Annotated in this window: 62 protein-coding genes (2 of these 62 running past the window's edge); 31 read left to right on the plus strand and 31 right to left on the minus strand. The window is 38.4% G+C overall.

The features are described from left to right. The 6 genes from ACNARN_RS05890 to ACNARN_RS05915 form a co-directional block, all read right to left on the minus strand. On the minus strand, positions 1-199 hold the 5' portion of the coding sequence (locus ACNARN_RS05890) for a hypothetical protein (RefSeq protein ID WP_064718842.1). It extends 62 nt beyond the left edge of the window; only the first 199 of its 261 coding nucleotides appear in the window; its start codon is at positions 197-199; the stop codon falls past the left edge of the window. A 230-nt stretch (positions 200-429) separates the two neighbouring features. Further along, positions 430-2,757 (minus strand): primase-like DNA-binding domain-containing protein, encoded by a 2,328-nt coding sequence (locus ACNARN_RS05895; protein WP_064718841.1) that lies wholly within the window; start codon positions 2,755-2,757, stop codon positions 430-432. Further along, positions 2,750-3,070, minus strand: a complete 321-nt coding sequence (locus ACNARN_RS05900) for a hypothetical protein (RefSeq protein WP_004245358.1) — start codon at positions 3,068-3,070, stop codon at positions 2,750-2,752. Before ACNARN_RS05900 ends, ACNARN_RS05895 begins: the two co-directional genes overlap by 8 nt. Continuing rightward, complete coding sequence (locus tag ACNARN_RS05905; protein ID WP_004245359.1) at positions 3,063-3,257, minus strand: hypothetical protein; 195 nt, start codon at positions 3,255-3,257, stop codon at positions 3,063-3,065. Before ACNARN_RS05905 ends, ACNARN_RS05900 begins: the two co-directional genes overlap by 8 nt. Next, positions 3,254-3,442, minus strand: a complete 189-nt coding sequence (locus tag ACNARN_RS05910) for a hypothetical protein (protein WP_004245361.1) — start codon at positions 3,440-3,442, stop codon at positions 3,254-3,256. Before ACNARN_RS05910 ends, ACNARN_RS05905 begins: the two co-directional genes overlap by 4 nt. Further along, positions 3,435-3,605 carry a host cell division inhibitor Icd-like protein gene (locus ACNARN_RS05915; protein WP_234410691.1) on the minus strand — a complete coding sequence of 57 codons (171 nt, stop codon included), beginning with the start codon at positions 3,603-3,605 and terminating at the stop codon, positions 3,435-3,437. The genes ACNARN_RS05910 and ACNARN_RS05915 overlap by 8 nt, the downstream gene beginning before the upstream one ends. A 256-nt stretch (positions 3,606-3,861) precedes the next feature. Between ACNARN_RS05915 and ACNARN_RS05920 the strand changes: the two genes are divergently transcribed. Beyond that, on the plus strand, positions 3,862-3,978 hold the full coding sequence (locus ACNARN_RS05920) for a YlcI/YnfO family protein (RefSeq protein WP_277816438.1): 117 nt from the start codon (positions 3,862-3,864) through the stop codon (positions 3,976-3,978). 3 nt (positions 3,979-3,981) lie between these two features. Next, positions 3,982-4,128: a hypothetical protein gene (locus ACNARN_RS05925; protein WP_277816436.1), complete on the plus strand. Its 147-nt coding sequence runs from the start codon at positions 3,982-3,984 to the stop codon at positions 4,126-4,128. A gap of 471 nt (positions 4,129-4,599) precedes the next feature. Here ACNARN_RS05925 and ACNARN_RS05930 read toward each other — a convergent pair whose 3' ends face one another. The 4 genes from ACNARN_RS05930 to ACNARN_RS05945 form a co-directional block, all read right to left on the minus strand. Then, a complete protein-coding gene (locus tag ACNARN_RS05930) occupies positions 4,600-5,286 on the minus strand; it encodes a Rha family transcriptional regulator (RefSeq protein ID WP_206646236.1) in 687 nt (228 codons plus the stop codon). Between the two features lie 128 nt (positions 5,287-5,414). Next, positions 5,415-5,696, minus strand: a complete 282-nt coding sequence (locus tag ACNARN_RS05935; protein ID WP_219240342.1) for a helix-turn-helix transcriptional regulator — start codon at positions 5,694-5,696, stop codon at positions 5,415-5,417. Between the two features lie 146 nt (positions 5,697-5,842). Further along, the gene (locus ACNARN_RS05940) at positions 5,843-6,781 is read right to left on the minus strand and encodes a hypothetical protein (RefSeq protein WP_219240340.1); all 939 of its coding nucleotides are present in this window, start codon (positions 6,779-6,781) and stop codon (positions 5,843-5,845) included. Between the two features lie 5 nt (positions 6,782-6,786). Then, positions 6,787-8,004, minus strand: coding sequence for a tyrosine-type recombinase/integrase (locus ACNARN_RS05945; protein WP_219240338.1), 1,218 nt, complete (start codon positions 8,002-8,004; stop codon positions 6,787-6,789). Positions 8,005-8,513: 509 nt separating this feature from the next. Here ACNARN_RS05945 and ACNARN_RS05950 point away from each other — a divergent pair. Together ACNARN_RS05950 and ACNARN_RS05955 are read left to right on the plus strand one after the other, a co-directional pair. Next, positions 8,514-9,146, plus strand: a complete 633-nt coding sequence (locus ACNARN_RS05950; protein WP_198630120.1) for a hypothetical protein — start codon at positions 8,514-8,516, stop codon at positions 9,144-9,146. A 1-nt stretch (position 9,147) separates the two neighbouring features. Next, positions 9,148-9,900 (plus strand): DUF3307 domain-containing protein, encoded by a 753-nt coding sequence (locus tag ACNARN_RS05955; protein ID WP_368927445.1) that lies wholly within the window; start codon positions 9,148-9,150, stop codon positions 9,898-9,900. Positions 9,901-9,904: 4 nt separating this feature from the next. Here ACNARN_RS05955 and ACNARN_RS05960 read toward each other — a convergent pair whose 3' ends face one another. Next, complete coding sequence (locus tag ACNARN_RS05960; protein ID WP_232799370.1) at positions 9,905-10,432, minus strand: SMI1/KNR4 family protein; 528 nt, start codon at positions 10,430-10,432, stop codon at positions 9,905-9,907. Between the two features lie 140 nt (positions 10,433-10,572). Here ACNARN_RS05960 and ACNARN_RS05965 point away from each other — a divergent pair, with 140 nt between their 5' ends. Both ACNARN_RS05965 and ACNARN_RS05970 read left to right on the plus strand, forming a co-directional pair. Continuing rightward, positions 10,573-11,319 carry a hypothetical protein gene (locus ACNARN_RS05965; RefSeq protein WP_416304237.1) on the plus strand — a complete coding sequence of 249 codons (747 nt, stop codon included), beginning with the start codon at positions 10,573-10,575 and terminating at the stop codon, positions 11,317-11,319. A 119-nt stretch (positions 11,320-11,438) separates the two neighbouring features. Then, the gene (locus tag ACNARN_RS05970) at positions 11,439-12,629 is read left to right on the plus strand and encodes a cyanate transporter (protein ID WP_198632051.1); all 1,191 of its coding nucleotides are present in this window, start codon (positions 11,439-11,441) and stop codon (positions 12,627-12,629) included. 100 nt (positions 12,630-12,729) lie between these two features. Here the strand turns inward: ACNARN_RS05970 and ACNARN_RS05975 are convergent, their stop codons facing one another. Continuing rightward, the gene (locus ACNARN_RS05975) at positions 12,730-13,677 is read right to left on the minus strand and encodes a carbamate kinase family protein (protein WP_198625941.1); all 948 of its coding nucleotides are present in this window, start codon (positions 13,675-13,677) and stop codon (positions 12,730-12,732) included. Between the two features lie 323 nt (positions 13,678-14,000). Next, positions 14,001-14,735 (minus strand): glycerophosphoryl diester phosphodiesterase, encoded by a 735-nt coding sequence (locus ACNARN_RS05980; RefSeq protein ID WP_109372016.1) that lies wholly within the window; start codon positions 14,733-14,735, stop codon positions 14,001-14,003. Between the two features lie 174 nt (positions 14,736-14,909). Here ACNARN_RS05980 and ugpB point away from each other — a divergent pair, with 174 nt between their 5' ends. From ugpB to ACNARN_RS06005, 5 genes are all read left to right on the plus strand, one after another. Continuing rightward, complete coding sequence (gene ugpB, locus ACNARN_RS05985) at positions 14,910-16,217, plus strand: sn-glycerol-3-phosphate ABC transporter substrate-binding protein UgpB (RefSeq protein ID WP_416304238.1); 1,308 nt, start codon at positions 14,910-14,912, stop codon at positions 16,215-16,217. Positions 16,218-16,279: 62 nt separating this feature from the next. Then, a complete protein-coding gene (gene ugpA / locus ACNARN_RS05990) occupies positions 16,280-17,164 on the plus strand; it encodes a sn-glycerol-3-phosphate ABC transporter permease UgpA (RefSeq protein ID WP_109372020.1) in 885 nt (294 codons plus the stop codon). Further along, complete coding sequence (gene ugpE / locus ACNARN_RS05995) at positions 17,164-18,012, plus strand: sn-glycerol-3-phosphate ABC transporter permease UgpE (RefSeq protein WP_109372022.1); 849 nt, start codon at positions 17,164-17,166, stop codon at positions 18,010-18,012. Before ugpA ends, ugpE begins: the two co-directional genes overlap by 1 nt. Position 18,013: 1 nt before the next feature. Continuing rightward, the gene (ugpC, locus tag ACNARN_RS06000) at positions 18,014-19,114 is read left to right on the plus strand and encodes a sn-glycerol-3-phosphate ABC transporter ATP-binding protein UgpC (protein WP_368927448.1); all 1,101 of its coding nucleotides are present in this window, start codon (positions 18,014-18,016) and stop codon (positions 19,112-19,114) included. A 494-nt stretch (positions 19,115-19,608) separates the two neighbouring features. Further along, positions 19,609-20,361 carry a M48 family metallopeptidase gene (locus ACNARN_RS06005; protein ID WP_109372027.1) on the plus strand — a complete coding sequence of 251 codons (753 nt, stop codon included), beginning with the start codon at positions 19,609-19,611 and terminating at the stop codon, positions 20,359-20,361. Positions 20,362-20,416: 55 nt separating this feature from the next. Here ACNARN_RS06005 and ACNARN_RS06010 read toward each other — a convergent pair whose 3' ends face one another. After that, entirely contained in the window at positions 20,417-20,884 is a 468-nt protein-coding gene (locus ACNARN_RS06010; protein WP_368927450.1) for a MarR family winged helix-turn-helix transcriptional regulator, read from the minus strand. Between the two features lie 115 nt (positions 20,885-20,999). Between ACNARN_RS06010 and ACNARN_RS06015 the strand changes: the two genes are divergently transcribed. Beyond that, the gene (locus ACNARN_RS06015; RefSeq protein WP_416304239.1) at positions 21,000-22,187 is read left to right on the plus strand and encodes an MFS transporter; all 1,188 of its coding nucleotides are present in this window, start codon (positions 21,000-21,002) and stop codon (positions 22,185-22,187) included. Positions 22,188-22,198: 11 nt separating this feature from the next. After that, positions 22,199-22,606 (plus strand): aspartate 1-decarboxylase autocleavage activator PanM, encoded by a 408-nt coding sequence (panM, locus tag ACNARN_RS06020; protein ID WP_198619257.1) that lies wholly within the window; start codon positions 22,199-22,201, stop codon positions 22,604-22,606. Positions 22,607-22,629: 23 nt separating this feature from the next. On the opposite strand, the gene ACNARN_RS06025 is transcribed toward panM, so the two are convergent. The 5 genes from ACNARN_RS06025 to ftsY form a co-directional block, all read right to left on the minus strand. Continuing rightward, a complete protein-coding gene (locus ACNARN_RS06025; protein WP_416304240.1) occupies positions 22,630-23,778 on the minus strand; it encodes a glycerate kinase in 1,149 nt (382 codons plus the stop codon). Between the two features lie 94 nt (positions 23,779-23,872). Then, positions 23,873-24,727, minus strand: a complete 855-nt coding sequence (gene rpoH / locus ACNARN_RS06030) for an RNA polymerase sigma factor RpoH (protein WP_023583733.1) — start codon at positions 24,725-24,727, stop codon at positions 23,873-23,875. A gap of 367 nt (positions 24,728-25,094) precedes the next feature. After that, positions 25,095-26,072 carry a permease-like cell division protein FtsX gene (gene ftsX, locus ACNARN_RS06035; protein WP_109372037.1) on the minus strand — a complete coding sequence of 326 codons (978 nt, stop codon included), beginning with the start codon at positions 26,070-26,072 and terminating at the stop codon, positions 25,095-25,097. Beyond that, positions 26,065-26,730, minus strand: coding sequence for a cell division ATP-binding protein FtsE (gene ftsE / locus ACNARN_RS06040; RefSeq protein WP_023583735.1), 666 nt, complete (start codon positions 26,728-26,730; stop codon positions 26,065-26,067). The genes ftsX and ftsE overlap by 8 nt, the downstream gene beginning before the upstream one ends. A gap of 5 nt (positions 26,731-26,735) precedes the next feature. Then, positions 26,736-28,388 carry a signal recognition particle-docking protein FtsY gene (gene ftsY / locus ACNARN_RS06045; RefSeq protein ID WP_416304241.1) on the minus strand — a complete coding sequence of 551 codons (1,653 nt, stop codon included), beginning with the start codon at positions 28,386-28,388 and terminating at the stop codon, positions 26,736-26,738. Between the two features lie 228 nt (positions 28,389-28,616). Here ftsY and rsmD point away from each other — a divergent pair, with 228 nt between their 5' ends. Together rsmD and ACNARN_RS06055 are read left to right on the plus strand one after the other, a co-directional pair. Then, positions 28,617-29,201 (plus strand): 16S rRNA (guanine(966)-N(2))-methyltransferase, encoded by a 585-nt coding sequence (rsmD, locus tag ACNARN_RS06050; protein ID WP_368927460.1) that lies wholly within the window; start codon positions 28,617-28,619, stop codon positions 29,199-29,201. Between the two features lie 17 nt (positions 29,202-29,218). Beyond that, positions 29,219-29,515, plus strand: a complete 297-nt coding sequence (locus tag ACNARN_RS06055; RefSeq protein ID WP_109372044.1) for a DUF1145 family protein — start codon at positions 29,219-29,221, stop codon at positions 29,513-29,515. A gap of 80 nt (positions 29,516-29,595) precedes the next feature. Here ACNARN_RS06055 and ACNARN_RS06060 read toward each other — a convergent pair whose 3' ends face one another. Beyond that, a complete protein-coding gene (locus ACNARN_RS06060; RefSeq protein WP_198619253.1) occupies positions 29,596-29,982 on the minus strand; it encodes a DUF2500 domain-containing protein in 387 nt (128 codons plus the stop codon). A gap of 147 nt (positions 29,983-30,129) precedes the next feature. Between ACNARN_RS06060 and ACNARN_RS06065 the strand changes: the two genes are divergently transcribed. Together ACNARN_RS06065 and ACNARN_RS06070 are read left to right on the plus strand one after the other, a co-directional pair. Further along, on the plus strand, positions 30,130-30,756 hold the full coding sequence (locus tag ACNARN_RS06065) for a lysoplasmalogenase (protein ID WP_109372048.1): 627 nt from the start codon (positions 30,130-30,132) through the stop codon (positions 30,754-30,756). 179 nt (positions 30,757-30,935) lie between these two features. After that, positions 30,936-33,317, plus strand: a complete 2,382-nt coding sequence (locus ACNARN_RS06070) for a zinc/cadmium/mercury/lead-transporting ATPase (protein WP_416304242.1) — start codon at positions 30,936-30,938, stop codon at positions 33,315-33,317. Between the two features lie 59 nt (positions 33,318-33,376). Here ACNARN_RS06070 and tusA read toward each other — a convergent pair whose 3' ends face one another. Continuing rightward, the gene (gene tusA / locus ACNARN_RS06075) at positions 33,377-33,631 is read right to left on the minus strand and encodes a sulfurtransferase TusA (RefSeq protein ID WP_109372081.1); all 255 of its coding nucleotides are present in this window, start codon (positions 33,629-33,631) and stop codon (positions 33,377-33,379) included. A gap of 205 nt (positions 33,632-33,836) precedes the next feature. Between tusA and ACNARN_RS06080 the strand changes: the two genes are divergently transcribed. From ACNARN_RS06080 to ACNARN_RS06090, 3 genes are all read left to right on the plus strand, one after another. Next, the gene (locus ACNARN_RS06080) at positions 33,837-34,511 is read left to right on the plus strand and encodes a 7-cyano-7-deazaguanine/7-aminomethyl-7-deazaguanine transporter (RefSeq protein WP_416304243.1); all 675 of its coding nucleotides are present in this window, start codon (positions 33,837-33,839) and stop codon (positions 34,509-34,511) included. A gap of 364 nt (positions 34,512-34,875) precedes the next feature. Further along, on the plus strand, positions 34,876-35,979 hold the full coding sequence (locus ACNARN_RS06085; protein ID WP_198632046.1) for a glycerol dehydrogenase: 1,104 nt from the start codon (positions 34,876-34,878) through the stop codon (positions 35,977-35,979). 59 nt (positions 35,980-36,038) lie between these two features. Continuing rightward, on the plus strand, positions 36,039-37,184 hold the full coding sequence (locus ACNARN_RS06090; RefSeq protein WP_196532413.1) for a phosphoenolpyruvate-utilizing N-terminal domain-containing protein: 1,146 nt from the start codon (positions 36,039-36,041) through the stop codon (positions 37,182-37,184). Between the two features lie 180 nt (positions 37,185-37,364). On the opposite strand, the gene glpC is transcribed toward ACNARN_RS06090, so the two are convergent. From glpC to glpA, 3 genes are read right to left on the minus strand one after another with little or no spacing between them, the layout of a single operon-like run. Next, entirely contained in the window at positions 37,365-38,558 is a 1,194-nt protein-coding gene (gene glpC, locus ACNARN_RS06095; RefSeq protein WP_088493856.1) for an anaerobic glycerol-3-phosphate dehydrogenase subunit GlpC, read from the minus strand. Further along, positions 38,555-39,862 (minus strand): glycerol-3-phosphate dehydrogenase subunit GlpB, encoded by a 1,308-nt coding sequence (gene glpB / locus ACNARN_RS06100; RefSeq protein ID WP_198625931.1) that lies wholly within the window; start codon positions 39,860-39,862, stop codon positions 38,555-38,557. Before glpB ends, glpC begins: the two co-directional genes overlap by 4 nt. Then, on the minus strand, positions 39,852-41,510 hold the full coding sequence (gene glpA, locus ACNARN_RS06105; RefSeq protein WP_171455253.1) for an anaerobic glycerol-3-phosphate dehydrogenase subunit A: 1,659 nt from the start codon (positions 41,508-41,510) through the stop codon (positions 39,852-39,854). Before glpA ends, glpB begins: the two co-directional genes overlap by 11 nt. Positions 41,511-41,890: 380 nt before the next feature. On the opposite strand from glpA, the gene glpT reads away from it, so the two are divergent. From glpT to ACNARN_RS06135, 6 genes are all read left to right on the plus strand, one after another. Beyond that, positions 41,891-43,243, plus strand: coding sequence for a glycerol-3-phosphate transporter (gene glpT, locus ACNARN_RS06110; protein WP_198630461.1), 1,353 nt, complete (start codon positions 41,891-41,893; stop codon positions 43,241-43,243). Positions 43,244-43,378: 135 nt separating this feature from the next. Then, positions 43,379-44,458, plus strand: a complete 1,080-nt coding sequence (glpQ, locus tag ACNARN_RS06115; protein ID WP_198619248.1) for a glycerophosphodiester phosphodiesterase — start codon at positions 43,379-43,381, stop codon at positions 44,456-44,458. Between the two features lie 387 nt (positions 44,459-44,845). Next, entirely contained in the window at positions 44,846-45,403 is a 558-nt protein-coding gene (locus ACNARN_RS06120) for a LemA family protein (protein WP_416304244.1), read from the plus strand. Positions 45,404-45,424: 21 nt separating this feature from the next. Further along, positions 45,425-46,498: a hypothetical protein gene (locus tag ACNARN_RS06125; RefSeq protein WP_416304245.1), complete on the plus strand. Its 1,074-nt coding sequence runs from the start codon at positions 45,425-45,427 to the stop codon at positions 46,496-46,498. Between the two features lie 90 nt (positions 46,499-46,588). After that, on the plus strand, positions 46,589-47,050 hold the full coding sequence (locus ACNARN_RS06130; protein ID WP_416304246.1) for a LemA family protein: 462 nt from the start codon (positions 46,589-46,591) through the stop codon (positions 47,048-47,050). After that, positions 47,047-47,460, plus strand: coding sequence for a hypothetical protein (locus ACNARN_RS06135; protein ID WP_198632042.1), 414 nt, complete (start codon positions 47,047-47,049; stop codon positions 47,458-47,460). The genes ACNARN_RS06130 and ACNARN_RS06135 overlap by 4 nt, the downstream gene beginning before the upstream one ends. A gap of 45 nt (positions 47,461-47,505) precedes the next feature. Here the strand turns inward: ACNARN_RS06135 and epmA are convergent, their stop codons facing one another. Further along, complete coding sequence (gene epmA / locus ACNARN_RS06140) at positions 47,506-48,483, minus strand: elongation factor P--(R)-beta-lysine ligase (protein ID WP_023583702.1); 978 nt, start codon at positions 48,481-48,483, stop codon at positions 47,506-47,508. Positions 48,484-49,427: 944 nt separating this feature from the next. Between epmA and frdA the strand changes: the two genes are divergently transcribed. The 4 genes from frdA to frdD are packed head-to-tail and all read left to right on the plus strand — an operon-like array spanning position 49,428 to position 52,735. Then, entirely contained in the window at positions 49,428-51,224 is a 1,797-nt protein-coding gene (gene frdA / locus ACNARN_RS06145; protein ID WP_109374308.1) for a fumarate reductase (quinol) flavoprotein subunit, read from the plus strand. Continuing rightward, positions 51,217-51,954 carry a succinate dehydrogenase/fumarate reductase iron-sulfur subunit gene (locus ACNARN_RS06150; RefSeq protein WP_023583701.1) on the plus strand — a complete coding sequence of 246 codons (738 nt, stop codon included), beginning with the start codon at positions 51,217-51,219 and terminating at the stop codon, positions 51,952-51,954. Before frdA ends, ACNARN_RS06150 begins: the two co-directional genes overlap by 8 nt. Before the next feature lie 14 nt (positions 51,955-51,968). Beyond that, positions 51,969-52,361, plus strand: coding sequence for a fumarate reductase subunit FrdC (gene frdC, locus ACNARN_RS06155; protein WP_088493866.1), 393 nt, complete (start codon positions 51,969-51,971; stop codon positions 52,359-52,361). Positions 52,362-52,375: 14 nt separating this feature from the next. Continuing rightward, on the plus strand, positions 52,376-52,735 hold the full coding sequence (frdD, locus tag ACNARN_RS06160) for a fumarate reductase subunit FrdD (RefSeq protein ID WP_006535438.1): 360 nt from the start codon (positions 52,376-52,378) through the stop codon (positions 52,733-52,735). Between the two features lie 136 nt (positions 52,736-52,871). Here the strand turns inward: frdD and ACNARN_RS06165 are convergent, their stop codons facing one another. The 6 genes from ACNARN_RS06165 to hydN form a co-directional block, all read right to left on the minus strand. After that, entirely contained in the window at positions 52,872-53,201 is a 330-nt protein-coding gene (locus tag ACNARN_RS06165) for a helix-turn-helix domain-containing protein (protein ID WP_416304247.1), read from the minus strand. After that, positions 53,194-53,580: a type II toxin-antitoxin system RelE/ParE family toxin gene (locus tag ACNARN_RS06170; RefSeq protein ID WP_198619243.1), complete on the minus strand. Its 387-nt coding sequence runs from the start codon at positions 53,578-53,580 to the stop codon at positions 53,194-53,196. Before ACNARN_RS06170 ends, ACNARN_RS06165 begins: the two co-directional genes overlap by 8 nt. A gap of 400 nt (positions 53,581-53,980) precedes the next feature. Next, complete coding sequence (gene sugE, locus ACNARN_RS06175) at positions 53,981-54,295, minus strand: quaternary ammonium compound efflux SMR transporter SugE (RefSeq protein ID WP_064718792.1); 315 nt, start codon at positions 54,293-54,295, stop codon at positions 53,981-53,983. A 136-nt stretch (positions 54,296-54,431) separates the two neighbouring features. Further along, a complete protein-coding gene (hybG, locus tag ACNARN_RS06180) occupies positions 54,432-54,722 on the minus strand; it encodes a hydrogenase maturation factor HybG (RefSeq protein WP_198619242.1) in 291 nt (96 codons plus the stop codon). A gap of 8 nt (positions 54,723-54,730) precedes the next feature. Then, the gene (hypA, locus tag ACNARN_RS06185) at positions 54,731-55,072 is read right to left on the minus strand and encodes a hydrogenase maturation nickel metallochaperone HypA (RefSeq protein ID WP_198619241.1); all 342 of its coding nucleotides are present in this window, start codon (positions 55,070-55,072) and stop codon (positions 54,731-54,733) included. A gap of 72 nt (positions 55,073-55,144) precedes the next feature. Next, positions 55,145-55,702 carry an electron transport protein HydN gene (gene hydN / locus ACNARN_RS06190; protein ID WP_416304248.1) on the minus strand — a complete coding sequence of 186 codons (558 nt, stop codon included), beginning with the start codon at positions 55,700-55,702 and terminating at the stop codon, positions 55,145-55,147. A 404-nt stretch (positions 55,703-56,106) separates the two neighbouring features. Here hydN and ACNARN_RS06195 point away from each other — a divergent pair, with 404 nt between their 5' ends. Then, positions 56,107-56,923, plus strand: partial view of a sigma 54-interacting transcriptional regulator gene (locus ACNARN_RS06195; RefSeq protein ID WP_196532423.1) — the 5' portion only. It continues 797 nt past the right edge of the window; only the first 817 of its 1,614 coding nucleotides appear in the window; its start codon is at positions 56,107-56,109; the stop codon falls past the right edge of the window.

Below are 56,923 nucleotides of genomic sequence, written 5' to 3' on the forward strand. Positions count from 1 at the left end.
CAATTAATACATCTAATTGTTCTTTATTCGTTGCTAAGATTTCCTCTGATAATGTGTGTCTTAAATTTCCGCTTGTATCTTGAAAGAAAAAAGCATGTCCGCTAACCAACTCACGATAATCAGCCGTATGTAAATCATCGAGTTGTGTAATGTTATGATAATCATAATGTGCCTGTATATCTTCTCGCGTAATCGGCATATCGCCTCCTAATTTAAATACAATATTACCTGCCAAAAGAAGCCTTTTTAAAACCTATTTGCCTATTTTAACAGCACTTAAACTAAAAATATAAAAGGTGCACAGGGTGAACAGTTGGTGCACAGTTGAGAAGTAACTATGCACCCTATTTTTACATTATAAATCAATAAAATATAAAGATTGGTGAACAGGGTGCACAGTTGAACATAAAACTTTATAACTAGGGGGGGCTAACTTTTTCTTAATTCAGGTACTGCAGGAAGCCACTCATTAGCTTCATCAGTTAAATCAACGTTATAGTAATAACCCCGTTTCGTTTTAAACTTTCGATAATCCTTTTTATACTCTTGCATCACCTTAGGTAATGAGTCCCCAAACTTGGTTAATGTTAACGGTCTATCAAACCCATAGGCTTCCATAAATGATAAATAAGCATGGTAGAGATAGATCCTCGGCGCACGAGGATAAATATTCTTATTCCCCATCTTCATCCCTAACTCTTCGCCCAATGAAACCAAATAAGCACAAAAGCTATACAATGGATCTGAGTTACTTTTGACGGCTAAAGCTTCGCCTGAATCTCTCTGTTCTTGCAGTAATAATTTAGCCTTATCTTGGCAGGTAAATAATTTCAATAAATAGCGAATAATAACGGGTAACTCTTTGCTTATCTTCTCAGGTAACAAGGGATCTTTATCATTCTCTTTAACGGGGGTATTAAAAGAGAAAATAACCCGTCTACGTGCTATCCCTCCGTTACGTTCAGTAAAGCTCATTGGTTCGTTATTCGTCGCTAAAACAACTGCTTTAATAATGGTTGAAAATTGTTTCTCATACTTACCATCAACCTCGATTAAATCACCGCCTGTAATGGCTTTAATGCCTGCCCCCTCTCCAACATATTTTACTTGGTCAGGTAAGGTAATGAGACTTTTACCCACAAATTGATAGCGTCCTCTCGCCTCATCTAAGGCTTTCATGTTACCACTGGCGGTATTGTGTTCCCCTGCAAGTAAAGTCGCGATAGAGGTAAAAACACTTTTACCACTCCCTCCCTCACCCGTCACTTCGATAAATAATTGCCAATCATACCGATTAGCTAAAATCATAAATAAGCCCGCATTGATACGGTTCATCTTTTCTTCATCGTTGCCCGCCGAATGAGATAACCACTTATAAAAACTAGGGGCATGTTGTTTTAAATTCTCATTAGACTCAGGCGCAGTGAATACGATCCCATTATGATTAAGTAACCAGTTTTCGGGTACATGAGGCTTAAATTGTTGAGTCGATAAATCATACACGCCATTACTAAAACCAATTAACTCTCGCTTTTGCTCACCTAAAACTGGAATTTGTAATTTCAACGCACCAATCGCATTTTTAACCCCCGTTGGGCTATAAGGTGTTTCATATTCATCAAAGATCGCTACCATTGCCCGTTGTAAATCACTATCAGATACTTTATTCCATACCCCATCGACATAGTGATAAACCATTTCACTATCTGGAATAATAGCGAGTTTTCCGTAACGTTCTGCGAGTAATGCGCCTCGTTGACTGGCCGCCATTTGTGAGAGATTGGTGTTCGCCCCTTTTTTATCCGCATGAATAACGGTTACTGTGGCTAAATTATCCATTTGGTACATTCCCTCATTAAATGCCTGTTTTGCTTTCTTAATCCCAAATTGCTGACGGTAATCATCCCAATCGGCTTTATCTTCTGTGGGCGGTAAAGTTACCCAACCATTAACCGTTTTAGCGGCTTTTTCTGCTGAAATTTTACCCACATTCGGCTGACCGATCTTAATATCATTATCCGCAACTATAATTATCTTTGCTTCGGGATAATGCTTTCTAGCCCATTCAGCAACAGGTAATAAATTCCCCTCATCAATCGCAGCCAACACCAAACCACTATGCAGTTGACTCACTGTTAAGGCGGTTGCGTATCCCTCGGCAATCAATACTGTCTCAGTCGTTTCTATTAATTCAGATAAGGGCATAAAACTGCCCTTTTTCTTTGTCCCTGATATCAGACGCTTTTCACCGTTAGGCTTGATAATTTGCGCCCCTGTGACCTCATTACCGCGCTGAATAATTAATAACATCGAACCATCAGCGAGTATTTTTACGGGGCAATCGTGCCCCTTTTGAGTCAGGTACGCTGATTTACCTACCGTCGTTTGAGCCACCAGCTTTTGTACCTTTTCTGCAATAGGTTGAGACTCTGATTTTGGAGCCTCCTTTCTGGCAGGTTCAGGTAAAGGCAATGACAAAGCTTGTGAGACTTCTTTGGCCGCCTCATAAATAGAGATACCTTTTACTTTGGCAATTAAATCTAATCCATCACCGTGATTAGGCTCATCACATTGGCGACAAAACCAATTGCCATTATGGTGATCATCAATAAAGTGAAAACGGTCAGTTCCCCCACAGACAGGACAGGCACCATGTTTTCCCCGTTCCGGTACATCAACACCACAGGCAGGCAGGATACCGCTCCAGTGATTTACTGCATTACGCTTTACTTCACGGATCAGCTCAATATTAGTCATTGCCTACCTCCGTATAAGGAAATCCCTCACGTTGATAGATTTTAAATTCCGCTTCATGCTCATTAAAACGCATCGCATCAATCAAGCGAGGTAAATACATCAATGACTCACCGATACGCCGTAAATCATTTTTAGCTTGGCTTTCATGGTAATCTTTATTTGCACAAGCCCAAAAAGCACACTCCCCCATGACACGTAATGTCGATAGCAACCCGTCACAAGTGTCAGAGGAAACACTTCTAAATTTTCGTAGTTCTTCTGTGCTCATGGAGTCCAAATCAGCCTTTACAAGATAGTCATAGATATCAGACATTATTTTCACTCCCCACCGCATGACTTAAAGCATCACGAACATTTTTTGTATAGTCGAGTGAGATGCTAATCATGTTAGCAACATCTTGATTATCCTCAGCTTCAAGCCATATCGTTAAGAGAGTCTCTAACTTGTAAATATCCATAATCGGGCTATCGAGTAATAATGCTAATTCATTGTTTTTCATGCTGATACCCCGTTGTTATCACGTAATGATTGGCTAATTTGTTGGTTTAAATCACAAGCAATTGAAATCAAGTCTAATAACTCTTGAGAGCATTCATCCGATGCTTTTTCAAGAATGACGCTATATAGAGAGCTGGCTAAACCTGCTTTATATTTTGCTGTATCAATACAAATGGTATTAAGCATGATCTCCCTCCTGACGAATACGAGCAGAAAAGAGACAAGGTGAGTCGGGAAGTAAAGAACGAGCTTCTTTCTCGTTGCTGGCTTCAACGGAAAAATATTTAGATTGCTGGCATGAGAAGAAACGCCATTTAAATTTAGGGTGAGTTTGGGTAGACTTATACATAGCCGTAGTGTTACCTCGATTAACATTGTGGTTAGAAGCCCTGTAGGTGTTCTCAGCATCTACGGGGTTTTGTTTTCTTAGGTGTATTTCACCTTCACTTTTAAAACTATCACCAAGTGAAATACACTTCAAGACTTTTAATCTGATTTTTTTTGCGTATACTGAAATACACCAAAAGCAAGGAGTATTAGTAATGGCAACAGGTGCAAAGAATGCAAAGTCACAAATGACTACTGTTCGTATTCCCCATGAAGTAATGGAAGATATAGAAAAATTAAAAGAAGATGGAGAAAGTACCGCTGGATTTTTAGTTACCTCAGCAAAAGCAGAAATTAAACGCAGACAACGCAAAGCCAAACAATCAGGCGAATGATCAATGAATAAGCAAACGGATGAACCATCAGACAAATCATCAGATAAAGAAAAATCGCCACAGGAAAAAGATTCTGGCAGTTTTTTACCCAAGTCAATTTTAGAATCAATTAGACGTAGACATAAAAAGCCAAAGAAACCAACTGAGTGAACATCATTCACTAGGTTCAAATCCCACCCTCCGATGGAGGATTGGCAATATTTAACCAACCCGATATAATCGGGTAGCCCAATATTATTGGGTAGCCTTGAAACTAACTCGATATTATCGGGGTAGTTCCTAGCTTGCTCCACTGAATGAAGTTGAATTAAGGCAGCCTGCACGCTGTCTTTTTTCTTTTGTGCGTAACTATTAGTTACTCGTAAATCTTGCCAATGAGGATAATCCGCCTCTTTAGAAAGGTGAGATAAATCACCTTTAGCAAATGGTGTAAATTCCCCACATTTTGAATGTTTACCTTTATCCCATCCACCATTGGTGGCTAGGATTGCTTGATTGGCGTAAATTTTCGCTGATTGGCTTACTAAGTTTTTAGTAAGTGACCGATTAGCCCAAATTGAGTTATTGCCTGCCAGTAGGGAACCTTTCACTTGGTAGGCATTAGTTGCGATATTCATCATATTATCCACCAATCCGCACCGTAGGACTCATTAAGCTAGCGAACTGCTCAATGCGTTTACTGACTTCGCGCAATGCCTGAGTAGCCGATAAACCCGAATCAATAGCATCCTGAAATGCTGCCTGTTCGATTTTCTGCATACAGACTAATAAACCTAATTGTTGTTCGTCTGCGCTGGCACGTTCCCCTGTGAGTAAGCCTGTTAATCGGTTCTCTGTACGGGCTAGGTTGATGAAGTGATGTTTCTCTGCGCCTAAATCTCTGAGTGCGTCGCGTGACTCATGGTAATGTGGCAGATATTCACGACGGATAGGTTCAGCTGCACGTTTCTTACTAAATGCTTTGGTAACGTCCAATTTGAATTGAGTCATCTGCTCATGATTGCGACCACGAACAATGCGACACATAAAATCAAATTGGCTCTCATTGAGTAATGCATATTTATTAATACTCGCTCCCGTTGAGTGTGAGCACGTCTCCGTTTGAAACGGAAGCGTGCCAAATTGACGCAAATTCTTAGCATTCTTTTTTACTAGCTCAAAAAGGTTCTTATGTTTAATTCCAATTCGTGCAGCAAACAAACGACTATCTATTCTTGGTTCTGTTCTATGCTGAACTAAAATAGACTCTTGATTAATTTCAGGGTGAGCGAATCCATCAGCAATTAAGCTGTTTTTTTCCAATTTCATATATTTCTACTCTTTTTATTTAATTAATAAGAGTTGTCGCGACAACACATTTAGCTTGAATGAAATAAGTTGCAAAAGCTCGCAAATTCGTATTTTGGTTAATTGCTTGCAATTGCGATTTACTTCTATTAGTTCACTTTACGGCTATATGGATTATTAATGTTTTCCACGGCTGGCGGGTTACGAACCCATAGCAATAAATCACTTAATAGCCATGCACAAGAATTGCGCCCTAATGCTTTACGCGCAGGGAAACGACCTTCTTTTTCGAGTGTATAAGCTGTTGTGCGTGAAATAGATGTGATACGCTGGCGTTCTTTCTCACGAATAAGGCGATCATACTGTTCGCCATACTCGGCAAGGATAGAACGGCGCGATTCTGGTGTTGGTGTTGAAATTTGATGTTGCATTATTTGCCCTCTGTTTAAATGTTTCAGAAAGCATTCTAACGCTAAAACACTGGATATAAACCCACTTGTAATTATACTCATGGGTGTTTATAAACTAAACACGGGTGTATAGGGGGTAAACACCCTTGTTTAAGACTAGAAAGGGGTCATTCTACATTAGATCTAAATGCTTTTTTGAGTACTTTTATTATTGCATCAGTGGTTTTCACAGGACTGTCGCCTTTAGGAAAAAAGCTAGGTCTCTCTAAAAGTTGTCTAGCGAATTCAGTATAATTTATAGAGCCATCTGCTTTTTTGCAGTTCTCGTTAAATACGTTTGGTTGCTCATCTTTAAACCTAATAGCTGCCATCAATATCTGCTCGCGATTGCTTGCATGTCTATTTATGACTGGATGCACTGATTGTAATTTATTTTCGTTATTAGACTCTGGGCTTATATTTTTAAGAGGTTCCATTAAATAATAATCACCTTTACAATTTAATAGACGTCTAATATCAAATGCAGTTAGCCATAGATCTTTATCTGTGATTCTATAATCACTCATATCAGCTTCCCAATCATCCTCATTTAATTCATCATCAATATCATCACTTATTTCAGCACCTAACATAATTTGATTCACTTGATTACCCTCCGGTGGTAGGCAAGGAATAAAATCAAGAAAGCCTAGATAAGCTATTCTATAATTAATTAAATCATCTATGTTATTAATAAGCCGCCATAAACCATAAGCTCTACCTTGACAACTAAATGTGTATTCATCATCGATTTTATTAAAATATGGTCTAAAAATTGGGTCATCGTTAGAATCAACAGATAGGTTATCAAATTTAAAAGATGAGTATTCTGAAATTGATAACGCCCCTCCATAGCAATAATAGGAATGAGTTAGCCTATTCCTCCAATTTTCTGACTCTTCAACCCCCCCCTTCATACATAAAGTTGAATTAACAGAATCGAACATTACATTTAGAGTTATTTTATCCTCTATCCCTAACGTCAATAAATCTTCTATCTTACAATTTAATAATTCTGCTGCTCTTTCAATCCGACAATATTTAAATGGTATTTTAACATCTGCCATATTATTTACCTTAACTTAAAAGTAATCACATTTTCATGATTTCCAGCTAGTATATCTAATCGCTCACACCATTTGTTAAGTGTATCTAATTTCTCAGGTAAATATTGGCTTCTATTATAAATAGCCATTACTCCTGGTAGAGCATGACCTAGTAATTGCTCTACAATATGAGGAAATACGCCCATATCATTTAGCTTTGTTGCAAATGTCCGCCTTAAATCATGTAATGTCCAAGGCTCGGAATGATTGAATTTCACCCACAAATTACGACCGTATTGAGAAACTGCCTCAGTTTTTTTTAATTCACCTAATAAATAACCTGTCTTTTTATTTGATGAATATAATTCTTTAACAAAATCCCGTATATAAATAGGTATTGGACGAATAATCTTCTCATTTGTTTTTGTGTGCTCTTTCGGTACAGTCCAAATCCAATTATCAAAGTCCCATTCTTTCCACTCTGATAATCTAGCTTCATGCGAACGACACCCAAAAATAATAAGAATTTTAATTAAATGCTTATAGTAAGGAATATGTTTATTCTCATTGAGTGATTGCCATAATTCCCCTAGTTCTTTATCAGTAAGTACCCGATCCTTTTTATTTTGTTTCTTACCAACATCAGGAATAGTTAAATCATCAAGAGCACTACTAACAGCATATCGCCTAACTCTACAAAATTTTAAAGCTTGTTTGCACATCTGAAATACATAGCCAGTTGCAACGGGTGATTCTTGTCGTGCTCTATCAAAGCAATTTAACCAATAGCGGGTTTCACAATCACTTAAAGCCATTTCACCAATATAAGGGTAAATATGCTTTTCTAATTGAGCCACATGCCTAACTATATTAACTCGGTTATCTTTCCCGTAATTTTCAACCCAATACTCTAAAGCATCTCTCACAGTGACAGGCTTTAATGAGGATTGAACCTCTATATTTAGTTGTAGCTTTGGATCTTTGCCTAATGCCAGCCAGTTACGACACTTATCACGGAGTTCTCTAGCTTCCTTTAAACTCATATCAGGATATCGACCTAAAGTAATAACTTTAGCCTCCGTCTCTCTACCCCCAATTCTATATTTAAAAATCCAACTGATAGCGCCTTTTTTAGTAACACGGATCATCAACCCCGCACCGTCCGCCAACTTAATAGGCTTATCCTGTTCCTGTCCGTAAAGAGCTTTGAGTTTTCTATCAGTTAATTTGTTTAAAGCTGCCATAACGCACCAGAAAGTTAGTTCATATCATTTTGAGCACTTAATTAAACAATATCAATTGGTTATAAGACAATTAAAAAAGTTAGTTCATACACCAGTCATCATATTGAGTACCCCACCGTGTACCCCACAGTTTGATGTACAAATGCGAAAACGTCAATAAGCACTGGAACAATATACAGTATATATTTTTGTTATCCGTTTGATTTTATTAGAAATTAAAATAACATCGGATAGCATGAGAGCTAAAAGAATAAAAATACGGCATGAACTGATCCTAGTCAGTTAGGTCTATTTTTATAAAAAGCCTTTTCTGGTTTTCCAGAAAAGGCTTTTTTGTTGCCTATTTTTCACGCTTGCTCTATAACATAAATCATTAAGTTACCCAATATGGTAACATTTGAGTACGTTACCAAATATGGTAACATCCTCTTTTGTATTTCAATTAAATAACTGAGTAAAAGATCACTATACTCATTCTATTTCTCTCACAAAATAATAAGAGCAAGCTAATGAATAAAGACATCGTAAGTGTGGTTACAGGTGATATCATAGACTCTAGAAACATCACACCTGAAAACTATGATGTTATGCTCTATACCTTGGAGCAAACGGTTCAATTACTCTCAGAACAGTTACCACTTAAATATGACAGATATCGCGGTGACTCCTTCCAACTTGTTTGCTTGCACGCTTGTGATGCCATTAAAGTTGCTATCGTTATTCAATTAGCATTGAAAACGTCAGAATTAAACATCAGTGCTCGTCAAAGTATTGGTATCGGTCAAATTAATTCATTGCGTAATGATATTAGAACATCAATGGGGGAAGCCTTTATCTTATCGGGCGAAGGATTAGATAAGATGAAAAGTGAAATATTAACAATATCTACATCAGATAAAGAATTTCAAAAAAATATTACTTTAGTGACTAAATACTTAGATATACAACTTAAAGAAATAACTCGAGCACAAGCGCAAGTTTTACTTAAATATATGGTTAATGAAGATAAATCTCATTATGCTATTGCCAATGAATTAAAAAAATCGAGAAGTAATATTACTCGATTATTGAACGCTAGCCACTACCAGTTAATAGATGAATATATTCAATACTTTAATTATTTAATTAATAAGGCTTATTGATATGTATAATTTTACGCTTCTTATTTCTCTCTATATTGGTCATATTGCTTTTGATTTTTATTTACAACCTAAAGCATGGATAGAAGCGCGAAATGCTCTACATTACAAATCTAAAGAGCTTTACTTACACTCACTACTGCACGCTGGAATAACCTTTATTATTCTAGTTTTAATGTCTGAGATAAGTTTTAGTTTTATTTTCATTTATAGTGTAATTATATTAATAACACATTATTTTTTTGATCTTGGTAAATCTTATACTGATAACTCTTTAAGATGGTTTATTACTGATCAAGTTCTTCATTTATTCGTGATTACCTTTTTATGGATAGTGCTTGTTGATCAAAATACTCAAATATTCCATGATCTTAGTTTTAAAAATATTAACTACAAATATCTTATTGTTGTTCTTGCCTACATCATTATTTTAAAGCCTATTTCGAGCCTTATTTATATGTTACTAAAGAAATGGACACCTGTTGCAGTAGAAGGCTCAACACTCGTTTCTGCGGGTCAATCTATTGGTTATTTAGAAAGAACACTAATCTTAACTTTTATTCTTTTAAATCAATTTGCAGCAATTGGCTTTTTATTAGCAGCTAAATCAATATTTAGATTTGGTGAATTACAAAATGATCAAGATAAAAAGCTAACAGAATATGTTATGTTAGGTACACTGATTAGCTTTAGCATTTCTATCTTTATTGGACTTGCTACTTCCTATTTTGTGACTCAACTCCCCATAGGAAAATAACTCATCAAACTTCTGGGCTAAATATCATTTTTTCTGATGGAAATCCCTCAGGGAATGATTGGCAACGTATTCGTTTTGATAAAACTCCCTCTAAAAACCCTGTCAGACTCTCTGCAATAAATTCTACCTCTGATCCTCTAGATGGAATAATTGCCATTGTCCAAAGCTCACTATTTTCTGATAAAACAACCCAAAAAAGCGTATCTCCATTATCCGTGACACCAATGGGTAAAAGCCCATTACATTTTGGATATAGAACAAAACGATAGTAATTAGGATCATCATTGATTAATGAGCTGAAATCTTCAAGGATCTGCTCTTTTTGCTGGAAAAAATTAATGTACTCATTTTGGCTAAAGGGATTAAATAACGTTATAAAATCAGCTACCTGACTTGATCCATATTGGGTGATAAACGCAATATAATCTTTGGGAAAGGCATATTTGTTATCAATTAATGGCCATCTCTCTTCTTTTCCATTTTCATGTATTGCAGAAGGAATAGGTAGTTGCTGATTTAATGCCATTAACATCACTATCTCACTTATTTGAGTTCTATTACACCGTGTAATGTATGATATTTTAGAGTGAGCATCACTTTTATCATAATCATGCTGATAGTTATCACTCTATTACCCTAGTAAACAAACCTATATTTAAAAGAAAACAGACCATGACCACACCAGTACGTACCATTACTTTTATTGATAGTGCCTATCCGAAATCCCATAAAATTACAGAATTTGTCTGGTCAGGTCGATTAGATAAACATGGTCAACTTTGGTTTGATCTTCATCTTAGAAGTGCCGATTACTATTTAAGTGAAGGGGAGGATTATCTGGATGATATCGACGAAGATGAATCAGATGACGAAGAAGAATATACCAGCCTAGCTCACTGGCAAGCTCCCATTGTTTGGGATAATTATCACTGTTGTACACTCTCCTCAACTTATTGGTCTGACGACCAAGGTATTTTGCTCAGCACAGGAAATACGCCGTTCAATTTTGATAACTTTATTACTCATCAATTTAATGTTGATATTGCCCCTCAAATCGATAGTGATACAGATGAATATGAAGAAAGAGCAGAAGTCCCTGCTTTCAGTATTTACTTATTAGGTCATGATGCATGTAAAAATCATCAAATTCACTTCCAGCGCCAACAAGATAATACTTATCACATTAATTGGTCTGGAAAAATCGCACTCTTTTATGCTGGGTTTGATGAATTTATTCATCAATTTAGTGCACAACTTGAAAACATCCCTTTTGATGGCTTTTATTTCCCTAAATCGTGGGATTTAGATAAAGCAGCACTGGAATTTAAAAAGGTACTTTCTCATTTTGAACATTATGAGTTTGTATTAATTAATCCCAAGAGTCAGATTAAACAGTGGAAATTAAAATACATCGCTTAAATAGCGTGATGATTAATTAAAATACCTAATGATATTTATGTTGATATAAAATCCCTCATCTGTTTATATCAACACTGTCCATAAAGCAGGCAATATTTATTGTTTATCAGGGAATTATAATGACTGCCTTACCAAGAAAAAAAACATGGCAGATTGTCCTGACGATTATTTTAGTCGGGATAAATTTACGCCCTTTCTTAACTGGCCCCGGCCCTGTTATTGATAATATTATTGCATCAACAGGAATGAGTTATAGCCAAGTCTCATTACTCACGCTATTACCCATGTTTTTAATGGGTATAGGCGCACTAATCGTTCCTTTCTTACAGCCTTATATTCAAGTTCGGAAAGGGCTTTTAGTCGCAATGTTGTTGCTTCTTATAGGCTCATTTTCTCGAGCTTATGTTTCTGATGGTAATCAGTTATTACTGACTGCCCTCTTTTGCGGTTTGAGCGTGGCTTATATTCAAGCAGTATTTCCTGGCATTATTAAAGGATGGTTTGGACATCGAACGCCTATTATGATGGGGCTGTATTCCGCCATGCTAATGGGGGGAGGCGCATTAGGTGCTCAATTATCCCCGATTATTACGGTATCTAATGGTCATTGGCAAAATGCTTTAGCGTGGTTTGCACTTCCAGCAGGATTGGCATTTGTCGCTATTCTTTTTTCTATTAAAAACAGTGCCATATCTGCTAATAAAATATCACTCAATACCTTAATTTGGCGCCCCAGAACAGGATTGCTTATTTTAGGTTTTGGTTGCGTTAATGCAGGTTACGCTTCAGTTGTGACATGGTTGGCACCTTTCTACCAATCGTTAGGAATGTCAAGTGCACAAAGTGGCTCTCTTGTCGCTATCCTTTCGCTTTTCCAAGCCTCTGCTGCTTTAATTATTCCTTTCTTAGCGGCTAAAAATCACGACCGACGTTTTTGGCTTATGCTGACATTACTAAGTCAATTTATCGGTTTTATTGCAATAATGACTATTCCGATGAGTGCGCCTTATCTGTGGAGTATTTTCTTAGGCTGTGGCTTAGGTGGATGTTTTTCCATGATGATGATTGTCGCGCTCGATCATATTCCTGATCCAGCACAAGCGGGCGCGCTGTCGGCATTAATGCAAGGTGGAGGATTTATCATTGCTGCCTTTGGACCGTTAGTGGCAGTGATATTGCGTCAGCCAGACGGAAGCTTTACTTATGCATGGGCATTTCATGCGGTTTTAGTGATTATCACGATAGGATTATTTTCACGATTAAATCCGCGCCATTACGCGAAAGCCTATCCCGCTAATCACACTATTTAATCATCGATATATTAAGAAACTCTGCATAAAATAAGCGCCTTATTCTTTTATAAATAAGGCGTTTATCAATTAAATAACGGAGTACTTTTGATTGCGAAAATTAAGCAACAATATGCGTTCCGGTTTCACCTTTTAAGGCAGAAGCTAGTTTTTCTGGCGTTGTGATAATCACTCTTTTTCCACCCGCGGCTAAAAATGAGAGGCTGGCTTCGATTTTTGGAAGCATACTGCCCTGAGGGAAATGCCCTTCATGCATATATTGTGTCATTTCCTCAACCGATGTTTCACCCAATGCTTTTTGTTCTGGCTGACCAAAATGAATACAGACTTTTTCAACACCCGTGGTGATGATAAGAATATCTGCATGTAATTCTTTTGCGAGCAATGTTGATGACAAGTCTTTATCAATAACGGCATCGACACTTTGGTAATTTCCCTGTTCATTTTTAATCACAGGAATACCACCGCCACCCACAGCAATAACAACATAGCCGCATTCTGATAGTGACTTAATTGCACTAGATTCAATAACATGTTGTGGAATTGGGGAGGCAACAACACGACGATAACCACGACCAGAGTCTTCAACAAAATGCCATTGAGGATTTTCTTGCTTTAATTGCACCATCTCTTGTTCAGAGAAAAATGCACCAATAGGTTTTGTTGGAGAAACAAAATTAGGATCGTTTTTATCTACTTCAACTTGTGTGATAAGGGTAATTGCTTGTTTATTTTGTTGAACACGAAGCTTATTCGTTAACGCTTGTTGTATTAAATAGCCAATACCGCCTTGTGTATCTGCAACACAGTTAGCTAAAGGTGTTAACGGTAAACCTTCTTGCACATGCGCCACTTCAGCGCGACGTAAATCAAGCCCTACTTGTGGTCCATTACCATGGGTTAAAACAATATTATACCCTTCAGCCACCATATCACTAATATGGGCTGCAACCTCTTGTACTGCTTGTTCTTGATGAGCGATAGACTGGCTAGCATTGTCTTTAATAATACTGTTGCCTCCAATGGCAACAACAACGAGTTCTTTCATATTTCACTCTCAATTATATTATTGGCAATTAAAGTAGAAATAACGCACCTCTACTCTTAGAGGTTGGGTTGATAAGGTCGCCATATTCACTAACCATTTTCCCCATTTTTATTTTTAATGAGATAAATATTACCAAGTTGAATAATATCTATTCATTAATTGCGCAGGATAATAGCAGAGAATGTAAAGAAAACATCTATTACTCAACGTTTCTCTTATTTAATTTCTGTAATTAAAATACGGAAAGAAAAGGATAAAAGGCGTCATCAAACACATCAATAACGCCTTATTCAATACAAGTAAGCAGGATTGTTAGTGCTTTTTCACTTTGCTATTTGATCAACATTGGGTAGATAAACATCAGGCATATCAGTGATCAGCATATCAACACCCCATTGCTCAAAATCTTTCACTTCTTCAGGATTATTCGGGGTATAACAATAAATTTCATAACCCGCTTGTTTCAACATTTGAGCTTGTTCTTGTGTGAGATATTTGTAATTACAATGCACACTAAAACCATCGATCGCTTTTAGTGTTTCTAACGCATTATCAGGAATTTCATCCCACAATTGGCCTCTGCGAATAAAAGGTAGGTATCGTTTCATAACGATCAGTGCATGCGTATCAAAAGAAGAAAATAAAATTTGCTCATTCGGAATATCTGCACTTTTTATCATGTCAGAAACCGCTAAACATAAACGTTCAACATCATCATCAGGCCATGTTTTCAGTTCAATATTGAGCTTTGTTCCTGAACGCTTAATAAGCTGCAATCCTTGTCTTAAAGAAGGAACTTTTTCACCTTGATAGAGTGAACTAAACCAACTTCCCGCATCAAGGCGATGTAAATCATCTAAGGTATGAAAACGCACAGCACCTTGCCCATTCGTGCAACGATTAACTGTTTTATCATGAATAAGCACAGGAACATGATCCGCGGTTAATTGCACATCCGTTTCAATCCATTCGCACCCGAAATCAATCGCCATTTTAAACGCAGCCAATGTATTTTCAGGCGCTTTTCCAGAAAAACCTCGGTGAGCAGCTATCTTCATTTCTCTCTCCTTTTCATTTGTGCCGACATCATGACAACCATTTATGACAGCAATTTGACAGTCATACCATCAATATATCTTCATTTAATTGTCACCCATTTGTCATAAACAACATTTAGGGTAATTCGCAGATTAGATTGCACCTTTAACTTTCGATTAAAAAGGAAATTCTGCATGTCGATAAAATCAATAACAGGTCTTACTGTTGCAATGGCGTTATTTACTTCTCCTACACACGCAAAAACACAAATTGAATGGTGGCATGCAATGGGAGGTGCGCTCGGTCAAAAAGTAAATCAAATCGCCTCTGATTTTAACGCCAGTCAATCTGAATATGAGATAAAACCCGTTTATAAAGGCACTTACGCTGAAACGATGACCAGTGCAGTGGCTTCATTTCGTGCTAAAAACCAACCCGCTATTGTGCAAGTCTTTGAAGTGGGCACAGCGAGCATGATGGGGGCAAAAAAAGCCGTTTTTCCTGTTTATCAATTAATGGAAAAAACTAACGAGCCTTTTGATCCTAATAGTTATTTATCAACTGTCACGGGCTATTACACCACCAGCGATGGAAAAATGATGTCACTGCCGTTTAATAGTTCTACGCCTGTACTTTATTACAACAAAGCCCTCTTTAAAAAAGCAGGCATAGAGCAACCACCAAAGACATGGAAAGAGATGGAAGCTGTTTCTCAAAAACTGCTCGATTCTGGAGTGAAATGTGGATTTACCACCACATGGCAATCATGGACACAAATCGAAAATTTTGGTGCGCGTAATAATTTACCTATTGCGACAAAAAATAACGGTTTCGATGGTTTTGACACTACCTTCCTTTTTAATAAAGCACCTTTCGTGGATCATATTCAACAAATGGCAGATTGGTCGAAATCCGGTATTTTCAAATATGGCGGACGTCAATCGGATGCAATGCCACTGTTTTATACTCAAGAATGCGCCATGGTGATGGAATCATCAGCAGGATTTGCAGGCATTAAAGAGAATATGAAAGGGATTGATATTGGTGTTAGCCAATTACCTTATGACGATTCTCTTGTACAAAAACCTGCGAATACCATTATTGGCGGAGCGTCTTTATGGGTGATGTCGGGACGTCCAGATGCCGAATATAACGGTGTTGCCAAATTCTTTACCTATCTTTCAAGCCCTGAAGTACAAGCCGATTGGCACCAAGCAACAGGTTATTTACCGGTGACTAAAGCCGCTTATGCGTTAACACAACAGCAAGGCTTTTATCAGCAAAATCCGGGCGCAGATACGGCAATATTACAAATGACAACCTCTGAACCAACAGCCAACTCCAAAGGATTACGTTTTGGTAATTTCCTGCAAACTCGAGAAATCGTTGATGAAGAGTTAGAAAAAGTGTGGTCAGGAAAACAGACCGCTCAGGCTGCGTTAGATAATGCGGTTGCGCGTGGGAATGAGCAGTTACGCCGTTTTGAACGAACTCAACAATAGTCACTTATATTAGGCGAGCAAAGTCGCTCGCCTTCTGTTTTTATCGATTTACTGGACATTGTATGGCTTCTCAATCCATTTATTTTAAACAAAAATGGTTACCTCTCGCGCTAATTTTTCCTCAATTAGCTATCACGCTTATCTTTTTCATTTGGCCTGCGGGGCAAGCTTTCTTTCAATCATTTCAATTAGAAGATGCGTTTGGACTTAGTCGAGAATTTGTTGGTTTTGAAAATTTTCAGCGACTTTTTAGTAATCGCTATTATTTTGACAGTTTAATCACGACATTAATTTTCAGTATCAGTGTCGTGTTTCTCTCTATGCTGTCAGCGCTTATTTTGGCGGGTATTGCAGAGCAAGTCTTACGTGGCAAACTGTTTTATCGCACTATTTTAATTTCACCCTATGCCATTGCGCCAGTTATTGCAGGCTTTCTGTGGTTATTTATGCTTGATCCCACAATTGGTGTATTAAGCCAACAATTAAAGAAAATAGGTATTAATTGGGATCCCGTACTTAATACACATCACGCTATGTGGATGGTGATTTTAACAGCGACATGGAAACAAGTGAGTTATAACTTTCTGTTTTTCCTCGCCGCCTTGCAATCTGTACCTAAATCTCTTTTAGAAGCTGCGGCTATTGATGGTAGTGGTCCCATTAAACGCTTTATTACTATCAGTTTTCCTTTAATTTCTCCCACAACCTTTTTCTTACTTGTGGTTAATTTTGCTTACGCCTTTTTTGATACTTTCGCCATTATCCACGCGATGACGCAAGGTGGCCCTGGTAGTAGCACCTCAACACTGGTTTATAAGGTCTATAACGATGGTTTTGTGGGATTAGATTTAGGCTCCTCCGCCGCACAATCCGTTATTTTGATGTTTATTGTCGCGATATTAACCATTATTCAATTTCGTTATGTTGAGAAAAAGGTGGCTTACTGATGGTTGAACGTAGACCTTTATTTCATGCTTTCTGCCACTTTATTCTTATTGTCGGCATTCTTTCTGTGGCATTCCCTGTGTGGATTGCACTAGTGGCAACAACCCATCAAAACACCGAGTTTGCCACAGGCTCTCCTCTTTGGTTTGGTACTGAAGGCTTCAATATTTTTAAAACGATATTTTCACAGGCAGGTACAACGCAAAATAGTGCGATTTCAATTAACAGCATGTTATTGAATTCGTTAGTTATGGCGTTAGTGATCACCATAGGGAAATTAGCTATATCGATTTTATCGGCCTATGCCGTGGTTTTCTTTCGCTTTCCGGGACGGATGCTTGCCTTTTGGACTATCTTTTTTACCTTAATGTTACCCGTTGAAGTTCGCATTATGCCGACATTTGAAGTCGTCACTGATCTTAATATGTTGAACTCTTATGCTGGATTAACTATTCCATTAATTGCTAGCGCCACAGCTACTTTTTTGTTTCGTCAATTTTTCCTGACCATCACCCCTGAATTAATTGAAGCCGCAAAAATTGATGGCGCTGGGCCGATTAAATTCTTTTTCACTATCTTGCTTCCTCTTTCTCGCACCAATATCGCTGCCCTTTTTGTTATCACCTTTATTTATGGGTGGAATCAATATCTTTGGCCAATGCTTATCACAACTGATACCCACTACTACACCATTGTGATGGGAATTAAACAGATGGTTGCGGTTTCTGATGGTGTCGTTGAATGGAATAAAATTATGGCAACCACGTTGATCGCCATGTTGCCGCCAGTCCTTATCGTCATTCTGATGCAAAGAGCCTTTGTAAAAGGCTTTATTGATACGGAGAAATAATATGACAACCGTAACGCTCACTGATTTAGAAAAACGCTATCCTAATGGACACCAAGCTATTTCGAAATTGAACCTTTCTATTGAGCAAGGTGAAATGGTGGTGTTAGTTGGCCCAAGTGGTTGTGGCAAATCAACATTACTGCGAATGATTGCAGGATTAGAAACCATCACACAAGGTGATTTACTCATTGATAATTTACGTGTTAATGAACATGAACCGAGTGAGCGAGATATCGCAATGGTATTTCAAAACTATGCGCTTTATCCTCATATGTCTGTCTATAACAACATGGCATATGGTTTACGTAATCGAAAAACACCCAAAGCCCAAATAGAAGAACTTGTCACAAATGCGGCTAACATGCTGGAAATCAGTCATTTATTGGATAGAAAACCCAAAGAGCTTTCCGGTGGACAACGTCAACGTGTCGCAATGGGAAGAGCCATTGTGCGTAAACCCAAAGTGTTTTTATTTGATGAACCACTCTCTAACCTTGATGCAAAATTACGTGTTCAGATGCGTCTGGAGATCAAAAAATTACAGCGAAAACTCTCCACAACCTCGATTTATGTGACGCACGATCAGGTGGAAGCGATGACATTAGCCGATAAGCTGGTGGTTTTAAATCAAGGAAATATAGAGCAAGTGGGGACGCCTTTAGAGATTTATGAAAGTCCAGCTTCCGTGTTTGTGGCAACGTTTATGGGCTCTCCCGCAATGAATATCTTAGATGTCCCAATTAATCATGGTGTAATTGAAATCGCTGATGGGCATATTGCCGTTTCATCTCAGCATCTTCCTTATCAAGCCATTAAATTAGGTTTACGCCCTGAACATTTGATCATTAGCCATCAACATCCCCTTTTTCATGTTGAAGTGGAATTTATTGAAGCACTAGGCGCTGATGTTTTAATTTATGCCACAACTTGCGATAAACAAAAACAGTCTATTGTTATTCGCGCACCTAACAATCATGGTGTGAATATTGGTAATAAAATTGGTCTAACCATTCATCCTGAAAACCTTCATTTCTTTAATGAGCAAACAGGAAAACGTATTAACCGCCCTTTTATGCTCATCAATGAATTAATGGTTTCCTGATACATCAATATCAATTTATTCATTTTCGGTTTAATCTTAATAGCGATGCTTTAAGCATCGTTATTTATTTATCACTAAGCAATAAATATTAAAAATATAAAATTTGTCAGAATTAAACAAATAAAACCCACATCTAAATACAACGTTCCTTTGATATTATTCCAAGCAAATTCAAAACAGCATAACATACACTCAGGGTAAGTATAATCAATGATCTACATAGATATTACTAAGAGAAATTTATCTTCTCCCTATTAGACACTATATTAATCTTCTTAAATTTAAAGAAGTTAAAATAACCAATATGTTTTTCCATCATCATTTTAAGAATAAAAAATAATATTTTTTAGATGAAAAAATAGAAATATATATGGAGATAATATTTATTACATAAAATGCTTATATTGCACCGATAGATAAGCACTGTTATTCTTCCGCTCGTATTTAATACGCAATTATATAAAACTGCGCAGCAGAAAAGGACTTAATTCAAAATGAAAATCAAATTACTTGCTACAGTGATGGTATCAGCAGCACTACTCTCTGGTTGTCAAAATCTTAATACTGATATGTTGACCAAATCAGGCACTCAACTATTCCAAGCTGCAACATTAAGCGATAACGATATCAAAGCGCTAACGAATGATGCTTGTAAAGAAATGGATGCTCAAAATAAAGTTGCACCTGCAAATAGCACCTACACTAAACGTTTAAATAATATCGCTAAAGCGTTAGGTAATGAAGTTAATGGCACGCCAGTAAACTACAAAGTTTATATGACCAAAGATGTGAATGCGTGGGCTATGGCGAATGGCTGTGTTCGTGTTTATAGCGGTTTAATGGACATGATGACAGATAACGAAGTTGAAGGCGTGTTAGGTCATGAAATGGGTCACGTTGCTTTAGGTCATACTCGTAAAGCAATTCAAGTTGCACACGCAACAGTTGCAGCACGTACTGCGGCAGCATCCGCAGGGGGTGTAGCAGCGCAATTAAGTAGCTCTCAGTTGGCTGAAATGGGACAGAAACTGGTTAATGCTCAGTTCTCTCAACACCAAGAGTCAGAAGCAGATAATTTCTCTTACGATCTGCTGAAAAAACGTGGGGTAAGCACCGCAGGTTTAGTCACAGGTTTTGAGAAATTAGCTAAACTAGGTGGTGGTGATTCAAGTATGTTTGATTCTCACCCACCATCAAAAGAGCGTGCAGATAATATCCGTAATCGCATTGCTGAAGATAAAAAATAATTACCTTGCCCCTGTATCCCATGATATGGGGGTTTTCTTTTCAGGTTTACCCTTTTTACGAATGGCGAAAAGTGTTTGTCACATCAGTAAAAAAACGTTGGATCGCTTGTTTTTCACTCTGATTATATTGTTCAAATAACGCAGACCATTTTGCTTGAGATTGTTGATGTAACACCTCATGCGCGTGAAAAAGCCGCTCGCCTTCTTCTGTTAAGATAAAAAATATTTCTTTCTGATTATCTGCTAATTTTATTTTTTCAATCGCGCCTTTCTTTTGTAATCGACTACATATCTTTGAGACAGCACCTCGTGTCATTGCCATATATTCACTGATAGTTGTGAGATTTCTCATACTCTCTTCACCAATACAATGGATCACATGCAGTTCTGTGAGTGAGTAATTATCTAACCCATTCTCTTCTAATACTTTTTTATGATTGCTATCGGCTTGTTCATCTTTAAGATGCAAAAAATCACTTAACCCTTTTAGTAAGTCCTGTGTGGTTATATTCTCTTTCACCATTTTGTTTCCTTGGAAAAAATAATATTAAAAATAGTATCAAAAGCATTTACAACAATCAAAATATCGCTATTATCTATTTTGTTTCCGTGGAAACAAAATAACAAAGGGCAATATTATGAAACTATCAATCCGCAGTCTATTTTATCTCATTTGCTTTAGCGCGCTGCTGGGCTCTTTGGCGCAAAATATCTATACCCCTGTACTTCCCTTGATCCAACAGCTATTTAATACCACGTTATCATTGGTTAATTTAACGGTATCTGCATTTACTTTTGCTATGGCTGTTATGCAACTATTTTACGGCTCATTGATTGATAAATGGGGAAGAAAACCTATTTTGCTTGGCGGATTAGCCATTTCAATCGTGGGAGTTTTGGGCTGTGTTTGGTCTGACTCTATTGGCGTATTGATTTTTTGGCGGGTGATCCAAGCCATCGGTATCGCGGCTATTCCTGTGGTTGCAGCCACTATTCTTGGGGATCTTTATCAAGGAAACGAGCGTGCTAAAGCAATGGGATCATATCAAATGTTATTAGCACTAGCTCCTGCTTGTGGTCCTTTATTAGGCGGGTATTTAGCGCAACATTATCAATATCAAGGTATTTTTATTTTCTTGGCCATAGTCGGTGTCATATTACTTATTACGCATCTCTTTTATTTACCTGAAACACGTCCAGAACAGAAAGAAGCTTTTAAAAGCATGTCTGCAATGCAACAAGTACTTATGGCGCCTGCGGGTAAATCTATATTTGTCATCAGTTTTATGGTGTTTTATAACTATTTTTGTCTCTTAGTATTTTTACCCTTAATAGCCTTTCATCTCTATCAGCTTAACAGTACCGAAATCGGTGGATTGTATGTCCCTATGTCTATTGCACTGATTTCAGGTAGCTATCTTTACCGTAGGATTTGCCATTTATTTAGCATTGAATTTGGTGTAATTATAACCTCCTGTATTAACCTGATTATGCTGACGCTATTTGCACTCTTTTGGCAAATATCACTTCCTATGATGTTGGGTTTAACTGTGTTATATGGGCTTTCTCTCGGATTAACCATGCCAACACATACCACATTATTAGCGAGTTATTTCAGTACAATGAGAGCAACCGCAATGGGGATTTATAACTTTATTCGTTATTGTGGAATGGCTGCGGGTCCTATGGTGGCGACCTATTTTGTCACTGGTAATAGTTATGAGTATGTCTTTTATTCTTGTGTGATCTTCACGAGTTTGGCATTGTGTTTCACATTCAAAACATTAATGTCATCATTAAAAGAAAAAAGGCACACTGCAAACTAACAGGAAATTTGATGAAACTGACCATTGAAAAACTGACACAGCTTTCAACACAAGACCGTATCGATTTAGGTAAAATTTGGCAAGAGCCTTGTTATCAACATGCACTAACAACCGAAATTACCGAAGATAACACTCTCTTTGTGGCACGTTTTAATGAGCGATTACTGGCGGCTTGCCGTATTCAATTATCGGGTAATAAAGCGATAATCACCGATTTTATGGTCAGAGAAGTAACACGTCGCCGTGGTGTTGGGCATTATTTACTGACACAATGTTTATCTGCATATCCTGATATTCCCCATTGGCAAGCAATAAGCTTATCCAACGAAGAAAATGGATATGATGTTGCACATGCTTTTTTAACACACCATCAATTTAATCCATCACCACAATCTGATCTCTATGTTCTCAATATTTGACAATATTCTTACTCTAAACAATTCTACAACTTGATATATGACGAATAATAAAGCCTCGCCACATTATAAGCCGTCTCATTAAGATTTTTTTGCGCATTACTTAACGCATCAGAAAGTGTAGAAACACCAGGAACAATAGAAAAAACCGCATCAATACCCTGCTGATGAACTACATCGTAATCTGATAAATAACCACCGACCAACGCAATAACAGGAAGGTGGTATTTTTTTGCCAACTTAGCAACGCCTGTTGGTGTTTTACCTTGCGCCGATTGGCTATCCATTCTCCCCTCGCCCGTGATCACCAAATCTGCATCAATAAAATATTTTTCTAATTCAACAGCTTTAGCTACCAATTCGACACCTTGCGAAAGTCTTGCTTGCGTAAATGCAAGCAAAGGCAGAGCCAATCCTCCCGCAGCACCACTTCCTGCTATATGGATAAGAGTGCGTTGCGTCATTTTCTCAAGATAAGTACCAAAATGGTGTAATGCGTTATCAAGTTGCGCAATATCGTCTTTGGTTGCTCCTTTTTGTGGACCAAAAATAGCGGATGCTCCTTTTTCGCCACACAATGGATTAGTGACATCGCAAGCAATCTCAATTTCAATTTCAATATGTTTTAGTTTGGGATTGAGTTTGGTGATATCAATAGAATGAAGTTGGGCTAATGATAGCCCTCCAAAAGGTAAAGATGCCCCAAACTTATCTTTAAGACCAAGACCGAGTGCTTGCATCATCCCTGCACCAGCGTCATTTGTAGCACTGCCACCTAATCCTAAAATAATTTTTTTAACGCCCATTTCAAGTGCGGCATTAATTAATTCACCCGTACCATAACTGGTCGTTAATTTGGGATCACGTTGAGATGAAGGAATAAGATGAAGACCAGAAGCTTGTGCCATTTCAATCACAGCGGTGGTGTTATCACCTAAAAGTCCCCACGTTGCGGTCACTTGTTTACCTAAAGGCGAACACACTTGTGTAGAGATAAAACGGCCTTGCGTTGCATCCACCAGCGATGTCACCGTGCCTTCACCACCATCCGCCATAGGAATACAACAATACTGAGCATCGGGTAAATAACGTGAAAAACCCTGTTTTATTGCTGTTGCAACTTCTTTCGCACTTAAACTTTCTTTAAAAGAATCAGGGGCGATAACTATTTTCACGTTATTTTCTCCAAGCAATAAAAAAGCGATATTTTCATATCGCTTTTATAACATACTCTACTTTATGGGAGCGTGTGCTTGGTCTGAAATGTGATTAATCTTCAATCGCTAAACGCAATTTCTTCATCGCATTTTTTTCCAATTGACGAACACGCTCGGCAGAAACACCGTATTTTGTCGCCAAGTCTTGCAATGTCGATTTGTTATCATCATCTAACCAACGAGCACGAATAATGTCTTGGCTACGTTCATCAAGAGTTTCAATTGCTGACGTCAGTTTATCTGTCGCATGATTATCCCAGTTATCTTCTTCAATGCCGTCGGCAAAGTCAGAAGACTTATCTTCTAGGAAGAGTACAGGAGCAATAGGATGTGAGTCATCACTATCGTCAGCGGTCATATCAAATGCCATATCTTGTGCTGACATCCGTGATTCCATTTCTCGGACATCACTTTCTGATACACCTAATTCTCTTGCAACAAGCTCCACTTCATCTTGATTAAACCAACCTAAACGCTTTTTATTTTTTCGCAGATTAAAAAATAGTTTACGTTGTGATTTTGTGGTCGCGACTTTCACGATACGCCAGTTGCGTAGCACATATTCGTGAATTTCAGCTTTGATCCAATGCACAGCAAAAGAGACTAGTCGAACACCCACTTCTGGGTTAAAACGACGAACCGCTTTCATCAAACCAATATTACCTTCTTGGATAAGATCAGCTTGTGGTAAGCCGTAACCTGAATAGCTGCGAGCAACATGAATAACGAAGCGTAGATGTGAAAGGATAAGCGTTCTTGCTGCATCCAAGTCACCATCGTAATGCAGCCGTTCAGCGAGTTCCTTTTCTTCCTCTGCGGTTAACATCGGATAGGAATTGGCTGCACGTATATACGCTTCGATGCTGCCTTGCGGAACCAATGCTAAGGATTGCATTTCTTTTGTCATTCAAATCCTCATGAAAATCAAATAAATAATTAAAATTATCGCTGTAAGGGAAAATAGATGAGCCTTATAAATATAGCTTAAATAGGAAGTCTGTTAAGGTTTTTTACGATGTGTTTTTATCATAACGACTATTTGACCAGCATAAAGACTAAAGGTTCATCTCGCATCTATGTTTACATATCTTTGTACTTTTCTATCACAGAAGCAAATATGACTGTTGCCTTATCGTAGAAAAGAGTGCGTGCATTATTATGCCAGAGACGGGGCGTCGATAAAATGGCTGGGTGACGATATTAACGTAACCCAGCCTGATAAAAAAATATCTTCTCATTATTTATGAGGATAAGTATAAAAATGCTCTAATTCATTATTCTGGTGTGAATTGACGCAAATGTTGCATTGTTGTCAACCATGCAGCAAGCCAACCAATTGTCATAGCAACTAGAATAAGAATGATAGATTCATCAAAACCTAGTCCTGAAATGGAAAATGAAGTCCCAAACACGATCGCAGCTTGAGTCACTACATCAGAGAGTTTCCACACCAGTAAAGCTGAAAAGATCAGGGCAAATACGGCACCAATAAAGCCGAGGATCAATCCCCAATTAAGGAAAGGACGCATAATAAAGCCATCAGTTGCACCAATTAGCTTCATCACATTAATGGTGTCACGGCGACTGAAAATATTGAGGCGCACACTGTTACCAATTACCAATAACAGGGCAACAACCATCAATGTGCCAATCACCAAAGCAATTTGCCCGACTAATGAAGTTAACGTTGAAAGCCGAGTAAACCAACTATCATCCATTCTTACTTCGTCAACACCGGGTATTTTCGCTACTGTATCACGCAAATTCGTCATTAATTGTTGATCGCTAGGCTCCATAACAGGTGTCACAATCGCAACCGCAGGTAATGGATTCTCTTCTAACATATCTAACGCACTGCTAAAGCCAGCCCAAGAACGAAATTCTACTAGCGAATCTTGTCGTGAAAGATAGTTAACATCTTCGACTTTTTCTAAGGCTTCTATTTTTTTGATCGTGGCTTCAGCTAATGAATCATCAAGAGATTTATCAAGATAAACAGTTAATTGTGGTGTTGGATACCATTGTTCTGACGCAGTTGAGACATTCTTCCAGACAATATAGAAGATGCTAGGTAAGGTGAGTGATATAGCGACAACCATTACCGTTAAAAAAGAGGAGAGCGGCTGGCGTAAAAAATCAGCCATAGTATTACGCCATGCGTAACGCCATTGTTCTCGTCTTCCCCCTTTTAGCGCCTTGGTTTTTGCACCTGGCGTTGGCATTGATTTACGGGAACTTTTTGCTTTAGCCATTTTGTCCTCCCACCATTCTGCCTTGCCCTAATGTAAGAATACGATAATTTCTACGCTCTATCAGGGACATATCGTGCGTCGCCATTAACACCGTTACACCAACACGGTTGAACTCTTCAAAAAGGCGCATGATACCTTCTGAAAGCTCACCATCAAGATTACCTGTTGGTTCATCTGCGAGTAAAACTGTCGGTTTATTCACAACAGCGCGCGCAATACCGACACGCTGTTGTTCACCACCAGAGAGTTGAATAGGATAATTTTTGGCTTTATCCAATAGTCCTACTTTATCTAAAGCGGCTGAAACTCTTCGCCGAATATCCTCTTCACTCGCGCCAGCAATAATCAGGGGAAGAGATACGTTGTCATAAACCGTTCGATCCATCAATAAGTGGTGATCTTGGAAGATCATCCCAATTTGACGACGCAGAAAAGGGATCTCACTATTTTTTAGTCTACTGATATCATGACCAGCAAACCAAATAGCACCATCACTTGGTCGTTCTATTCCACAAATTAACTTAAGCAATGTACTTTTACCGGCGCCAGAGTGACCCGTTAAAAAAGCCATTTCACCAGGGCGAAGATGAAAATCAACTCCCTGTAATGCTTGTCTTCCACCTAAATAAGCCTTGCTGACGTGTTCGAAGCGGATCATTAAAACTACTCCTCGCGGGCAAACAGAGCCTCAATAAAATCGTCGGCCTTAAACGGACGTAGATCTTCAATACCTTCACCTACCCCGATATAACGGATAGGAATACTAAACTGATCAGCTATGGAGAAGATAACGCCCCCTTTTGCTGTACCATCGAGTTTAGTCAATGTTAATCCAGTTAGCCCAACTGTTTCATTAAAGAGTTTTGCCTGACTAACTGCATTTTGTCCAGTACTTGCATCTAACGTCAGCATCACTTCGTGTGGTGCTTCTTCGTCTAATTTCTTCATAACACGAACGATTTTTTTCAGCTCTTCCATTAAATGGGATTTATTCTGCAATCGTCCTGCGGTATCAGCAATAAGAACATCGACACCTTTTGCTTGGGCTGATTGAATTGCATCAAAAATAACAGATGCAGGATCAGCGCCAGTATGTTGTGCCACAACAGGGATATTATTACGCTCGCCCCAAACTTGTAACTGTTCAACAGCCGCAGCTCGGAATGTATCACCGGCAGCTAACATGACAGATTTACCTTCAGCTTGGTATTGTCGCGCTAATTTTCCGATTGTGGTTGTTTTACCAACACCATTAACGCCAACCATTAAAATAACAAAAGGTTTTTTACCTTCAATATTTAATGGTTTATCAACCTTACTTAAAATATCGCCCATCTCTTCACGTAATTTTCCGTAAAGGGCTTCAGCATCTTTAAGATCTTTATGAGTGGCGTGTTTGGTCAGGCTAGTGATGATTTTAGTGGTGGTTTCCATACCCACATCAGCAATTAAGAGTTGCTCTTCTAACTCTTCAAAAAGCTCATCATCAATTTTCTTACCACGAAATAGGCTAAGGAACCCTGAACCTAAGTTCTGGCGAGTTTTCAGTAAACCTTTTTTCAGTCGGCTAAAAAAGCCTTCTTTCTTAGGTTTCTCTTGTTCAACAACTTTATCTGCTAGTACTTCTTCGCGTAAAGATTCAATATCTTCAGCTTCCGCTTGCGCAATAGCAAGACGTTCGTTTTCTTCTTGCGCTAAACGTTGAGCTTCGGCCTCTTGAGCCAGACGTTCCTGCTCTAAACGCGCCGCTTCTTGACGTTGCGCTTCTAAACGTTCTTGTTCCGCTTTAAGTTCAGCTTGGCGTTGCGCTTCTTCTTGCGCTAAACGTTGAGCTTCAGCTTCTTGAGCCAAACGCTCTTGCTCTAAACGCGCCGCTTCTTGACGCTGTGCTTCTAAACGTTCTTGTTCCGCTTTTAGTTCAGCTTGGCGCTGCGCTTCCTCTTGCGCTAAACGTTGAGTTTCAGCTTCTTGAGCCAGACGGGCTTGTTCTGCATGCTCGGCCTCTAAACGCGCTTGCTCTGCATCTATTTCTGCTTGGCGCTGGGCTTTCTCTTGTTCTAAACGTTGTTTTTCAGCTTCTTGTGCCAATCTATCTTGCACAACACGTTGCGCTTCTTGGCGCTCTACTTCTAAACGTTCTTGTTCCGCTTCTAATTGCGCTTGGCGAGCCGCTTCTTCTTGCGCCTCTTTTGCCAAACGTTCTTGTTCTAAACGCTCTTCTTCTAAGCGTTGCTGTTCTTTCTCTTGCTCAATATTTTCTTCTTTGTTACGCCCAAAACCGAGCCACGAGAAAAAACCTTTTTTTTCTTTTGCCATTAGCTACTAAACTCCTCGCACTAAATCATGGCGCGATTACATTGACGATATTGAAAATAATAATGAAGTCTATCATTTGATCATAGATAAACGCATCTTTTATACGAATTTTATGGTAAATTATTGCGGATTAAATCAAGGGAAGTCATCGAGATAACAACAGACACGAATTCCTTATTCCCAAAGACACTCCAAAACTCACGTTTAAACGATATAAATCAAAATAATATGGCCAAAAAACCACAAAAAGCCCCAATGGGACAAATCAGAATAATTGGGGGAAAATGGCGTGGTCGTAAACTTCCTGTTCTCGATAGCCAAGGATTACGACCAACAACGGATAGAGTGAAAGAAACGCTCTTTAATTGGCTAATGCCTGTTATCCAAGATGCCCGTTGCCTCGACTGTTTTGCAGGAAGCGGTGGTTTAGGAATTGAAGCTCTTTCTCGCTATGCTCGTGAAACCACGTTTATCGAATATGAACGTGCCGTTGCCCAACAAATTACCGCAAACTTAACCTTACTAAATGCAGAAAATGGGCATGTCATTCAAGACAGTGCATTGTCATATCTCGCTAAACAAGGTTCACCTTATAATATCGTTTTTTTAGATCCTCCTTTTCATAAAGGCATGTTGTCAGACACTATCCAATTATTAGAAAATAACGGCTGGTTAGCGCAAGATTGCTATATTTATATCGAGGAAGAAATTAAAGCACAGACTTATACGCTTCCTACCACTTGGACATTGCATAGAGAGAAGATCGCAGGGCAAGTTGCGTATCGTCTTTATATTCGCAATCTATCTGCTTAATTTTTTATGGAGCTGCTATGTTAATCTTTTTTGGCCGATTTTTAATGGTCGGTGTTTGGGGCTTTCTATTTTTAAATATTATTTCTCCGTTTCCTAAGCCTTTAAAATATTTTATGGATATCGCCATGATTTTTATGGTGATTATGCATGGTTTACAAATTGTCATGTATAAAGCAGGACAGCCTAAAGATCAAAAACCGTCAACGGCATTACAATTTCGTATTTTCTTTTTTGGTATTTTTGAGCTATTAAAAATACAAAAAGAACTACGAAAAGAATACGAAGAAAAACAAAAGAATAAAACGAAACAATAACCGTAATATCGTTATATCCTCGCAATTATCTGGGGTGGTCAACCAACCCCAGAGGTTGCCAACCTTATCAACAAATTCTCTTATTTCTTGTTTGATTCATCATTTGGCATATCAGTTTCAAATTTCACAAAACGACTGCCTTGCATAAATAAACGCCCTTTCATTTTAGGCTCGATATCTTGATAAGACGATTTATCAATCTTTAACACTAAATCTTTACGCGAGTCAGTGGTTAAACGAAAAGTCACTTGATAATAATGTGTTGTTTCAGGGCCATTCACATCATTTTCTCTTGAGCGCCGTTCATTTGCAGCAACTTCTTTTTTATCAATCACTTCGACCATATAGAGTGTAACAGGTGAATTATCATCACTTATTCGCTGCTTTCTTTGTTCAAAAAAACGATAAGTTGCTGACGCTATAATAACGATCAGTACCGCAATTCCTAAAATAGCCGCTTTATTCATTACATTAATTCCTATCGTTATATGGATTAAAAAGTAAGGTGCTTTATATTATTTTAATAAGTCCGTCAATTTCGTCATTAACCGCTATTCTTAAATTAAACTTTCTGTTATCAATAATAAAACAGTTCTAAATATAAGGAAGATATTATGAGTTGGCCTTTTCTCGCCGTATTATTCTCTGGGTGGCTTTATATCGATGCAGCATATCGAGGCCCTAATTGGCAACGATGGTTATTCCGTCCTATCACGCTACTTCTTTTATTACTTTGGGCATGGCAAGTTCCTGAACACAGTATCAATAGCTACCTTATTGTAGGTGCATTATTAGCTACTTTGCTTTCTGACATATTAAGAATGTTTGATAGTAAGTATTTACTACCCTCCTTTGCTTTGGTTTTCTTAAGCTACATTCTTTATATGGTCAGCTTTTTATTACCACTGCAACTCTCTTTCTATCTTCCTTTACTTGGATTCGTCATTCTTGCTTTCATTATCATTTTAGTGATTGTTTGGAGTAAGCTCGATAAATTAGCTATCCCAGCATCTCTTACTTTATTAGCTGCATTTGCTATGTTTTGGATTGCTGGAGAAAAATTCTTCTACTTAAGTAACGATTACAACCTATCTATTATGATTGGCTCATTGTTGTTAGTAATTGCTTACTCCATATGGCTTATCAACCGCTTCCGCTTCTCATTCTCGGCTTCTAAAGGGCTTGTCAGCGCCTGTTATTTTATTGGGCATTTCTTTATCGTCAGAGCCTTATTCATTTAGCATCCATTAACCCCTCGTTTTTACAAAATAGAATGAGGGGTTAATTTTTTGACCTAATTCGCACTTTTTGCCAATGAATATGCCTTCGATATCTTGACTCTGGACTCTACTCCAAGCTGTAAAGTACTTATCAGATAAATGAATTTAAACTTTACTTTGTTGAACAAGGAGAGCCAGTTATGACTAAACATGCTCATCAACACGATAATCATAAACATACCGATGCTTGCTGCTCAAGCTCTCAATGCTGTTCAGGTCACTCAGAGAATAGTACGCACTCACATACTGAAAGCGAACATTCTCATACCAAGATAGATAAAAGTGATCCTGAATCCGAGGATGAGCATCACCATGATCATGATGGTCACGATCATAGCCATGATGGGCATAGTCATGCTCATGGAAGCTGTGATATCAACGCCCCTGTTTCTAACATTGAGCCAGAAAAGATTGCACAACAACGCTTTAGCTGGAAAGTGCAAGGTATGGACTGCCCAAGTTGTGCACAAAAAATTGAAACCGCAGCACTTAAAGTGGCTGGTGTAAAACAAGCAAAAGTCCTTTTTGCCACCGAAAAATTGGTCGTTGATGCGGATAGCGATCTACGCGCAGATGTCATTGCCGCAATTAACAGTGCAGGATTTGAACTTTTTGATCTTTCATCTCCTCAATCTAAAAAAGTGGCTAAGCAAAGCCTATTAAAAGAGAGCTCGTTTGTCATTGTACTTGCGATTTTAATGGCGATTAGCTGGGGTGCTGAGTTTATTGATCCTCAAGCAGGACGTGCCGCTTTTCTTGCAACAACCTTAATTGGCCTATTCCCCATTGTGAAAAAGTCTTTGCAACTTATTCGCAGTGGTACACCTTTCGCCATAGAAACGTTGATGAGTGTTGCCGCAATTGGTGCGCTCTTTATTAATGCTACCGAAGAAGCAGCAATGGTTATTTTGCTGTTTATGATTGGTGAAATGCTGGAGTCTTATGCCGCAGGACGCGCTCGTCGTGGTGTCAGTGCATTAATGGCATTAGTGCCAGAAGAAGCGACATTAATCAAAGATGGTAAAAAACAAACTGTGCCTGTTGCGCAATTACGTCCAGGCGACATCATCGAAATTGCACCAGGTTCACGCTTACCCACAGATGCGGAATTAGTCAGTGCATTTGCAAGCTTTGATGAAAGTGCATTAACGGGTGAATCCGTACCAGTAGAGCGTCTACAAGGCGAAAAAGTAGCAGCAGGTTGTTTATCTGTGGATAGATCTGTACAGATGAAAGTGGTATCTGAACAAGGACAAAATGCTATCGACCGTATTTTGCAATTGATTGAAGAAGCTGAAGAGCGTAGAGCGCCGATTGAGCGTTTTGTGGACCGCTTTAGCCGCTACTATACCCCTGCTATTATGCTGTTCTCTGCATTAGTGATTATTGTGCCACCACTGTTCTTTGCTCAGCCTTGGGAAACATGGTTCTATCGCGGCTTAACGCTGTTATTGATTGGTTGTCCTTGTGCGTTGGTTATCTCAACACCAGCAGCAATTACCTCAGCATTAGCTGCTGCTACAAAACGTGGTGCGTTAATTAAAGGAGGTGCAGCGTTAGAGCAATTAGGCACCGTCAATACCATCGCACTTGATAAAACAGGTACATTGACTGAAGGGAAACCTCAAGTTACGGATGTTGTTGCTGAAACGGGGTTTAATGAAAAAGAAGTCCTGACTTTTGCTTCATCCGTAGAAGTCGGATCACATCACCCATTAGCAAAAGCCATTATCAATAAAGCACAAGAACAAGGCGTGCTTGTTGTTGAAGCGGAAGATCGTAAAGCCTTAGCGGGTAAAGGTATTGAAGGTTATTTAAATAGCCAACACATTCTAGTGAGTGCGCCGTCTCAATTATCAGAAACAACAACATTATCGCCTCAATGGCAACAAAAAGTTGCACGCCTTGAAGATGAAGGTAAAACCGTTGTTGTTGTATTAAAAGAGAGTCAGCTAATCGGTGTTATTGCTATGCAAGATACCTTACGCAGTGATGCCATTGAATCAATGAAATTATTGAAAGAGATGAACATTAATGCCGTAATGCTAACGGGCGATAACCCAAGAGCCGCAACGGCGATTGCGAAAAAACTTGGCATGGATTTCCGTGCAGGATTACTCCCTGAAGATAAAGTGACTTCAGTGATGGAAATCAGTAAAACGCATAACACCATGATGGTCGGTGATGGTATTAACGATGCGCCAGCAATGAAAGCAGCGACTATTGGTGTTGCAATGGGAAGCGGAACTGATGTCGCACTGGAAACCGCAGATGCAGCATTAACACATAACCGTTTAACAGGTTTACCTGAAATTATTCAGTTATCTCGTGCAACACGCAAAATCATTCGTGAAAACATCACTATCGCGCTAGGCTTAAAAGCCGTGTTCTTAGTGACCAGTTTATTAGGAATAACAGGGCTTTGGGTTGCAGTATTGGCTGACTCTGGTGCAACAGCCCTTGTCACCGCCAATGCCGTAAGATTGTTAAGAGTAAAACTTAAATCATCTAGCAAAGAATAAACTAAAAAACCCAAACTTCAATAATTGAGGTTTGGGTTATTTTTTAGCGCGATGATAAATTACAGATTGCTCTCTTTTTTACGGATAAGATAACGATAAGGTGCAGATTCAGTCTCTTGATTTAATAAATCATGTTCCATAAAACGGCAAAAGCCGGGAATATCACGTACTGTGGCAGGATCATCCGCAATGACTAAAAGCGTATCACCTAATGCCATATTTCTTATGGTTTTACGCACTAACATCACAGGCTCAGGGCAACGTAGGCCTAGCGTATCTAATGTCTTAGTTGCATCATCAAATTGAGCATTCATTCTATTAACCATTCTTCTTACACTGACAGATTGTGTCATTATATCTCGCTTTCGTGTTCACATCACGGCACATTAAGCACAAAGGTATTCCCGCTAACCTTTGCTTTTGTTGCGCAACAGGCGTATTATGCGCATCCTCTCATTTAAGAGAGAAATCACTGTTTTATTGGGTTCCCTCACCCCAATCACTAAAAAGGTACAATTTATGTATACGTTTACTCCCCGCCAAAAAGCGGTGGCGCTGTTATGGCTTTCTTTGTTCCACATTTTGATAATTACATCTAGTAACTATCTTGTGCAATTGCCTATCTCCATTTTGGGTTTCCATACCACTTGGGGTGCCTTTACTTTTCCGTTTATTTTTCTGGCAACAGATTTAACGGTTCGTATTTATGGTGCGCCTTTGGCTCGCAGCATTATTACTGCCGTCATGATCCCTGCATTAGCGATTTCTTACCTGATCTCAACGCTCTTTTTCCAAGGAAGTTGGCAAGGTTTTGCCTCATTAACTGATTTTAATATCATGGTGGCAAGAATTGCGACAGCAAGCTTTATGGCTTATGTGTTAGGTCAAATCATGGATGTGTCTGTCTTTAATCGTTTAAGACAACAACAAAAATGGTGGGTAGCACCAAGTGCAGCGATGTTCTTTGGTAATTTACTCGACACACTCGCCTTCTTCTTTATTGCATTTTATCGTAGTACTGACGCATTTATGGCGGAGAATTGGGTTGAAATTGCATTGGTTGACTACGTGTTTAAATTGACCATCTGTATGCTGTTTTTCTTGCCTGCATATGGTGTTTTGTTGAATTTTATTTTGCGTCACTTTTTCGCACAAGAAAATCAAAAACAAGATTATGCTGAAATTCGCTCATAATCTGTCTCACCTCGCAAAAAAATAATGACATAAATGTCATAATTCAAATAATAAAGCTTCATAAGTCAATTTTATGAAGCTTTATTCTGACTGAAATAATTTATTATTTTACGTAAATATTTCTTATAGTAATTAATTAGCATGATTAGTCAAACAACGTACAGAATATTACTTAAATATCATTATTATGATGTTTTTTGCATGCTAATATAAAAATGATTAATTATTTACAATGAAATATTTTATTCGTCTATTAAACTGTTAATGTATTTAAGTTCATCTCCATAGAATTCTGTGTCAATTGGGATGACAAGCCCCACCATAAGGATTTTTTACTCTCTTTTGCGAATAGTAGGAGTCTATTATGTTAAAAGTTATTCAATCCCCCGCTAAATATATTCAAGGACCAGATGCGCTATACCATATTGGTAAATACGCAAAACCTTTTGGCGATAGAGCACTGATTATTGCTGATAAATTTGTTATGGATCTCGTCGGAAGTACCGTCAAAGACAGCATGTCTCAATATGAAGTGAATGGGCACTTTGAACTGTTTAATGGTGAATGCACACACAACGAAATCAATCGGTTATCTGAACTCGCAAAAGCACAAGCCTCTCTTGTGATCATCGGCGTTGGTGGAGGTAAAACACTTGATACTGCCAAAGCTGTTGCTTATAAATGTCAGCTTCCTGTCGTCATCTCTCCAACCATTGCTTCCACTGATGCACCAACAAGCGCACTTTCTGTCATTTATACAGAATTAGGCGCGTTTGATAGTTACCTTTTCTACCCAACAAATCCTGATGTTGTCGTGATGGACACCAATATCATCGCTTCTGCGCCAGCTCGTTTATTAGTGTCTGGAATGGGAGATGCTTTAGCAACCTACTTCGAAGCAAGAGCCTGTAGTCATGCCCAAAAACAGACTATGGCAGGAGGCAAATCAACACTAGCAGCTCTAGCTCTGGCTGAACTTTGCTATAACACTCTTTTAGAAGATGGTTATAAAGCAAAACTCGCAGTCAGCCGAGGTGTTTGTACAACTGCAGTAGAAAATATTATCGAAGCTAATACCTTCTTAAGTGGTATCGGTTTTGAAAGTGCGGGTCTTGCAGCTGCCCATGCTATTCATAATGGGTTTACGGCATTAGAAGAGTGTCACAATATGTACCATGGTGAAAAAGTCGCCTTTGGTACATTAGTCCAATTAGTGTTAGAAAACAGTCCATTAGAAGAGTTAGAAGAGTTCCTCGATTTCTGTATTTTAGTCGGGCTACCGGTCACTTTAGAAGAGTTGGGTATCAATGCAACAGGCGATGAATTAAATGAAAAAATCATGGCGGTTGCTGAGTTAAGTTGTGCTGAAGGTGAGACAATTTACAACATGCCATTTGATATCGATTCCGATAAGGTTTATGCCGCTATTTTAACTGCCGACCAATTAGGACGGGAATGGCTTTATTAAAGCCTGAGTAAACAGGGAGTGTTTATCTCCCTGTTTGCATTTACAAAAAAGGGTGATTTATGGTCAGTATCGTATTAGTTTCAAAGAGCCTTACGCTCGCCAATGGTATTAAAGAGCTCGTTAATCAGACTGTAGATCGCCAAGTAAAAATTGCCATTGCGACCAACTACCAAACACCCTCTGATCTTGCTAATGAAGTGTCACCAGAAACGATACTCACAGCAATTAAAAAGTGTTATAGCAAACAAGGTGTACTCGTTTTACTCGATACTTATCATTCAGCACAAAATGCAGCACTCGCTATCGCTAATCTGGAGCATAACGTAGCCACTAACGTCGCGTTAAGTTCAGCACCAATTGTTGAAGGCACCTTGGCTGCCGCCAATAGTATTGCGTTAGGCGCTTCGCTTGAAGAAGCAGAAAAAGCGGCGCATAAAACCATTACAATTAAAAAACTGCAATTAGGTGAAAATCTGCCTAATTTTAATATTCACCCTAAAAACACAAATTACGAACCTGTCAGAATTATCACCGCACCTGTTTGGTTATACCCTTATCATCGTTTTGTGATCCCTCGTAAAAAAATATCCTCTCACTTATTACTTGAAGAGCAAAAACGTCTCGTAAAAGCCATTGAGCGATCCAAAAAAGATATAGACTGGTTAACAGAAGAAGCGTACCGCACGATTGGAGAACAATATGCCCATATTTTTTCTAGTCACCGCTTCTTATTAGAAAATACCGAATTACAACTGACTGTATGTAGCATGATAAGCAAACATCACTGTAATGCTGAATTTGCCTTACAGCAGACATTCATTGATTTAATAGATACTTATGCGCAAATGGATGATGATAATATGCGTGCTCGTGAAAGTGATTTAGATGATATTTTATCTCGATTACTACGCTATTTAACTTCAGCACCTCCGCCAATCACGCATCCTCCTTATACAAACGCAATTCTGGTGACAAAACAGCTTCATCCCTCCACATTAATGGCTCTTGATACCAATAAGATTAAAGGAATTTTATTAAGCCACGGCAATCCTCTGTCTAATACAACCGTATTGGCTAATGCACTAGATATTCCAATTATTAATGAAGCCGGAAAACAAGCGCTCTCGCTGACCGACGGGCAAAATATAACGCTCAAAAAAGTCCAAAATATTTGGCTTTATCAAAATACCTATATCTCACATTAAAAATAAGAGTATTTAAATAACCTGAGTTCCACCGTATCAGGTTATTTCATTTTCTTATTCTTTTATATTTCACAACTGTTTTTACTAAAAATAAAAAAAGGGAATAAAAGATCCTCTTTTATTCCCTAGCTGCTTGTTATCTTAGTAATCAATTACTTTTTATTATCGAATAGGTAGTACTTATAATGCTCTTGCTAATAAACTAATAGGGTGTTCACATTTTTTCGTCGTTGACATCTCAATTTGCCATTTACAGGTTTCACAGTCTGTAATTACCAAATCACAGCCACTCTCTTCAATCTGGCGGAATAAGCCCGCACCAATGCCTTGAGCAACATCGTAGTTTTCAGATTTAAAACCGTAAGTTCCGGCAATACCACAGCATTGAGAATCTAAAACAATGACTTCAACACCAGGGATACGCTTAATTAAATCAATGGAATACGCTGTCCATCCCATTTTTTCCATATGACAAGGTGTGTGATACGCCACTTTTAACGGAGTGTGCTTCAGTGGTAATTCACGACCTTCCTCTAATAAGCGATAAATATAACGTGTCGCTAATTCAATGTTTTCACGTACTTTTGATGTATCAACATCAAGGATATGTTCATACTCATCACGAATAGTGAAAGTACAGGTTGATGATGTTGCAACAACAGGAATATTGTTTTCAACAATTTTTTCTGTCAGAGATTCAAGGTTTACCGCGGCTTGTTTTTTAGCTTGTTTAACAAAGCCATTCGCAATTAATGCAACACCACAGCATTTTTCACGTTTTAATAACTGAACACCAATCTCCATTTTGTTGAATACTTTAACTAAATCTTTCCCTAATTGTGGGTGGTTATAGTTAGCATAACAACCATGAAAGAAGGCAACTTGATCTTTAAAACGCGCCTGCTCTTCAACTTGTTTTTTCATCCATGTTCTAAATGTACCAAAAGAGTATTTTGGTAATTCGCGACGATGGTCGATTTTAAGTGCTTTATCCAAGATCTTGCGTACAGGTTTTAATCCTGTAATGGTATTTACTATCGGCGCCATTGGCGTTGATAATGTACCCATTAGATCCGTATGACTTAAAATAGCATCACGAAGTTTTGGTGTTTTTGTATTGTAGTTCAGTTTCGCACGCGAAATGATGTCACCAATCTTCACATCTGACGGACAAGCAACTTCACAACGCTTACAATTGGTGCAATATTTCAATGCTTCATCATAAAGCATCGGATCTTTTAAGCGTAAACGCTCACCATCAGGACCCGCTTGTTTAGGGCCCGGATAAAGTGGATTCACTTTTGCAACAGGGCAGTAAGTCGTACAAACAGTACACTTAATGCACGCTTCAAAACTGTTATCATGTAAACTCATTGTGCTGCCTCCACAACCGCAGATGTGGTTTGTTTTGATTTATTGTGCTGTAAAATTTGCTGAGCTGCATAAAGTGCGCTGATCATTGAAACACCTGCGCCACAACCTTCATTAAGTGGGTCAAACCCACCTAATACAGCACCTACGGCGTAAACATTCTCTAAGACTTCGCCATATTTCATCGGTCTTAATTGACTATCTGTATCAACACCAAATCGCATATAAGGCTGTTTCGCAAAGACATTCTCTTTTGTCCACTCATTGCGAGGTAATGTTTCTAGCAAATCAAGTTCCATCAAAGGTTCATAGACACGATCAAACTCTGCAATTAACCCATTATTGAAGAAGCTGCCCGTTGCCAATACAACATGCTCACTGCGAATCGGAATGTCAGTATGGTTTCGAGTATGAATACCTGTAACTTTATTCCCCACTAAATCAACTTGTTCTGCACGATCGCCCGGCATTATTAAACCGCCAGCTTTTTGGAAACGCAGTTTTAATGCTTGATGTAAACGAATACCTAATAGTGATGGTGGCAATGTCGGTAATAAACAGATAGGTTTACCGACAAGTTGTTGAAGTAGCATCACTGGCTCTTCAGCATCCAGTCCAATACATGCAGGTAAAATAATTGCTTCAACACTATCATCGATATGCTTTTTCAGCTCTTCCGCTAACGCTTTAGTGTTTTCAGGTTTATCTAAATAGCGCGCAATATTGACTGCTCTAAATTCACTTGGATTATCACGTAATCTGTCTAATAGCGGTAAGTGAATATGATAAGGAATAGACTCAACACCTTGCTCATTAAGCGTATTGCTTGCAAATTGTGGCTGAAAATCTAAGAAGCCTTCGATTCCAACAACAGCCAGCTTTTTCCATGGCAACGCTTGATCAACACCATGCGTTGGCACACGTTTTGGGCTCATCCAACTCATACGTGAACGCCCAACGGGTGTAATACGATAATGGTTTTCATCACCATTACCTTGATATTCAAGACCACTCGTATTTGCTAATAGTGCTTGAGCCTGTTCAATGAAAGTTGAAACCTGAATTTCACCAATACGGCTATAAGGATGCTTAGGGGCTAATTCAGCTAATGTTGCCAATGCTTTTTTAGGTTGAGTCACTAACGAACCATCAGGAAGATGAGTTAATAAATCCAATGAACCTGATGAAAAGTGTAGCGCACTTTGACCATTACTGATGATTGCACAAGACTTACCGGCTTCAGCAAGACGAATACCTGCGGTTAATCCTGCAAGCCCGCTACCTATAATGATGACGTCAAATTTCATTATCTGCCTCCGCTGAAGCTGTTTTTTCAATCATATCAGCATCTAAACCACATAAACCTTGGTAAACCCAACTGGTGAATTCACTCTCACGTAACGCATTACCCCAAGCAATTGGTCGAATACCTTTCCAACGCTCATTTAAGAAATGGGCAAGCTGCTGTTCTGATTCGTGAGGAGTAGTGACTTGTAAACGGTTTAATAAACCCGCTGCACGACAAGCACAAAGTTCACCTTGGCATGTTCCCATACCAACGCGAGTACGGCGGCGTAAATCAAGTAAGTTATTGACAGTTAAAGAGTTAACCGCATAGCGAACTTCCCCTGCCGTAACGGCTTCACATTCACAGACTAAGCTCTTATCGCTACGTTCATTACTCAATAATTTATTAGCTAAATCACCGTGGCGATAAACCGCAGAACCACGAATTGGCGCAGGTAATGAAACAACGCTACGTAATGCTTGCTCTGCTGATTGGCGAGAGCCCGGTAAGGCTTCTTCTGCGGTTGTACATTTAGCAGAGACATTTAATTTTTCGCAGATTTTATCTGTTGCCCATTCAGCCATTAAACGGTAAGTCATTAATTTACCGCCAGTAATAGTAATAAATCCTTCTAATCCATCACGTTGCGCATGGTCGAGTAAAACAATACCACGGCTAACATTACGACCAGATGGATCATCATCACTTGCAACTAAAGGACGCACACCTGCATAAGCACGTAAAATTCGAGTTTGAGCCAGTTTTGGCGCTAGCATTGAACCTTCACGAATAAGAATATCGACTTCTTCAGGGGTGACATACATATTGTCGATTTCATCGTAAGGTACTCGTGTTGATGTTGTACCAATTAATGAAATGGTATCGCCAGGCACTAAAATATCGGCATCCGCAGGTTTACGACAGCGGTTGATCACCATATTGTTAATACGATGACCCAAAATCAACAACGCACCTTTGGCTGGGAACATACGAACTTTTAACTCGCCATATTCAGCGATTTTTTGCCCCCAAATTCCCCCTGCATTTGCCACTATTTGCGCGCGAATTTCATACAGTTTTTTCGCTTGATGATCGTAAACTTTCACACCTTTAACACGGTCGCCTTCACGAATAAGTCCAACAACTTCATGGTAAGTCAGTACTTGGGCGCCATGTTCGCGGGCATCTAACATATTTGCGGCAGTTAAACGGAAAGGATCGACAGTACCATCTGGCACTTTAACCGCGCCGATTAAATTTGGGTTAACAGATGGCTCTAAGCGAATAGCTTCTTCGGGTGAAATCGCTTGAGCATCAATACCTGCTGCTTGGCAAGATTGAATAAAGGTCTGTTGAAACTCTAAAGAATCTTCAGGAAGGGTAATAAAAAGGCCATCCGTTTTTTCAACACAATGACGAGCGACCCGTTTTAAAATCATGTTTTCTTCAATACACTCACGCGCTGACTCAGGGTCTGTTACTGCATAACGCGCACCACTGTGTAACAATCCATGATTTCGACCGGTTGCACCGGTTGCAATATCATGTCTTTCTAGCAGGACACAACGTAATCCACGGCGTGCACAGTCTCTTGCCATGCCTGCACCGGTTGCTCCCCCGCCAATAATAATGACATCAGTTTCTGTCACTGGTGAACCGCTCATCATAGAGATGCCCTCTCACATTACATTCAGCAAACGCTTAATTATTCTTTAGCGTTAATTATAGTGTATAAGATACACAAAAAATGTGGTTAATGTTTGATAATGAGCAAAAACGAAAGAGAAACGCTCACGAGTGAAAAATTAAAACCACAAGTGTGATACTAATCACAAATTATTTAACAAAAAGTATTTGATAAAGTTAACATATCACTCAAAATTGCACATCTTGAAAAATTATTCGACAACTGAGTAATACCTCACAGTAAATTTGATTGTATAAGTTTACTATTAAGTTCGTTAAAGAAAATTTTTTGATAACTTCACTGTTCGTTTTGTCATTATTTAATATCAACATATTAAAATAAAAGCCATCGGAGGCTAATATGTTAAGTCTGTTTAGACCTGCGCCACATAAAGCGCGTTTGCCAAAAGAGCAGATAGATCCTGTCTATCGTCGTCTGCGTTGGCAGATCTTTATGGGGATTTTCTTCGGTTATGCTGCTTATTATTTAGTAAGAAAAAACTTTGCGTTAGCAATGCCTTATCTTGTAGAAGAAGGGTTTTCTAAAGGTGACCTAGGTTTTGCTTTATCAGGGATCTCGATTGCTTACGGTTTCTCTAAGTTTATCATGGGCTCATTCTCTGACCGTGCTAACCCTCGTTATTTCTTACCAGCAGGTCTTATTTTAGCATCCGCAGTGATGCTATTTATGGGCTTTGTACCATGGGCAACTTCGAGCATTATGGTAATGTTCGTTCTGTTGTTCCTTTGTGGTTGGTTCCAAGGTATGGGCTGGCCTCCTTGTGGACGTACAATGGTGCACTGGTGGTCACAAAAAGAACGTGGCGGTATCGTTTCTATCTGGAACTGTGCGCATAACGTTGGTGGTGGCTTACCTCCATTACTGTTCTTATTAGGTATGGCATGGTTTAACGACTGGAAAGCAGCGTTATATATGCCAGCATTTGCAGCAATCTTAGTTGCTATGATTGCATTCGCATTAATGCGTGATACCCCACAATCTTGTGGTTTACCTTCAATCGAAGAGTACAAAAACGACTATCCACCAGATTATAAAGAAACAGACGAACAAGAACTGACTGCAAAAGAAATCTTCATGAAGTATGTGTTCCCTAACAAACTTCTGTGGATGATTGCAATTGCGAACGTGTTCGTTTACTTACTGCGTTACGGCGTACTGGACTGGTCACCAACTTATCTGCGTGAAGTTAAACACTTTGCAATGGATAAATCATCATGGGCTTACTTCTTATATGAATACGCTGGTATTCCAGGCACACTGCTGTGTGGTTGGATGTCGGATAAAGTGTTCAAGGGTAATCGTGGTGCAACAGGTGTATTCTTCATGACCTTGGTAACTATCGCAACTATCGTATTCTGGATGAACCCAGCGGGTAACCCGAATGTTGATATGGCGTGTATGTTAATCATCGGTTTCTTAATCTACGGTCCTGTTATGTTAATTGGTCTGCATGCGCTAGAGCTTGCACCGAAAAAAGCCGCAGGTACAGCAGCAGGCTTTACTGGTCTATTCGGTTACTTAGGTGGTTCTGTTGCAGCAAGTGCTATCGTAGGTTACACCGTTGACTACTTCGGCTGGGATGGCGGCTTTATGGTCATGATCGGCGGTAGTGCGCTATCTGTTGTGTTATTACTTATCGTGATGGTTACTGAAACCAAACACAAACGTGAAATGCTTCAGAAGTACGAATAATCGCTAACTGATTATTTATGAAATTAGTTAAATCTCATCTCTAAAAACCAAGCCACATCAACTGTTTTGATGTGGCTTTTTTATTGCCAACTGTACATAACTTTGTTGTACATAGAATTAAAATGGAGCAGCTTTATGAGTAAATCTTTTAGAATAAAACCGTTAGTTGCAGGCGTTCTTTTAACTCTATCTTTAAGTGCAATCGCACAAGCGGCAAGTGATAAGGTCGTTATCGCTCACCGTGGTGCAAGTGGTTATTTGCCTGAACATACGCTTCCTGCCAAAGCATTAGCTTATGCTCAAGGCGCAGATTATCTAGAACAAGACTTAGTGATGACAAAAGATAACGAACTGGTTGTCTTACATGATCACTATCTTGATCGTGTAACAGATGTGGCTGAACGTTATCCAAATAGAGCAAGAAAAGATGGTCGTTATTACGCTATCGACTTTACGCTTGAAGAGATCAAAGGGCTAAAATTTACCGAAGGTTTTGACATTGTTGACGGTAAAAAAGTCCAAAGTTATCCAAACCGTTTCCCTATGGGTAAATCCGATTTCCGTGTACACACATTCCAAGAAGAGATTGAATTTGTTCAAGGTTTAAACAAATCAACAGGGCAAGATATTGGTATTTACCCTGAAATTAAAGCGCCTTGGTTCCATGAACAAGAAGGCAAAGACATTACCTCTAAAGTGCTCGAAGTGCTTAAACAATATGGTTACACGAAAAAAACCGACAATGTTTATCTGCAATCTTTCGATGCTAACGACCTAAAACGCATCAAAACAGAATTAATGCCTAAAATGGGTATGGATTTAAAACTCGTTCAGTTAATTGCCTATACAGACTGGAATGAGACTTATGAAAAACAACCTGATGGAACATGGACAAACTACAGCTATGAGTGGATGTTTAAGCCAGGTGCAATGAAAGAAATTGCCACTTATGCCGATGGTATTGGCCCTGACTACCATATGTTAGTCGAAGAAAATTCAACACCAGAAAAAATCACCTTAACGGGAATGGCTGCTGATGCGCATGCTAATAAACTAACCATTCATCCATTTACTGTTCGTATTGATAAACTGCCTAAATACGCAAAAGATGGTGATCAGCTTTACGACATCATTTATAACCAAGCAGGTGCTGAGGGTGTCTTTACAGACTTCCCTGATTTAGGAGTTAAATTCTTACAAAAACAAGCTAAATAACTTATCACGTTTTAGTTGCACCTTAAATAACTCAAGGTGCAACTTGAAGTATAACAAGTCGATACTCTAAATAATTCAAGGTGCAGCTAGGCGACAAATGAATGAGATGCTAGGAGCATACATAAGTATGTGACTAGTACGAATGAATGTAGTCAACAACGCTGCAACTTGAAGTATGACGAGTATATAAGTATGTGACTAGTACGAATGAATATAGTCAACAACGCTGCAACTTGAAGTATGACGAGTATCCTAGATATTTGCGCCCTTTCTGATTGTATATTCCTTAATCTTTCTCTAACTTATTCTAATAATTTAATTAAAAATCATAATCACTTTTTAATTTAGCTATCATTATTTATTAAATATTTAGAGGAAGGGATCACGATGACAATAATAGCGATTATTTTACTTGTTCTTATCGTTCTTTTTATTGGTTGGGGAATTTCCATTTACAACCGTCTTATTGCAACACGCAATCAAGTAAGTAATCAGTTTGCGAATATTGACGTTATTTTAAAACAAAGAGCTGACCAAATTCCTCAATTAATGGCTATAGCTGAAAAAGCCATGGAGCACGAAAAAGGTGTATTTATTGCATTAAGTGACGCAAGACAACGCTATTTTAAAGCACAAAATATTAATGAAAAAATTAGCGCAACAAATGAGATGAATACAGCACTGCGAGGCATGATTGCCCTTGCTGAAAATTATCCGACGTTAATTTCAGGTGAGCAATTAGCACTACTTCAAACAGGTGTTAGTGATGTAGAAAATAAAATTGCTCAACGTCGTGAAGGCTTTAATGATGCAACAACTAACTACAACACTGCAATAGAGATGTTTCCTGATAGCTTAATTGCTGGCCTTTTTCGCTTTGAACGTATGCAATTACTTGAAATACCAAAAGAAGAAATGAAATTTGAAGAAATTCACTTTAAATAACCGCATTAAGGATAAATTGCAGTGTTAATTTATTTTTTTATCGGCTGTGCTGTGGGTGCATTAATCTATTTTTTACGCAGCAAACGTCCTCAAAAAAAGAAGAACAGCTTGAGTATTGTTCTCTTTTTAGGGATCGCTTTTGCTGCTGGAAATTATCTGTTTTTTTCGAGAGAAACGGACGTTTATCCTAGAGGTGAAGACTCTGTTGTTAATCTTATCTCCGGAATTGCATTCGCTGTTATTTTGCTATTTGCATATGGTATTTCAACCCATATTGCGAATATTGGAGAGAAAGCGATAAAGAATTACCATCAATTACAAAATGAAGGAACCTCTAAATTTTCAGCACTTATCAACACTGTATTTGTTAGCCTTTTATTGCTGAGTTTAAGCTTCAGCTTGTTTATCGACCAAAGATTGTTCTTTTTAAGTTTCGTTTTAATGTTCGTTTACCAAATCGTCAGAAGAACACCTGAAAAACGTTTTTTACGTTTTCAAAAAATTCTAGCGACATCTAAAATTCGCTCTTTAGCCATTGGGCTTGTTGAAATTGAAGGCAAGATAACTGCGGGGAAAATCTTAAATAGTCGATTAGGTAAAAAAGAGTGTTATGGCTATTTCTATTATGAATACGACATATCCACAGACAAAGAAGGTAAAAAAAGCTATCAGCAAACGCTTTGCGAAAAAGAAATCAATAATTTCACGATGACAGATGATACAGGATCAATTCAAGTTCTTGCGGCTGATACTCCTTTTATACACTTTGGTATCAAACCTCATCAAGATTTTGAATCCAACAGTAAACGTTTTAAAGAGTACATTTTAGACAAAAATACAACATATTTATTAATTGGTGATGCAGAGTCCGTCAATGGCGAAGTGGTTATCACACGTAAAGCGCCTCATTACCTACTGGGTTTATCGCCACAAGATTATATTGTTAGTTGGAACAAAGCTCGTCCTTTACGTCGTAACGTGACTATCATCGTTATCCTTGCTCTTTTTGTTATCTTTTCCATTTTAGTAATACCGATGGAATATCAAGACGGCATCTTAACGCTTTATTTTAATAACACCTCTTCACCTTGGTAATTAATTATTATGGAATGGCTTATTTTCATTATTTTTATTCTCACCTTAGTGTATTTTTTAATACGCCAATTAGTGATGATTTATAACAACATGGTGATGCTAAAAAATAATTGCTATAAAGCCTTTGCAAACATTGATGTTTTATTAAAAAAACAAGCTGACTTGATCCCCATGCTGATAGTGATTACACAAAAAGCAATGGATCATGAGAAAGCCTTATTTGAAAAATTGGCTGAAAATAGAGATCACTATTTACATACAGATGTATTAGATGAAAAAGTTAATTTAGCTAATCAGTTATTACCACAAATAAAAAAATCACTCATTATTGCTGAAAAATATCCTGAACTTATCAGCGGGAAAAATTTGCACCTATTACAAATACAAGCGAAAGAATTAGAAGAATGCATAGCTGACAGGCGAGAATTCTTCAATCAATCTGTGACTCTCTATAATACTGAAATACGTATTTTTCCTAATATAGTGTTTATGTTTATTTTTAAATTTAAAGATATCCCTCTTTTTTACCCTAGTAGGGAGGCAATATCATGATAGAAATTCCCTTTTCTTTTTTTGGTATAACGGATTGGTTTCTAAGCTTTGATGAACCTATCTCGATTATTATGTTTGCCACATTTGGCGTACTGTTCTCTATGGCAATTATCTTGCCATTAATCAGTATCACACCTTTAAAAAAATATATGTCGCAAATTGCAGGAGGATTATTTAGCTCGATATTTGTCAGCTTAATGGTCTTAATTAGCTTTAATTTAATGCTGGGTGTTAATTCTGCATTAAAGCTACTGTTAATTTGGTGGGTTATTTTATTTTCATGTATTACGTTTTGGTTTATTAATTATCGCTATATGAAAGACGTAACAGGGAATAAGTTTGCGAAGTTTCAAGAAAAAGCCCTTGAAGCAGAAGAAAAACGAAGACAAAGCCGAAAATCCAAAAAATAAAAAAGAGAGCCTAGGCTCTCTTTTTTAGCACTATTGATATCGCACTTATGCCCTGTAAACAGGGAATGCAATAACATCACTAAGGCGTTCAACACCCAGTGCTAGCATAATAAGGCGATCAACGCCTAAAGCTACACCCGAACACTCAGGTAGTCCCGCTTCAAGAGCAGCTAAAAAGCGCTCATCAATAGGTTGCTCTGGTAATCCCATTGCCACTCGCTGACGATTATCACGTTCAAAGCGATGACGTTGCTCTTGTGCATCCGTCAGCTCACGGAATCCGTTCGCTAACTCAACACCTTTAAAATAGACTTCAAAACGCTCTGCTACACGATGATCTTCAGAGCTGATTTCAGCCAATGACGCTTGTGACGCAGGGAAATGATAGATAAAGGTTGGCTTTTCTAAACCGATATGAGGTTCAACTCCAGAAACAAATAGCAACTGAAGTAGCGTATCTTTATCTTCTTCAGTATCTGCAATATTTGATAAATCCAGTTTTGCCGCCACTTCACGCAATTTTTCTTTATCAACAGATAAAGGGTCAATATCGAGATAACGCAAGAATGCTTGCTGATAAGAGAGTGACTCTGATGCTTCACAATCTAACACTTCTTGCAGTAGATCATCGACTTCATTCATCAACCGGTACATATCAAAACAAGGGCGATACCACTCAAGCATCGTAAATTCCGGATTATGATATCTACCGGCTTCCTCATTACGGAAGCAACGCCCCATTTGATAAATCGGCCCACTGTTTGCAGCCAATAAACGCTTCATGTGGTATTCAGGGCTTGTCATCAAATAAAGTTTTAGCCCTTGAGAAGCACCAGGCCCCACAAATTGGGTTTCAAATGGGTAAAGATGAACATCGGTAACGGTAGCCTGACTCATCATCGGTGTTTCAACTTCTAACACACCACGATCAGTGAAAAAACGCCTAATATTACTGACTATTTTCGCCTTTTTTAATAAGTTGGCGATTGAGGCGCTTGGCTGCCAATCCGCGATTTCACTCATGAACGAAAAACTCCAACAGAAAACAAAGCGTGCAGTTTACTCGCATCCTCTTCAACAGACAAATTTCTCCTAATAAAGAGAGGTTTCATTTTATATTTTTTCACTGATCTTTTCTTTTATTAAGTAAAAACACATAAGATAAATAAATATAATTCTACAAAACATCTACTTTTGGGCACTTTTTATCGTTTAAATAAACACCAATTTAAAGTAAGAAACTCAGTGCTTTTTCGCTATTTTTATAAAAAGAGTTAATTAGAATAATTCTTTTTCTCAATTACAAATAACAATAAACTAACACTATGCTTATATTTAAATAGCCAAACTCATCTAAACTTCAAAGTTAACTTTCTATTTAAATCTACGTATTTTGATGAGTATTAAAAACCTTTAGAAATATTATTAATATTTTATTAACAATTAACAAGACAAACCGATTTGTTTTAGATAAATAGTAAAAAATTTATTTTAGTTTTTAAAATGGAATTTTATTAATTAAAATTAGACTTAAGAAAGATAAAAGCATTTACCCTTTAAAATCAACATTTAATAAAAAATCATTGTCATTTCCAATTAAAGTTATCTATACTTTCAAAATAGGTTATTCATTACTATTTATAAATTTTCAATTTAGAAAAATATATTCTATTTAATCTTCAAGTTTCTCTGGTGGCTTATTAGTTAAACCCAGAATTCTTGGCATAGATCACACTTTTTTTGCGAAATACGGGAAAACCATCATTCATATCAAATTTCGGTGCCCTACATTTCGTTATACTAAAATTACAGTCAATGATAATAAAGATGTTATCAAGCGCAGTCACAAGGTAGTGAAACAATTTCGTTACGGATAGCGTAAAAAAATAGCATTACAAATTAATAATGTCAGTGAATTGAATTCTAGACAATTATTCCAATTTTCACTTGAACAATGGAGAAGCGCAGTGCAAACCTTTAATGCCGATATAGCGATAATCGGAGCCGGGGGCGCAGGCTTACGAGCAGCAATAGCTGCAGCGGAAGCTAATCCTCAACTGAAAATTGCTCTGATCTCAAAAGTTTACCCAATGCGTAGCCACACCGTGGCAGCAGAAGGCGGATCAGCAGCAGTGACTCAGGCTCACGACTCCTATGATTTCCACTTCAATGATACCGTTTCAGGCGGTGACTGGTTGTGTGAACAGGATGTCGTCGATTACTTCGTTGAGCATTGTCCAACAGAGATGACTCAACTAGAACTCTGGGGCTGTCCTTGGAGCCGGAAAGAAGACGGGTCAGTCAACGTCCGACGTTTTGGTGGGATGAAGATCGAACGGACCTGGTTCGCAGCCGATAAAACCGGCTTCCATATGCTACATACCCTGTTCCAAACATCCTTAAAATACCCACAAATTCAACGTTTCGACGAACACTTTGTTCTCGATATTCTTGTTGATGAAGGTCACGCTCGTGGTCTTGTTGCTATTAATATGATGGAAGGTACGAAAGTTCAAATTCGTGCTAACGCAGTCATTATGGCAACCGGTGGTGCGGGACGTGTTTATCGTTTCAATACCAATGGCGGTATTGTTACTGGTGATGGTATGGGTATCGCTTTACGTCATGGCGTTCCACTGCGTGATATGGAATTTGTTCAATATCACCCAACTGGCCTACCAGGTTCAGGTATCCTGATGACCGAAGGTTGTCGTGGTGAAGGTGGTATTCTGGTCAATAAAGATGGCTATCGTTATCTGCAAGATTACGGCCTAGGACCAGAAACACCATTAGGTAAACCAGAAAATAAATACATGGAATTAGGTCCTCGCGATAAAGTTTCTCAAGCTTTCTGGCATGAGTGGCGCGCAGGCCGTACCATCAAAACTCACCGTGGTGACGTTGTTTATCTTGACTTACGTCATCTGGGTGCGAAAAAACTTCATGAACGTCTGCCATTTATTTGTGAACTGGCAAAAGCGTATGTGGGTGTTGACCCAGTTAATGAACCAATCCCTGTTCGTCCTACTGCTCACTACACTATGGGTGGTATCGAAACTAACCAACAAACTGAGACTCGTATTAAAGGTCTGTTTGCGGTGGGTGAATGTTCATCTGTTGGCTTACACGGCGCTAACCGTTTAGGTTCTAACTCACTGGCAGAGCTGGTTGTATTCGGTCGTCTTGCTGGTGAAGAAGCGGTTCGTTGTGCACAAGAAGCAGCACCAGCTAACGCATCAGCATTAGATGCTCGTACTCGTGATATCGAAGATGGCCTGAAAAATCTGATGAACCAAAAAGGTTCTGAAAGCTGGTCACAAATTCGAGACGAAATGGGTGAATCAATGGAAGAAGGTTGCGGTATCTATCGTACACCTGAATTAATGCAAAAAACCATTGATAAACTGGCTGAATTAAAAGAACGTTTCAAACGCGTTGAAATTAAAGACACGAGTAGCGTCTTTAATACAGATTTACTGTACAAAATTGAGCTTGGCTTTGGTTTAGATGTCGCTGAATGTATGGCTCATTCCGCAATCAATCGTAAAGAGTCTCGTGGTGCACACCAACGTCTTGACGAAGGTTGTACTGAGCGTGATGACGTGAACTTCCTGAAACATACTCTGGCGTTCTATAACCCAGAAGGTGCCCCTCGTTTAGAATATAGCGATGTGAAGATCACGAAATCTGCTCCTGCTAAACGTGTCTATGGTGGTGAAGCGACTGCACAAGACAAGCAGAATAAGGAGAAAGCGAATGGCTGATGACATGAAGCACATTAAAATGGAAGTCATGCGCTATAACCCAGAAACAGACGAAGCGCCTCATTTCGTCACTTATGATGTTCCTTATGATGAGCAAACCTCATTACTGGACGCATTGGGTTATATTAAAGACAATTTAGCGCCTGATCTTTCTTATCGTTGGTCTTGCCGTATGGCGATTTGTGGCTCTTGCGGCATGATGGTCAACAAAGTGCCTAAATTGGCTTGTAAAACGTTTATTCGTGAATATCCAGACGGTATAAGAGTTGAAGCGTTAGGTAACTTCCCAGTTGAGCGTGACCTTGTTGTCGATATGACTCACTTTATTGAAAGCTTAGAAGCGATTAAACCTTATATCATCGGTAATGATCGTAAGCCTTCAGAAGGGACGAATAAACAGACTCCTGCTCAAATGGCAAAATACCACCAATTCTCTGGTTGTATCAACTGCGGTCTTTGCTATGCAGCATGCCCGCAGTTTGGTCTAAACCCAGAGTTTATTGGCCCAGCAGCGATTACATTAGCTCAACGTTACAACACAGATAGTCGCGACCATGGGGCAAAAGAGCGTATGCCTCAGTTAAATGGTGAGAACGGTGTCTGGTCTTGTACCTTTGTTGGCTACTGTTCTGAAGTCTGTCCAAAACATGTGGATCCTGCTGCCGCTATTCAGCAAGGTAAAGCAGCCAGTGCGCAAGACTTTGTCATTGCGATGCTGAAACCACGTTAAGGAGGAAACAAGACATGACAACAAAACGTAAGCCTTATGTTCGTGGCATGCAACCAAACTGGTGGACGAAACTTGGATTCTATCGTTTCTATATCACCCGTGAAGGGACTTGTCTTCCACAACTTTGGTTCAGTCTGGTTGTACTGTTTGGTGTATTCGCACTGAAAAATGGACCAGAAAGTTGGGCAGGTTTCGTTGGATTCCTGAGCAACCCAATTGTAATGCTAATTAACATTGTGACCCTAATTGCGACGGTCTTCCACTCTGCAACTTGGTTCAAACTTGCACCAAAAGCAGTGGTTATCGTTGTTAAAGATGAAAAAATGCCACAAGAACCCATCGTTCGTGGTTTCTGGGGTGTCACTATCGTTGTTACTGCCGCTATTCTGGCAGTGGCGTTAATTTAACCCAGGAGGAAATAATGAATCAGAATCAACTTCCTAAGCGCTCTGATGAACCTATTTTCTGGGGATTATTTGGTGCAGGTGGTATGTGGAGTGCGATTGTTTCTCCAGCAATCATCATCCTGCTCGGTATCCTAATCCCTATGGGTATTGCGCCAGAAGCATTTACTTATGAACGTATTATGGCATTTAGCCAAAGCATCATTGGCCGTCTGTTCTTACTGCTAATGATTATTCTGCCAGTTTGGTGTGCATTACACCGTATTCACCATACTCTGCACGATTTTAAAGTGCATGTACCTGCAAGCAAATGGGTATTTTATGGTGGTGCAGCAATTATCAGCGTTATCGCTATCATTGGTGTATTTACACTGTAATTGATTAATACGTAAAAATTAAAAGCCACTCATTGAGTGGCTTTTTTATGAAAAAAATTTTCTATAATTAACTTTTTTATATTTGAACTATATCTCCACAGTAAACAAAAAGCACTTAACGGCTATTGTCTCTCACTTAAATTATTAGGACTTCAGGTCCCTGACGTTCTAAAATACGTAACATTCTTAGCGCTGGTCCACTTGGCTTCTTTTCACCTCTTTCCCATTTAGATACGCTCTCTTTTGACATACCTAAAGCTCGGGCAAGAACAGCCTGTGACATTCCAAATTTAGTGCGCAAAGTTTTAATCTCTGCACCACTCATCGCCGATACGCATTGTATTTTGTCATTAATTTCACGAGTGTGAACAATACTTTCAATTTCTTGAACCAAGCTATCGGGTGATATACCTGCGGCATTTAGCTCTTTAGCCAATTCAAGCATGTTATTTAGCTTGTTACTCATCAGTTATTTCCTCTAAAATTCTGCAAGAAATTAAATGATTAATAGTACTTTCATCATAATTTAAAAACTCATTTGCTAAATGTTTATAGGCCTGCAATTCGTCATCTTCTATTTCTTTTTTTCCCTTTGCATTAACGGCATTTTTCGTCCAGCCATCAGCGAAAAAAAGATGATTGTTGATCTTAAAAAATATGATGACTCTAACACTTCCGCTTTTACCTTGTCCTTGTATTGCTAGACGTTTTTTTATTACTCCACCACCCAAGTCAGCTTCATATTTTCCTTGCTGAACTTCTTTTGCAGCTACAGATAACTGCTTATCCGTTATGGGTGTTTTCTTCACACTTCTCTTAAAAGAAGATATTTTATATATTCCCATGCCACTCCCTCTGCAGTAATGAGTACTATAGTAACCAGTACCACTTTTTCAATCAATGTTTCTTTAACCACTTAGATTAAAAACCAAGAAACAAAAAAAGTTAGGTGATTGCATTTTTTATTCTGCAAAAAGGATATGGGAGAAGCTAGAAAATATCGTACCCAATTGATTAGAGCAAAATCAAAGTCTCTAAATTCTCCCCAAAATAGGACACTTATTTTGGGGGGTTCTATGGTTAAATGTTACCGCTTATTGACTATCAAAATTTTAACGCAGATCTTTTAATTATCATTATCTAATTGATTTTTGATGATTTTCATTAGAACAATAACATAAGTAAAAAGATTTTAATTACGCTAATCTTATTAGAAAATTTTTTAATAAATCAAACCTATCACAATTAACTCGCCAATTTCAGCCCGATAATGCCAAAAATTATCATCGCTAAACTCAATAAACGATAAATATTGGCAGACTCACCAAAAACTAAAATACCAAAAATTGCAGTACCGACAGCACCAATACCTGTCCAAATCGCATAAGCGGTGCCTGCTGGTAAGCCTTTCATGGCATAAGATAACATGCCCATGCTCACAATCATGGCCGTTATCGTAATAATGCTTGGTGTTAGTCGCGTAAATCCATGAGTGTATTTCAAGCCAACAGCCCAAACTATCTCAAGTAAACCAGCAACAAATAGAATTGCCCAGGACATAAATTACCCCTTTTATATAAAACATATTTGGGTCGTCCCCTGAATGAACAACAGAAAGCTGGGTCGTCCCAGCTTCAGAGAAATGAGATTGAATTATAAGAAAAAGTAATAAAGCATGCAATAGCTTGAAATTTATTCAAACTTGCTTAGGTGCGCCCTCTTCGCCATAAAGAAAAGCAGAGACATCATCTTCAACTTCTCCCATTGCCATCAGAGCATCCAGCGTCTCTTTTGCTTCTTCTTCATTGACAATACTCATGGCGAAACCAACATGCACTAACACCCACTTACCGATCATCGTATGAGGCTCACCCTCGCAGACTAACGCAATATTCACTTCTCGTTTAACGCCACAAACATCGACCATTGCATTTTCAGTGATTGTTTTTCCGACTTCAACAACCTGACCTGGAATACCAAGACACATAACAACCCCTATTCGATCTCTATTTGCTTTATTCGCATTGCATCATCATTTTCAACGCGCAAATTTTGGCTACCACAAGACGGACAACCTGCATTAAAGGTTGAAACAGTGACAACTTGATGACAATCCCAACACCATGCTTTCGCGGGGATAACCTCAATATGTAATTCACAACCTTGGGCAAGGGTGTCTCTGCAAACAATATCAAAGCAAAATTCAAGTGCACTGACTTCAACACAAGATAATGCGCCCAATTCCATCCATACACTTTTTACTTTTTTTGCATTATTTAATTTAGCTTGAGAATCTATTATCTCAAATGCGCTCTGGCAAAGCGTAATTTCATGCATGTCGATACCTTATTGAAGCAGGATAAATAATAGCAACTATAGTACCAGTACATAGTTGCTTCATTATTGATCTTAGAACAACAATTCAGCACCGGTTTCAAAAGCTGCTCTGCGACGACGCTCTTTAACCATCTCTTCAAGTGCATCTCTATCAATACACACTAAAGCATGAGTTGGGCAGACTTCAATACATGCGGGGCCCGCTTCACGATGGTGGCATAAGTCGCATTTGTTGGCTTCCGCTTTAAATGCCTCAATCGCATTGAGCGCGGTTAATGTGCGCATAACTGGACGAGAAACCACTTCCATCGTGCCATAAGGGCAAGCCAGTACACAGGTTTTACAACCTATACATTTTTCCTGATCAACATAGTAATAATCTTTGTTATGAATGATAGCGCCATTCGGACACACATTAGCACAAGGGGCATCTTCACATTGATGACAAACAACTGCCGTACTGATTGAAAATCCTTTGACCACATGAATTCGGGGTTGGAAATTCTGCTCACTAATTTGCTCAATGGCTAAATTATCTTGGTCTACTTGCTGATGTGACACGACACAAGCCACTTCACAAGTATGGCAACCAATACATTTTTTAGGGTCTGCAATGATGAAACGGTTCATCATATTCTCCTGATCTTTGTTATATATAGCCGTTATATATGGCGATAAATGCAACGAGTTATTCTAATTAAGAGTAATAATTAGAGTATCAATAGAATGAATCTAGCACGGTTCATGCCAATATATTTTTGATATAACTATTCCTTATTTTTCAATTAAATAATTTTCAAATAAAAATGATTATTAATTAATAAACAAGTCACTTCGTCAAATTATTCGACAATTTTGACGATAAAATAAATCGATATATATTTGATTATATAGTGATTTGATAAATTTATATTCTTAAGTTTCACGACATATACAAAAATAGCGGGTTGGATCAAAAATGATTCAGTCATTGATATAAATTTATTATAAACCTACTACAATATAGCTAATTTTTTAGGGCAATCGGTGGTGTCATGAAATTAAGCAGTAACAATGCTGAAACTATGGAGAGCCTTCGTAATGAGCGCAACCAATATCGAATATTGGTTGATATCACAAATTCTGTATTAGCTCATCTAGACATGGATGGTCTTATTTCTGAAGTCTCTAAAGAAATACATCGTTTTTTTGGATTGAACCATATTAGTCTTATGTTATGCCGTACCTCATCACAAAATAGTGGTGAAGGTATTCTTTACTCTAGTCGTTATCAGACTGGGAAATCAGTCATTCGCCAACAACGTAAGTTTAGTAGCGCAAATAACAAAGCAGAAGAAATTATTAATCAGAATAAACCTGTCTTAATTGATATTAATAAAGAAGATCAAGAAGATGTTTTGATTAAGCGTCTAGTTAAGCAAAATATGCAGACGGCTTTGTTATTGCCACTGGCTTTTAATCATAAACCGCTAGGCTTATTAATTTTAGCACACGAAGTAGGAAGCGTTTTTACTAACGATACTTGCCAATTGCTACAACAAATTGCAGCTCGTATTGGTATCGCCATTGAAAATGCAGCGGCTTATGAAGAAATAACACATTTAAAAGACAGTTTAAAGAATGAGAATATTTGGCTTAATGAGCAAATAGATAACAATGCATGCTTCAGTGAGATTATTTATCAAAGTGACGCTATGCATAATGTGCTAGAACAAATTGAATTAGTGGCACAAAGTGATAGTACTGTACTTATATTAGGTGAAACAGGTACGGGTAAAGAATTAATTGCGCGCGCTATTCATCGTCTAAGTCTGCGAAAAAATAAGTCGATGATAAAAATGAACTGTGCCG

It is taken from the genome of Proteus sp. TSJ240517, assembly GCF_047921575.1.
GTDB lineage: Bacteria > Pseudomonadota > Gammaproteobacteria > Enterobacterales > Enterobacteriaceae > Proteus.

What these genes read in the sequence shown, in the direction of transcription:
- ACNARN_RS05895 (WP_064718841.1), bottom strand. Translation starts at nt 2,757, where the DNA reads ATGACTAATATTGAGCTGATCCGTGAAGTAAAGCGTAATGCAGTAAAT.
- ACNARN_RS05900 (WP_004245358.1), bottom strand. Translation starts at nt 3,070, where the DNA reads ATGTCTGATATCTATGACTATCTTGTAAAGGCTGATTTGGACTCCATG.
- ACNARN_RS05905 (WP_004245359.1), bottom strand. Translation starts at nt 3,257, where the DNA reads ATGAAAAACAATGAATTAGCATTATTACTCGATAGCCCGATTATGGAT.
- ACNARN_RS05910 (WP_004245361.1), bottom strand. Translation starts at nt 3,442, where the DNA reads ATGCTTAATACCATTTGTATTGATACAGCAAAATATAAAGCAGGTTTA.
- ACNARN_RS05915 (WP_234410691.1), bottom strand. Translation starts at nt 3,605, where the DNA reads ATGTATAAGTCTACCCAAACTCACCCTAAATTTAAATGGCGTTTCTTC.
- ACNARN_RS05920 (WP_277816438.1), top strand. Translation starts at nt 3,862, where the DNA reads ATGGAAGATATAGAAAAATTAAAAGAAGATGGAGAAAGTACCGCTGGA.
- ACNARN_RS05925 (WP_277816436.1), top strand. Translation starts at nt 3,982, where the DNA reads ATGAATAAGCAAACGGATGAACCATCAGACAAATCATCAGATAAAGAA.
- ACNARN_RS05930 (WP_206646236.1), bottom strand. Translation starts at nt 5,286, where the DNA reads ATGAAATTGGAAAAAAACAGCTTAATTGCTGATGGATTCGCTCACCCT.
- ACNARN_RS05935 (WP_219240342.1), bottom strand. Translation starts at nt 5,696, where the DNA reads ATGCAACATCAAATTTCAACACCAACACCAGAATCGCGCCGTTCTATC.
- ACNARN_RS05940 (WP_219240340.1), bottom strand. Translation starts at nt 6,781, where the DNA reads ATGGCAGATGTTAAAATACCATTTAAATATTGTCGGATTGAAAGAGCA.
- ACNARN_RS05945 (WP_219240338.1), bottom strand. Translation starts at nt 8,004, where the DNA reads ATGGCAGCTTTAAACAAATTAACTGATAGAAAACTCAAAGCTCTTTAC.
- ACNARN_RS05950 (WP_198630120.1), top strand. Translation starts at nt 8,514, where the DNA reads ATGAATAAAGACATCGTAAGTGTGGTTACAGGTGATATCATAGACTCT.
- ACNARN_RS05955 (WP_368927445.1), top strand. Translation starts at nt 9,148, where the DNA reads ATGTATAATTTTACGCTTCTTATTTCTCTCTATATTGGTCATATTGCT.
- ACNARN_RS05960 (WP_232799370.1), bottom strand. Translation starts at nt 10,432, where the DNA reads ATGTTAATGGCATTAAATCAGCAACTACCTATTCCTTCTGCAATACAT.
- ACNARN_RS05965 (WP_416304237.1), top strand. Translation starts at nt 10,573, where the DNA reads ATGACCACACCAGTACGTACCATTACTTTTATTGATAGTGCCTATCCG.
- ACNARN_RS05970 (WP_198632051.1), top strand. Translation starts at nt 11,439, where the DNA reads ATGACTGCCTTACCAAGAAAAAAAACATGGCAGATTGTCCTGACGATT.
- ACNARN_RS05975 (WP_198625941.1), bottom strand. Translation starts at nt 13,677, where the DNA reads ATGAAAGAACTCGTTGTTGTTGCCATTGGAGGCAACAGTATTATTAAA.
- ACNARN_RS05980 (WP_109372016.1), bottom strand. Translation starts at nt 14,735, where the DNA reads ATGAAGATAGCTGCTCACCGAGGTTTTTCTGGAAAAGCGCCTGAAAAT.
- ugpB (WP_416304238.1), top strand. Translation starts at nt 14,910, where the DNA reads ATGTCGATAAAATCAATAACAGGTCTTACTGTTGCAATGGCGTTATTT.
- ugpA (WP_109372020.1), top strand. Translation starts at nt 16,280, where the DNA reads ATGGCTTCTCAATCCATTTATTTTAAACAAAAATGGTTACCTCTCGCG.
- ugpE (WP_109372022.1), top strand. Translation starts at nt 17,164, where the DNA reads ATGGTTGAACGTAGACCTTTATTTCATGCTTTCTGCCACTTTATTCTT.
- ugpC (WP_368927448.1), top strand. Translation starts at nt 18,014, where the DNA reads ATGACAACCGTAACGCTCACTGATTTAGAAAAACGCTATCCTAATGGA.
- ACNARN_RS06005 (WP_109372027.1), top strand. Translation starts at nt 19,609, where the DNA reads ATGAAAATCAAATTACTTGCTACAGTGATGGTATCAGCAGCACTACTC.
- ACNARN_RS06010 (WP_368927450.1), bottom strand. Translation starts at nt 20,884, where the DNA reads ATGGTGAAAGAGAATATAACCACACAGGACTTACTAAAAGGGTTAAGT.
- ACNARN_RS06015 (WP_416304239.1), top strand. Translation starts at nt 21,000, where the DNA reads ATGAAACTATCAATCCGCAGTCTATTTTATCTCATTTGCTTTAGCGCG.
- panM (WP_198619257.1), top strand. Translation starts at nt 22,199, where the DNA reads ATGAAACTGACCATTGAAAAACTGACACAGCTTTCAACACAAGACCGT.
- rpoH (WP_023583733.1), bottom strand. Translation starts at nt 24,727, where the DNA reads ATGACAAAAGAAATGCAATCCTTAGCATTGGTTCCGCAAGGCAGCATC.
- ftsX (WP_109372037.1), bottom strand. Translation starts at nt 26,072, where the DNA reads ATGGCTAAAGCAAAAAGTTCCCGTAAATCAATGCCAACGCCAGGTGCA.
- ftsE (WP_023583735.1), bottom strand. Translation starts at nt 26,730, where the DNA reads ATGATCCGCTTCGAACACGTCAGCAAGGCTTATTTAGGTGGAAGACAA.
- ftsY (WP_416304241.1), bottom strand. Translation starts at nt 28,388, where the DNA reads ATGGCAAAAGAAAAAAAAGGTTTTTTCTCGTGGCTCGGTTTTGGGCGT.
- rsmD (WP_368927460.1), top strand. Translation starts at nt 28,617, where the DNA reads ATGGCCAAAAAACCACAAAAAGCCCCAATGGGACAAATCAGAATAATT.
- ACNARN_RS06055 (WP_109372044.1), top strand. Translation starts at nt 29,219, where the DNA reads ATGTTAATCTTTTTTGGCCGATTTTTAATGGTCGGTGTTTGGGGCTTT.
- ACNARN_RS06060 (WP_198619253.1), bottom strand. Translation starts at nt 29,982, where the DNA reads ATGAATAAAGCGGCTATTTTAGGAATTGCGGTACTGATCGTTATTATA.
- ACNARN_RS06065 (WP_109372048.1), top strand. Translation starts at nt 30,130, where the DNA reads ATGAGTTGGCCTTTTCTCGCCGTATTATTCTCTGGGTGGCTTTATATC.
- ACNARN_RS06070 (WP_416304242.1), top strand. Translation starts at nt 30,936, where the DNA reads ATGACTAAACATGCTCATCAACACGATAATCATAAACATACCGATGCT.
- tusA (WP_109372081.1), bottom strand. Translation starts at nt 33,631, where the DNA reads ATGAATGCTCAATTTGATGATGCAACTAAGACATTAGATACGCTAGGC.
- ACNARN_RS06080 (WP_416304243.1), top strand. Translation starts at nt 33,837, where the DNA reads ATGTATACGTTTACTCCCCGCCAAAAAGCGGTGGCGCTGTTATGGCTT.
- ACNARN_RS06085 (WP_198632046.1), top strand. Translation starts at nt 34,876, where the DNA reads ATGTTAAAAGTTATTCAATCCCCCGCTAAATATATTCAAGGACCAGAT.
- ACNARN_RS06090 (WP_196532413.1), top strand. Translation starts at nt 36,039, where the DNA reads ATGGTCAGTATCGTATTAGTTTCAAAGAGCCTTACGCTCGCCAATGGT.
- glpC (WP_088493856.1), bottom strand. Translation starts at nt 38,558, where the DNA reads ATGAGTTTACATGATAACAGTTTTGAAGCGTGCATTAAGTGTACTGTT.
- glpB (WP_198625931.1), bottom strand. Translation starts at nt 39,862, where the DNA reads ATGAAATTTGACGTCATCATTATAGGTAGCGGGCTTGCAGGATTAACC.
- glpA (WP_171455253.1), bottom strand. Translation starts at nt 41,510, where the DNA reads ATGATGAGCGGTTCACCAGTGACAGAAACTGATGTCATTATTATTGGC.
- glpT (WP_198630461.1), top strand. Translation starts at nt 41,891, where the DNA reads ATGTTAAGTCTGTTTAGACCTGCGCCACATAAAGCGCGTTTGCCAAAA.
- glpQ (WP_198619248.1), top strand. Translation starts at nt 43,379, where the DNA reads ATGAGTAAATCTTTTAGAATAAAACCGTTAGTTGCAGGCGTTCTTTTA.
- ACNARN_RS06120 (WP_416304244.1), top strand. Translation starts at nt 44,846, where the DNA reads ATGACAATAATAGCGATTATTTTACTTGTTCTTATCGTTCTTTTTATT.
- ACNARN_RS06130 (WP_416304246.1), top strand. Translation starts at nt 46,589, where the DNA reads ATGGTGATGCTAAAAAATAATTGCTATAAAGCCTTTGCAAACATTGAT.
- ACNARN_RS06135 (WP_198632042.1), top strand. Translation starts at nt 47,047, where the DNA reads ATGATAGAAATTCCCTTTTCTTTTTTTGGTATAACGGATTGGTTTCTA.
- epmA (WP_023583702.1), bottom strand. Translation starts at nt 48,483, where the DNA reads ATGAGTGAAATCGCGGATTGGCAGCCAAGCGCCTCAATCGCCAACTTA.
- ACNARN_RS06150 (WP_023583701.1), top strand. Translation starts at nt 51,217, where the DNA reads ATGGCTGATGACATGAAGCACATTAAAATGGAAGTCATGCGCTATAAC.
- frdC (WP_088493866.1), top strand. Translation starts at nt 51,969, where the DNA reads ATGACAACAAAACGTAAGCCTTATGTTCGTGGCATGCAACCAAACTGG.
- frdD (WP_006535438.1), top strand. Translation starts at nt 52,376, where the DNA reads ATGAATCAGAATCAACTTCCTAAGCGCTCTGATGAACCTATTTTCTGG.
- ACNARN_RS06165 (WP_416304247.1), bottom strand. Translation starts at nt 53,201, where the DNA reads ATGAGTAACAAGCTAAATAACATGCTTGAATTGGCTAAAGAGCTAAAT.
- ACNARN_RS06170 (WP_198619243.1), bottom strand. Translation starts at nt 53,580, where the DNA reads ATGGGAATATATAAAATATCTTCTTTTAAGAGAAGTGTGAAGAAAACA.
- sugE (WP_064718792.1), bottom strand. Translation starts at nt 54,295, where the DNA reads ATGTCCTGGGCAATTCTATTTGTTGCTGGTTTACTTGAGATAGTTTGG.
- hybG (WP_198619242.1), bottom strand. Translation starts at nt 54,722, where the DNA reads ATGTGTCTTGGTATTCCAGGTCAGGTTGTTGAAGTCGGAAAAACAATC.
- hypA (WP_198619241.1), bottom strand. Translation starts at nt 55,072, where the DNA reads ATGCATGAAATTACGCTTTGCCAGAGCGCATTTGAGATAATAGATTCT.
- hydN (WP_416304248.1), bottom strand. Translation starts at nt 55,702, where the DNA reads ATGAACCGTTTCATCATTGCAGACCCTAAAAAATGTATTGGTTGCCAT.